The sequence below is a fragment of the Mesorhizobium sp. CA6 genome, assembly GCF_020165035.1.
Lineage (GTDB): Bacteria > Pseudomonadota > Alphaproteobacteria > Rhizobiales > Rhizobiaceae > Mesorhizobium.
Genome location: NZ_JAIUHI010000011.1, coordinates 169957 through 223044 on the forward strand (window position 1 = coordinate 169957; position 53088 = coordinate 223044).

At 64.1% G+C, this 53088-nt stretch carries 48 protein-coding genes (1 of these 48 only partly in view); 29 read left to right on the forward strand and 19 right to left on the reverse strand.

The genetic code is table 11. From position 1 onward, the window contains the following. The 3 genes from LB526_RS18420 to LB526_RS18430 all read right to left on the reverse strand — a co-directional run. On the reverse strand, positions 1-2795 hold the 5' portion of the coding sequence (locus tag LB526_RS18420) for an indolepyruvate ferredoxin oxidoreductase family protein (protein ID WP_224629021.1). It extends 679 nt beyond the left edge of the window; the window shows 2795 of its 3474 coding nt (coding positions 1-2795); the start codon lies at positions 2793-2795; the stop codon falls past the left edge of the window. Between the two features lie 207 nt (positions 2796-3002). Next, a complete protein-coding gene (locus tag LB526_RS18425) occupies positions 3003-3533 on the reverse strand; it encodes a hypothetical protein (protein WP_224531556.1) in 531 nt (176 codons plus the stop codon). Then, complete coding sequence (locus LB526_RS18430; RefSeq protein WP_095769381.1) at positions 3526-4134, reverse strand: CGNR zinc finger domain-containing protein; 609 nt, start codon at positions 4132-4134, stop codon at positions 3526-3528. Before LB526_RS18430 ends, LB526_RS18425 begins: the two co-directional genes overlap by 8 nt. A gap of 93 nt (positions 4135-4227) precedes the next feature. Between LB526_RS18430 and LB526_RS18435 the strand changes: the two genes are divergently transcribed. The 4 genes from LB526_RS18435 to LB526_RS18450 all read left to right on the forward strand — a co-directional run bounded on the left by LB526_RS18435 (position 4228) and on the right by LB526_RS18450 (position 8752). After that, positions 4228-5133: a branched-chain amino acid ABC transporter permease gene (locus LB526_RS18435; RefSeq protein WP_224531558.1), complete on the forward strand. Its 906-nt coding sequence runs from the start codon at positions 4228-4230 to the stop codon at positions 5131-5133. 187 nt (positions 5134-5320) lie between these two features. Continuing rightward, complete coding sequence (locus LB526_RS18440; RefSeq protein WP_224531562.1) at positions 5321-5926, forward strand: TRAP transporter small permease subunit; 606 nt, start codon at positions 5321-5323, stop codon at positions 5924-5926. Beyond that, positions 5926-7716, forward strand: a complete 1791-nt coding sequence (locus LB526_RS18445; protein WP_224531607.1) for a TRAP transporter large permease subunit — start codon at positions 5926-5928, stop codon at positions 7714-7716. The genes LB526_RS18440 and LB526_RS18445 overlap by 1 nt, the downstream gene beginning before the upstream one ends. 7 nt (positions 7717-7723) lie before the next feature. Continuing rightward, complete coding sequence (locus LB526_RS18450; RefSeq protein WP_224531565.1) at positions 7724-8752, forward strand: zinc-dependent alcohol dehydrogenase family protein; 1029 nt, start codon at positions 7724-7726, stop codon at positions 8750-8752. A 232-nt stretch (positions 8753-8984) separates the two neighbouring features. Here LB526_RS18450 and LB526_RS18455 read toward each other — a convergent pair whose 3' ends face one another. Further along, positions 8985-10094: a TRAP transporter substrate-binding protein gene (locus LB526_RS18455; protein ID WP_224629024.1), complete on the reverse strand. Its 1110-nt coding sequence runs from the start codon at positions 10092-10094 to the stop codon at positions 8985-8987. A gap of 267 nt (positions 10095-10361) precedes the next feature. Here LB526_RS18455 and LB526_RS18460 point away from each other — a divergent pair, with 267 nt between their 5' ends. Continuing rightward, on the forward strand, positions 10362-11135 hold the full coding sequence (locus tag LB526_RS18460) for a gamma-glutamyl-gamma-aminobutyrate hydrolase family protein (protein ID WP_224629025.1): 774 nt from the start codon (positions 10362-10364) through the stop codon (positions 11133-11135). Positions 11136-11153: 18 nt separating this feature from the next. On the opposite strand, the gene LB526_RS18465 is transcribed toward LB526_RS18460, so the two are convergent. From LB526_RS18465 to LB526_RS18485, 5 genes are all read right to left on the reverse strand, one after another. Beyond that, entirely contained in the window at positions 11154-11540 is a 387-nt protein-coding gene (locus LB526_RS18465) for a hypothetical protein (RefSeq protein WP_224531570.1), read from the reverse strand. Positions 11541-11715: 175 nt separating this feature from the next. Then, positions 11716-12699 carry a 2-hydroxyacid dehydrogenase gene (locus LB526_RS18470; protein ID WP_224629026.1) on the reverse strand — a complete coding sequence of 328 codons (984 nt, stop codon included), beginning with the start codon at positions 12697-12699 and terminating at the stop codon, positions 11716-11718. After that, entirely contained in the window at positions 12696-13718 is a 1023-nt protein-coding gene (locus LB526_RS18475) for a LacI family DNA-binding transcriptional regulator (protein WP_095769389.1), read from the reverse strand. Before LB526_RS18475 ends, LB526_RS18470 begins: the two co-directional genes overlap by 4 nt. 66 nt (positions 13719-13784) lie before the next feature. Then, entirely contained in the window at positions 13785-14669 is an 885-nt protein-coding gene (locus tag LB526_RS18480; protein WP_176477149.1) for a DMT family transporter, read from the reverse strand. 426 nt (positions 14670-15095) lie between these two features. Continuing rightward, entirely contained in the window at positions 15096-15503 is a 408-nt protein-coding gene (locus tag LB526_RS18485; RefSeq protein WP_224629028.1) for a DUF2000 family protein, read from the reverse strand. Between the two features lie 44 nt (positions 15504-15547). Between LB526_RS18485 and LB526_RS18490 the strand changes: the two genes are divergently transcribed. After that, positions 15548-16408, forward strand: a complete 861-nt coding sequence (locus LB526_RS18490) for a helix-turn-helix domain-containing protein (RefSeq protein ID WP_224629030.1) — start codon at positions 15548-15550, stop codon at positions 16406-16408. A gap of 177 nt (positions 16409-16585) precedes the next feature. Here LB526_RS18490 and LB526_RS18495 read toward each other — a convergent pair whose 3' ends face one another. After that, positions 16586-17059, reverse strand: coding sequence for a MarR family winged helix-turn-helix transcriptional regulator (locus LB526_RS18495; RefSeq protein WP_027169177.1), 474 nt, complete (start codon positions 17057-17059; stop codon positions 16586-16588). A gap of 371 nt (positions 17060-17430) precedes the next feature. On the opposite strand from LB526_RS18495, the gene LB526_RS18500 reads away from it, so the two are divergent. From LB526_RS18500 to LB526_RS18520, 5 genes are all read left to right on the forward strand, one after another. Then, a complete protein-coding gene (locus LB526_RS18500; RefSeq protein WP_224629032.1) occupies positions 17431-18468 on the forward strand; it encodes a CobW family GTP-binding protein in 1038 nt (345 codons plus the stop codon). A 228-nt stretch (positions 18469-18696) separates the two neighbouring features. Further along, on the forward strand, positions 18697-19671 hold the full coding sequence (locus LB526_RS18505; protein ID WP_224629034.1) for a WD40 repeat domain-containing protein: 975 nt from the start codon (positions 18697-18699) through the stop codon (positions 19669-19671). A gap of 91 nt (positions 19672-19762) precedes the next feature. Beyond that, positions 19763-21139: an aspartate aminotransferase family protein gene (locus LB526_RS18510; RefSeq protein WP_224629036.1), complete on the forward strand. Its 1377-nt coding sequence runs from the start codon at positions 19763-19765 to the stop codon at positions 21137-21139. A gap of 11 nt (positions 21140-21150) precedes the next feature. Then, positions 21151-22557: a glutamine synthetase family protein gene (locus LB526_RS18515; RefSeq protein ID WP_224532614.1), complete on the forward strand. Its 1407-nt coding sequence runs from the start codon at positions 21151-21153 to the stop codon at positions 22555-22557. Between the two features lie 48 nt (positions 22558-22605). Next, positions 22606-23379 (forward strand): UdgX family uracil-DNA binding protein, encoded by a 774-nt coding sequence (locus LB526_RS18520; RefSeq protein ID WP_224629037.1) that lies wholly within the window; start codon positions 22606-22608, stop codon positions 23377-23379. Between the two features lie 270 nt (positions 23380-23649). Here LB526_RS18520 and LB526_RS18525 read toward each other — a convergent pair whose 3' ends face one another. The 4 genes from LB526_RS18525 to LB526_RS18540 all read right to left on the reverse strand — a co-directional run bounded on the left by LB526_RS18525 (position 23650) and on the right by LB526_RS18540 (position 28260). Continuing rightward, a complete protein-coding gene (locus LB526_RS18525; protein WP_224629039.1) occupies positions 23650-24909 on the reverse strand; it encodes a glycerate kinase in 1260 nt (419 codons plus the stop codon). Then, a complete protein-coding gene (locus tag LB526_RS18530) occupies positions 24906-25409 on the reverse strand; it encodes a heme-degrading domain-containing protein (RefSeq protein ID WP_224629041.1) in 504 nt (167 codons plus the stop codon). The genes LB526_RS18525 and LB526_RS18530 overlap by 4 nt, the downstream gene beginning before the upstream one ends. Positions 25410-25714: 305 nt before the next feature. After that, complete coding sequence (gene guaD, locus LB526_RS18535; protein WP_224629043.1) at positions 25715-27031, reverse strand: guanine deaminase; 1317 nt, start codon at positions 27029-27031, stop codon at positions 25715-25717. 2 nt (positions 27032-27033) lie between these two features. Continuing rightward, positions 27034-28260 carry a urate hydroxylase PuuD gene (locus tag LB526_RS18540; protein WP_224629045.1) on the reverse strand — a complete coding sequence of 409 codons (1227 nt, stop codon included), beginning with the start codon at positions 28258-28260 and terminating at the stop codon, positions 27034-27036. A gap of 131 nt (positions 28261-28391) precedes the next feature. On the opposite strand from LB526_RS18540, the gene LB526_RS18545 reads away from it, so the two are divergent. Continuing rightward, positions 28392-29312 carry a LysR family transcriptional regulator gene (locus LB526_RS18545; RefSeq protein WP_140844725.1) on the forward strand — a complete coding sequence of 307 codons (921 nt, stop codon included), beginning with the start codon at positions 28392-28394 and terminating at the stop codon, positions 29310-29312. Positions 29313-29402: 90 nt separating this feature from the next. Here LB526_RS18545 and LB526_RS18550 read toward each other — a convergent pair whose 3' ends face one another. After that, a complete protein-coding gene (locus LB526_RS18550; protein ID WP_224629047.1) occupies positions 29403-30233 on the reverse strand; it encodes a PhzF family phenazine biosynthesis protein in 831 nt (276 codons plus the stop codon). 225 nt (positions 30234-30458) lie between these two features. Here LB526_RS18550 and dps point away from each other — a divergent pair, with 225 nt between their 5' ends. Then, a complete protein-coding gene (gene dps / locus LB526_RS18555) occupies positions 30459-30947 on the forward strand; it encodes a DNA starvation/stationary phase protection protein Dps (protein WP_140628686.1) in 489 nt (162 codons plus the stop codon). 28 nt (positions 30948-30975) lie between these two features. Here the strand turns inward: dps and xdhC are convergent, their stop codons facing one another. From xdhC to uraH, 4 genes are all read right to left on the reverse strand, one after another. Then, positions 30976-31878, reverse strand: coding sequence for a xanthine dehydrogenase accessory protein XdhC (gene xdhC / locus LB526_RS18560; RefSeq protein WP_224629050.1), 903 nt, complete (start codon positions 31876-31878; stop codon positions 30976-30978). A 53-nt stretch (positions 31879-31931) separates the two neighbouring features. Continuing rightward, positions 31932-34295: a xanthine dehydrogenase molybdopterin binding subunit gene (gene xdhB, locus LB526_RS18565; RefSeq protein WP_224629052.1), complete on the reverse strand. Its 2364-nt coding sequence runs from the start codon at positions 34293-34295 to the stop codon at positions 31932-31934. A gap of 193 nt (positions 34296-34488) precedes the next feature. Next, positions 34489-35964, reverse strand: coding sequence for a xanthine dehydrogenase small subunit (gene xdhA, locus LB526_RS18570; RefSeq protein ID WP_224629054.1), 1476 nt, complete (start codon positions 35962-35964; stop codon positions 34489-34491). A 3-nt stretch (positions 35965-35967) separates the two neighbouring features. Further along, a complete protein-coding gene (uraH, locus tag LB526_RS18575) occupies positions 35968-36342 on the reverse strand; it encodes a hydroxyisourate hydrolase (protein WP_224629056.1) in 375 nt (124 codons plus the stop codon). A 169-nt stretch (positions 36343-36511) separates the two neighbouring features. Between uraH and puuE the strand changes: the two genes are divergently transcribed. The 16 genes from puuE (at position 36512) to LB526_RS18655 (ending at position 52712) form a co-directional block, all read left to right on the forward strand. Further along, entirely contained in the window at positions 36512-37936 is a 1425-nt protein-coding gene (gene puuE, locus LB526_RS18580; RefSeq protein ID WP_224629058.1) for an allantoinase PuuE, read from the forward strand. Positions 37937-38034: 98 nt separating this feature from the next. Next, positions 38035-38895, forward strand: coding sequence for a bifunctional allantoicase/(S)-ureidoglycine aminohydrolase (locus LB526_RS18585; protein ID WP_224629060.1), 861 nt, complete (start codon positions 38035-38037; stop codon positions 38893-38895). Next, a complete protein-coding gene (locus LB526_RS18590; RefSeq protein ID WP_224629062.1) occupies positions 38892-39383 on the forward strand; it encodes an ureidoglycolate lyase in 492 nt (163 codons plus the stop codon). The genes LB526_RS18585 and LB526_RS18590 overlap by 4 nt, the downstream gene beginning before the upstream one ends. 15 nt (positions 39384-39398) lie before the next feature. Further along, the gene (locus LB526_RS18595) at positions 39399-39992 is read left to right on the forward strand and encodes a nucleoside deaminase (protein ID WP_224610201.1); all 594 of its coding nucleotides are present in this window, start codon (positions 39399-39401) and stop codon (positions 39990-39992) included. 48 nt (positions 39993-40040) lie between these two features. Beyond that, on the forward strand, positions 40041-40346 hold the full coding sequence (locus LB526_RS18600) for a type II toxin-antitoxin system MqsR family toxin (protein WP_224532598.1): 306 nt from the start codon (positions 40041-40043) through the stop codon (positions 40344-40346). Between the two features lie 2 nt (positions 40347-40348). Next, positions 40349-40762: a type II toxin-antitoxin system MqsA family antitoxin gene (locus LB526_RS18605; protein WP_224532597.1), complete on the forward strand. Its 414-nt coding sequence runs from the start codon at positions 40349-40351 to the stop codon at positions 40760-40762. 79 nt (positions 40763-40841) lie between these two features. Then, entirely contained in the window at positions 40842-42827 is a 1986-nt protein-coding gene (locus LB526_RS18610) for a CocE/NonD family hydrolase (RefSeq protein WP_224629064.1), read from the forward strand. 148 nt (positions 42828-42975) lie between these two features. Then, positions 42976-44562 (forward strand): ABC transporter substrate-binding protein, encoded by a 1587-nt coding sequence (locus LB526_RS18615; protein WP_095769414.1) that lies wholly within the window; start codon positions 42976-42978, stop codon positions 44560-44562. 16 nt (positions 44563-44578) lie between these two features. After that, complete coding sequence (locus tag LB526_RS18620; protein ID WP_224532595.1) at positions 44579-45538, forward strand: ABC transporter permease; 960 nt, start codon at positions 44579-44581, stop codon at positions 45536-45538. 13 nt (positions 45539-45551) lie between these two features. Beyond that, positions 45552-46376, forward strand: coding sequence for an ABC transporter permease (locus tag LB526_RS18625; protein ID WP_224532594.1), 825 nt, complete (start codon positions 45552-45554; stop codon positions 46374-46376). Next, positions 46376-48031 (forward strand): ABC transporter ATP-binding protein, encoded by a 1656-nt coding sequence (locus tag LB526_RS18630; protein ID WP_224532593.1) that lies wholly within the window; start codon positions 46376-46378, stop codon positions 48029-48031. The genes LB526_RS18625 and LB526_RS18630 overlap by 1 nt, the downstream gene beginning before the upstream one ends. Positions 48032-48256: 225 nt before the next feature. Continuing rightward, positions 48257-49096, forward strand: a complete 840-nt coding sequence (locus tag LB526_RS18635) for an alkaline phosphatase family protein (RefSeq protein ID WP_224532592.1) — start codon at positions 48257-48259, stop codon at positions 49094-49096. A gap of 282 nt (positions 49097-49378) precedes the next feature. After that, entirely contained in the window at positions 49379-49945 is a 567-nt protein-coding gene (locus LB526_RS18640) for a sigma-70 family RNA polymerase sigma factor (RefSeq protein WP_095770209.1), read from the forward strand. Beyond that, positions 49942-50607, forward strand: coding sequence for an anti-sigma factor (locus tag LB526_RS18645; protein WP_224532819.1), 666 nt, complete (start codon positions 49942-49944; stop codon positions 50605-50607). The genes LB526_RS18640 and LB526_RS18645 overlap by 4 nt, the downstream gene beginning before the upstream one ends. After that, positions 50597-52045 carry a S8 family serine peptidase gene (locus LB526_RS18650; protein WP_224629066.1) on the forward strand — a complete coding sequence of 483 codons (1449 nt, stop codon included), beginning with the start codon at positions 50597-50599 and terminating at the stop codon, positions 52043-52045. The genes LB526_RS18645 and LB526_RS18650 overlap by 11 nt, the downstream gene beginning before the upstream one ends. 127 nt (positions 52046-52172) lie before the next feature. Next, complete coding sequence (locus tag LB526_RS18655; RefSeq protein WP_224629068.1) at positions 52173-52712, forward strand: GNAT family N-acetyltransferase; 540 nt, start codon at positions 52173-52175, stop codon at positions 52710-52712. The last annotated feature ends 376 nt before the right edge of the window (positions 52713-53088 follow it).

A 53088-nucleotide genomic window follows, 5' to 3' on the forward strand; every position in this document is an offset into this window, starting at 1 on the left:
GCCGGCTTGCCCGTCTGGCTGACCAGGCCGCGCACGAAATCGGGCTGATGCGCGGCGCGGCGGCCCCAGCGGAAGGCCGCGATGTTCATCGGCACAGCCTCGCCGTTCAATTCTATCGCCTTTTCAACGGCTTCGGCGGAAAGCGGCAGCCCGCCATGCTGGAAGGCGAAGCCGAGCATGAACATGTTGGCGCCCAGCGAATTGCCGAACAAAGCCGTCGCCGTGCGGGTGGCGTCGAAGAAATGCGCCTTGTCGTCGCCGGCCGCCGCCCGGATCGCCTTCTTCAGCCGCTCGATCGGCAGCGAGAAGTCGGCGGACCGGGTGAACTCGCCGGGCATGATCTCGGCGGTGTTGGCGAGGAAGATCGTGTGGCCCTCGCGCACCGCGCCCAGCACCTTCTTGGCGCCGGAGACGACGAGATCGCAGCCGAGCACAAGGTCGGCCTTGCCGGCCGAAACGCGGATGGCATGGATGTCCTCGGGCGTCGGGGCGATGCGGACATGGGTGAAGACCGAGCCGCCCTTCTGGGCGAGGCCGGCCATGTCGATCATGCCGCAGCCCTTGCCTTCAAGATGCGCGGCCATGCCGAGCACCGCGCCGACGGTGACAACGCCGGTGCCGCCGACCCCGTCGATGATCGCCGCCCAGCCCTGGGTGCCCATGCGGAATTCAGCCGGCGCGGGCACGCCGTCGAGAGGATCGGCCTTGCCGGCAATGCCCTCGGCCTTCCTGATCTTGCCGCCATGCACGGTGACGAAGGACGGACAGAAGCCGTTGAGGCAGGAGAAGTCCTTGTTGCAGCTCGACTGGTCGATCCGCCGCTTGCGGCCGAATTCGGTCTCGACCGGCTGGATCGAGACGCAGTTCGACTGGACGCCGCAATCGCCGCAGCCTTCGCAGACCAGTTCGTTGATGAAGACGCGCTTGTCCGGATCGGGGAAGGTGCCGCGCTTGCGGCGCCGGCGTTTCTCGGCGGCGCAGGTCTGGTCGTAGATGAGAACGGAAACGCCTTTGAGCCCACGCAACTCGCGCTGGACGAGATCGAGGTCGTCACGGTGATGGATGCTGACGCCGGCCGGGAAATCGGCCTTGCCGGCATATTTGTCGGGCTCATCGGTGACGACGGCGATGCGCTCGACGCCCTCGGCGCGCACTTGTCTTGCGATCATGTCGACGGTCAGGCCGCCCTCATGCGGCTGGCCTCCGGTCATGGCGACGGCGTCGTTGTAGAGTATCTTGTAGGTGATGTTGGCGCCGGAGGACAGCGCGAAGCGGATCGCCAGCACGCCGGAATGGTTATAGGTGCCGTCGCCGAGATTCTGGAAGATGTGGTCGCGCTTCGAGAACGGCGCCTGTCCGACCCATTGCGCGCCCTCGCCGCCCATGGCGGTGAAGCCGACCGTATTCCTGTCCATCCACAGCGCCATGAAATGGCAGCCGATGCCGGCGGCGGCGATCGAGCCGTCCGGTACTTTGGTCGAGGAATTGTGCGGGCAGCCGGAGCAGAAGAAAGGCGTGCGCGAGCCGATATCGACAGTGTCTGCGAGCATCGCCTGGAACTGGCGCAGCTTCGCCAGCCGCGCGGCGATTTCTTCCGACGGGCCGATGGTGCGCAGAATCCGTTCGCCGAGCGCGATGGCGATCTCGTTCGGATCGAGCGCGCCCTTGGCCGGAAACAGCCAGTCGCCGCGCTCGTCCTTCTTGCCGACGATCACCGGCTGCGTGGCGGTGCCGTAGAGGTTCTCGCGCAGCTGAACCTCGATCAAAGAGCGCTTTTCCTCGACAACGACGATGGTGTCGAGGCCGCGCGCGAACTCGGCGATGTGCTGGAAGTCGAGCGGCCACGGGCAGCCGACCTTGAACAGGCGGATGCCGATGCGGTTGGCGGCCGCCTCGTCGATGCCGATATCCTCCAGCGCCTGGCGGACATCGAGATAGCTCTTGCCGATGGTGATGACGCCGAGCTTGGGATTGCGGCCGCCGGAATAGACGATGCGGTTGAGACCATTGGCCTGGATGAAGGCGGAGGCGGCGGCGCGCTTGTACTCGTGCAGCCGCTCTTCCTGGCCAAGCATGTCGATCTCGTGGCGGATGTTGAGGCCGCCCGGCGGCATGTCGAATTCGGGAATGACGATGCCCAGACGCTCGATCGAGGCGTCGACCGAGGCGGTCGATTCGATGTTGTCCTTGACGCATTTGATCGCCGCCCAGGTGCCGGCGAAGCGCGACATTGCAAAGCCGTAGAGGCCGTAGTCGATGATCTCCTGGACGCCTGCCGGGTTGAGGATCGGCACCATGGTGTCGACGAACAGGAATTCGGTGGCATGCGCATTCGTCGAGGATTCGGCCATGTGGTCGTCGCCCATCAGGGCAAGCACGCCGCCGTGCTTGGACGAGCCGGCAAGATTGGCGTGGCGGAAGACGTCTCCGGAACGGTCGACGCCCGGCCCCTTGCCGTACCAGACGGAAAAGACGCCGTCATGCGTGCCCTCGCCCAGCAACTCGGTCTGCTGAGAACCCCAGCAGGCGGTGGCGGCGAGTTCCTCGTTGAGGCCGGGCTGGAAGACGATGTCGGCAGCCGCAAGCTGCTTCTTGGCCCGCCACAGCTGCATGTCGAGGCCGCCCAAAGGCGAGCCGCGATAGCCGGAGACGAAGCCCGCTGTGTTGAGGCCCGCGCGGCGGTCGCGCTCGCGCTGCATCAGAAGCATGCGCACGACCGCCTGCGCGCCGGACAGGAAGACGCGCTCCTTGCCAAGGTCGAACTTGTCGTCGAGCGCGACGTCGTGCAGCGTCATCAGGTATTTCCTCTGCGGAGGCGGCTCAAATCAGGCAGCCAACGTCGGAGTGGGACGCCGCAGTCTTTCTTCCCTTGGCGGAGAGGTCAAACAAAATCGCAGAGGCCAAATAACACGCAACAAACGGTCTGGCGAGTGGCCGACGGCGCATGCAAGACCGCGCTAACCGCTTCCCGAGGAACAAAAATTTCGTGAGCGCTGGGCGTTTCAGGTCGCTTTCGAGCAATCCGGCTTCTGCGCATCGGGCAGCCTGCCGTCAGGATGGCCGGCAAGGTCCGGGTTGAGCTCGTAATTCGGGCCGATCACCAGCGGCCGGTCCGGCAGCATCGTCTGATCCTCCGACGAGGTCATGGTGGTGTCGATGCTTTGCAGCAATGTGCCGCTGGCATCCTGGATGCGGATCGAGACTTTGTAAGGCTTGTCCTTGACCACGCAGGAGAGCGGCGGGCTGGTGAGCGTGATATGGGGCAGCTTCGGCCAGATCTTCTGGTTGACGACGAGCGGATCACCGCCGGCCGGGTTCTGGAAGCTCACCACCGCGATCTGGCCGTCGACCATCGGCCGCAGCGGCTTCAGCGTGATGACATAGGTGGCGATGGCCAGCCGGTAATTGAACTCGAACAGCTTGCCGGAGATGGCGAAGAGTTGCTCCTTGCCGGTGTCGCGGCAGGCGCCAAGCGCGAATGCAGCGATCAAGGCGACGCCGACCAGAGCCGAACGCGACAATTTCCTAAGCATTGCTGACCTCCCTCGCCGCTGTGCGGCGGCGGTAATAGCGGTTTGCCTTCTGGCGGTTGCCGCAAACCGCCATGTCGCACCAGAGGCGACTGGCGTTGCGGCTGCGGTCGACGAACAGCCAGCTGCAATTGGGACAGATCCTCAGCCTCGCCACCGTTTCGTCGCGCAGAAGCGACAGCGCCGAGACGGCCAAAGCCGCCTCGAAGGCGATTGGCGTTTGCGGATCGCCGAAAGGCTGGCCCGGCACCCCGATCTCGGTCGCGCTGCCGGACAGCCCGCCGGCGCAGGCCGTGAGGAAGTCCGGCAAGTGGCTGGTCGCAATCGCGCCGTTCGATACGGCATGGCGAAACAGGCGGTCGGTCGCTTCGCGAATCGAGACGACGGCTGGCTTTATCTCGCCCGGCTCCGGCGCCTGCAGCCTTCGGCCGCCGAGCTCGGCCGCGCGAAAGCCGCTCGCCGCCTCGGCGAAGCGGGCGATCTCGGCCGGATCGTCAAAACGGTCAAAGGACTTTTGCGGATCGTTGCGCAGCACGACGGTGTTCGCCGTGTCGAGCGCAAGGATGCCGCCGGTGAAGCGGTGCGGGGTCCAGGAAACCGTCATGATAGAAATCTAACCGATAAAACGCATTTGACAAGTTAGATTCCGAGTGCAACGGTCCGGCGGGGTCGCGTCATACGACCTGTAGGATATCGCATGCTCTATTTCTTCCAGCAGGTGCTGAACGGGCTGCATTCGGGCGCTCTCTATGCGCTGCTCGCCTTCGGCTATGTGCTGACCAACGGCATCCTGCATCGCACCAACCTGGCTTACGGCGCGTTGTTCGCCTTCTGCGGCCAGACGATGATCCTGACCGCCGCCTTCGGCTATCAGGCGCTGTGGCTGACGCTGGCCGCCGCGGTAGTGCTCGGCGTCGCCGCCGCCGTGCTTTATGCCGCGCTGATCAGCCACGTCCTGTCGCGCAGCGTTTTCGAGAGGCTCGCCGACCGCTCGCCCAACGCCATCGTGGTGACGACGCTCGGCATTCTCATCTTCCTGTCGGAAGCGAGCCGCATCGCCGCCGACACGCATGACCTATGGCTGCCGCCGATGCTCGCCAACCCCGTCATCTTTGCCCAGGGTGACGGCTTCAAGGTGACGCTCACCGTCATCCAGTTGCTCGATTGCGCTTGTATCATCGCGGTGGTGGCGCTGGCGGCCTGGCTGTTCTCGCATTCGCATTTCGGCCGCGCCTGGCGCGCCGTCTCCGACGACCCGAAAGCGGCGGCGATGTGCGGCATCGACGTCACCGCCGTGTTCCGCCGCGCCGTGCTGTTCAGCGGCTTTTGCGCCGCCCTGGCCGGCGTGCTTGCCGGTCTCTATTATGGCAATGTCTCCTTCGGCACCGGGCTGGTCTACGGCCTCAAGATCCTGTTCGTGACGGCGGTCGGCGGTTATCTGTCGCCGCTCAAGGCGGCGCTTGGTGCCGCGGCCTTCGGTATGGCGGAATCGCTCTGGGCCGGCTATTTCCCGCTCGAATGGCGCGACGCCTGGATCTATCTCTTCCTCGTCGCCATGCTGGTGCTGATCGGCGCCGGGCGCGACCAGGCCAAGATCGCCTGAGCTCCCAGACTTTGGTTGCATGACGTGGCGTCAAGCGGCGGCATTCCGCCTCTGCGCGGCTTGCCGATCTGTTTGCCGTCGCTTTGTCATGTTGACCTGCCGTACCACGCACTGCATATCGTTGGGCCAAGCGGCGCGACACCGGAGGGGGAATCGGGCGCGCTGCCGGTACCAGGGAGGACTATGCATGGCAGGGCTGCTCGCTCTATCCAGGACGATCGACCGCATCAACGAGTTCATCGGCCGCTGGGTGTCGTGGCTGATCCTGCTCGCGATCCTGGTGAGCGCCGGCAACGCCGTCATCCGCAAGGTGTTCGACATCTCCTCCAATGCCTGGCTGGAGCTGCAGTGGTACCTTTTCGGGGCCGCCTTCATGCTGGCCGCCGCCTACACGCTGAAACAGAACGACCATATCCGCATCGACATCGTCTACGGCATGTTCTCGCGCCGTGTGCAGCACTGGATCGACCTCTTCGGCCATGTCTTTTTCCTGATGCCGTTCGTGGTGCTGATGGTGATCTATTTCGTGCCTTACGTGTCGCTTTCCTTCCGCAGCGGCGAGATGTCGACCAATGCCGGCGGCCTGATCGTGTGGCCGGCCAAGGCCATCCTGCTGGTCGGCTTCTTCCTGCTCGCGCTGCAAGGGATTTCCGAAATCATCAAGAAGATCGCCATCATGCGTGGCGACATGGACGATCCCACTCCTTTCATCCCGGCCCATGAGCAGGCCGAGCTCGAGGCCAAGGCGCTGGCCGAGGAAGCCAAGGCGCACGCGGGCGAGGTGCGCTCGTGATCGAATTCATTGCGCAGAACATGGCGCCGATCATGTTCGCCTCGCTGGTTGTCTTCCTGTTGATCGGCTACCCCGTAGCCTTCTCGCTCGCCGCGAACGGGCTGATGTTCTTCTTCATCGGTGTCGTGCTGTCGCCCTATTCCGGCGGGTCGATCAACCTTGCCTGGCCGTTGCTGCATGCGCTTCCCGACAATTTCTACGGCACCAGGGTGATGTCCAACGACACGCTCTTGGCGATACCGTTCTTCACCTTCATGGGTATCGTGCTGGAGCGCTCCGGCATGGCCGAGGATCTGCTCGACACGATCGGGCAGCTGTTCGGGCCGATCCGCGGCGGGCTTGCCTATGCGGTGATCTTCGTCGGTGCGCTGCTTGCCGCAACGACCGGCGTGGTGGCCGCTTCGGTCATCGCCATGGGCCTGATCTCGCTGCCGATCATGTTGCGCTACGGCTACGACCGGCGCGTGGCCTCGGGCGTCATCGCGGCCTCCGGCACGCTGGCGCAGATCATTCCGCCGTCGCTGGTGCTGATCGTGCTGGCCGACCAGCTGGGACGCTCGGTCGGCGACATGTATGCCGGCGCGTTGATCCCCGGCCTCGTGCTCACCGGCATCTACATGCTCTACATCCTGATCATGTCGATCGTCCGGCCGAACTCGATGCCGGCGCTGCCGCTCGAGGCGCGTACGCTCGGCCACGGCGTGATATCTCTGCTGGTGGCAGTTGTGGTGACGGGCGCGATTTCATACGCGGCCTATCGCTACCTTGCGCCGACCCACGGCGACAATGCCGACATCCTCGGCTTCGCCGTCGGCGTCATCGTCATTTATGTCGTCGCCATCCTCGATCAGCGGCTCCGTATCAACATGATGTCGAAGCTGGCGCAGCAGGTGGTGATCGTGCTGATCCCGCCGCTGGCGCTGATCTTCTTGGTTCTGGGCACCATCTTCCTCGGCATCGCCACGCCGACGGAAGGCGGCGCCATGGGCGCCGTCGGCGCGCTCATCATGGCGGCAATGAAGGGCCGCCTGACGATGGACGTCATCAACCAGGCGCTGGCCTCGACGACCCGGCTTTCCGCCTTCGTGCTGTTCATCCTGATCGGCGCGCGCGTCTTTTCGCTGACCTTCTATGGCGTCAACGGCCATATCTGGGTCGAGCACCTGCTGACCTCGCTGCCCGGCGGCGAGACCGGCTTCCTGATCGGCGTCAACATTCTGGTCTTCGTGCTTGCCTTCTTCCTCGATTTCTTCGAGCTCGCCTTCATCATCGTGCCGCTGCTGGCGCCGGCGGCGGACAAGCTCGGCATCGACCTGATCTGGTTCGGCGTGCTGCTCGGCGTCAACATGCAGACCAGCTTCATGCACCCGCCCTTCGGCTTCGCGCTGTTCTACCTGCGCTCGGTCGCGGCCCGCGTGCCCTACCTCGACAGGATCACCGGCAAGCAGATCGCGCCGATCACAACCGGGCAGATCTATTGGGGTGCCGTGCCGTTCGTCCTGATCCAGGTGATCATGATCGGGCTGACCATCGCCTTCCCGCAGATGGTCATGCGCTACAAGGGCGCCGCGGTGGAGCCCAGCACCATCGACCTCAGGCTGCCCGACATGCCTTCGCTGTCGCCGCTCGGAACGCCCCCGGCGAACAACAATGGAGCTGCGCCATCCAATGGCGGCGCGCCGGCGGCACCCGGCACGCCCGACCTGTCGCAGCCGCCGAGCTTCGGCGATGCGCCGGCCAAGCCGGCGGCGCCAGCGCCCGATCTCTCGCAGCCGCCCAAATTCAATTGAGGACACCATGAGAGCCGTGCGGCTGGAGGCGGTAGGTAAGATCGGGTTGCGCGAGGTCGCAAAACCCGTTCCCGGGCCTGAGGACGTTCTGGTGCGCATCGAGGCCTGCGGCGTCTGCGGCACCGACCGCCACCTCTTCCATGGCGAATTTCCCTGCACGCCGCCGGTGACGCTCGGCCATGAGTTCTCCGGCATCGTCGAAGCGGTCGGCGCGGCGGTGACGGGCATTGCCGTCGGCAACCGCGTCACCGGCGATCCGAACATTGCCTGCGGGCGCTGCGCCCATTGCCATGCCGGCCGCGTCAATCTCTGCAGCAATCTGCGCGCCATCGGCATCCACCGCGACGGCGGCTTCGCCGATTACGTGCTGATGCCGCAAAGCCAAGCCTTCCGACTGCCCGCAAACCTCAAGCCGCCGCATGGCGCTTTCTGCGAGCCGCTCGCCTGCTGCCTGCACGGCGTCGACCTGGCCGCGATCCGGCCGGGCGCATCGGTCGTGGTGCTGGGCGGCGGCGTCATCGGCCTGCTCGTCGTGCAGCTGGCCAAGCTCGCGGGCGCGGCGACCATCATTCTGTCGACCCGGCAGGCTTCGCGTCGCGCGCTCGCCGAGGAACTCGGCGCGACCGCGACGATTGACCCAAGCGCCGGCGACCCGATCGCGGCCGTCGCCGGACCGAATGGCCTGGCGCCCGGCGGCGTCGACGTGGTGCTGGAATGCGCCGGCGTCCGCGACACGGTGGAGCAGTCGATGCGCATGGCAAAGGCGGGCGGCACGGTGGTGATCGTTGGCGTCGTGCCGCAAGGCATGAAGGTGGAAATCGAGCCGTTCGATCTCTTGTTTCGCGAACTGAAGGTGCTCGGCTCCTTCCTCAACCCGTTCACGCATGGCCGGGCGGCTCAGCTGATTGCCTCCGGCGCGATCGAGATCGACCGGCTGATCTCGAAGCAGGTCAGCCTCGAAGAGGCACCGGACGTGATCGCCAATCCGCCGGCGCCGGGCGAGGTCAAGGTGCTGGTGGTGCCGGGCCGAGGCTGACCCACTTCCTGGGAAAGCGTTCCAGTTCACTGATGTACAGGCGCTGGCGCTGCCCGTCATCTGGCTAGGCGCGGTTTTCCCTTCTCCCCTTGTGGGAGAAGGTGTCGCCGAAGGCGACGGATGAGGGGTGCTCCAGCTTGGCAAGGACGGCGATCCTTCCAACACCCCTCATCCGTCTCGGCGCTTCGCGCCGATCCACCTTCTCCCACAAGGGGAGAAGGAGGGCGGCGGTCTACAGCTTGCCGTTGCGCTGCTGCACCATCATGAAGGTGTCGTAATTGTATTCGGCGACCTGGGCCCAGAGATAGTGCTCCTTGCGGAAGGCCTTGATCGATTCCCAGATCTTCTTGAACGGCGCGTTGTTGGATTCCATCTCGGCATAGACCTCGTTGGCCTTCTCGAAGCAGGCGGCCATGATCTCCTGGCTGAAGGGCGCCAGCTTGGCGCCGTTCGACACAAGCCGCTTCACCGCCGCCGGATTGAGATAGTCGTACTTCTGCAGCATGTTGGCGTCCGCCGCTTGCGCGGCGGTATGCACGAGCGACTTGTAGGCCGGCGAAAGCTCTTCGTATTTGACCTTGTTGAACATCAGATGCACGGTCGGGCCGCCTTCCCACCAGCCGGGATAGTAGTAGTAGGGCGCGACCTTATAGAAGCCGAGCTTCTCGTCGTCATAGGGGCCGACCCATTCGGCGGCGTCGATGGTGCCCTTCTCCAGCGCCGGATAGATGTCGCCGCCGGCGATCTGCTGCGGCACGACGCCGAGCTTCTGCACAACTTTGCCGGCAAAGCCGCCGATGCGCATCTTGAGGCCCGAGAGATCGGCCACCGTGTTGATCTGCTTGCGGAACCAGCCGCCCATCTGAACGCCGGTATTGCCGCCCGGCAGGCCGAACAGGCCTTGCGTGGCGAGGAACTCGTTGAACAGGTCGATGCCGCCGCCATGATAGTGCCAGGCATTCATACCGCGCGCGTTGAGCGAGAAGGGCACTGCGGCACCGAGCGCCCAGGTCGGGTCCTTGCCCCAGTAATAGTATGCGACCGTATGGCAGGCCTCGACTGTGCCGGCCGTGGTGGCGTCCGCAGCCTGCAGGCCGGGCACGAGCTCACCGGAGGCGAAGACCTGGACCTGGAAATTGCCGTCGGTCGCCTCCGACAGCATTTTTGAGAAGACTTCGGCGCCGCCATAGATCGTGTCGAGCGATTTCGGGAAAGACGATGCAAGCCGCCAAGTCACCTTGGGATTGGACTGGGCAATGGCCGGCGTGGCAAGTGCCGCCGCGGCTGCCGCGGCGCCCACGCCGGACGCACCGGCCTTGCGAATGAAAGAACGACGATCCATTAAGTTTCCTCCCTTGCGGATCAGCTGACCGACGTCAGGCCATCCTCGTGCCCGGATCGGTTGGGGAAGAAACATACACAGGCAAAGAGTCGAGTCCAGTGTTGCGGGCGAGGGTTGCAGCCATTCCGGCGCCGCGTGCAACTATAGTCTAACGAGCCTGCCGCTGGACCACGCAAGGCAGCGAAACTTGCCATGGCAAACTGCCTTCAGATCGCCTATTTTGTAGGCAGATTAACTCCTTAGCTCTCGAAGGAATCCAAAGCCAAAATGCAGCAACCGCTCGTCGCAGTCTCGTCCGACGTCCGCCAGTTCGACAACTACACCTGGCACGCGGCACCCCAGCAGTATCTGGAAGCGGCGGTTGCCGGCGCCGGCGTGTTCCCGCTGCTGGTGCCGTCCTTCGGCGACCGGCTCGATTTCGACGAGCTGCTGTCGTCGGTCGACGGCGTCATGGTGACGGGCTCGAAGTCCAACGTGCATCCCTCGCTCTATGGCGGCGATCCCAGCGAGGCCAACGGCCCCTACGATCCGGCGCGCGACGCAACCACGCTGCCGCTGATCCGCAAGGCGATCGAGCGCGGCGTGCCGTTGCTTGCCATCTGCCGAGGCATCCAGGAGCTGAACGTCGCGCTCGGCGGCACGCTGGGCACCGAGATCCAGGAGCGCGAGGGCTCGCTCGACCACCGCGCGCCGGTGAGCGATAATCAGGACGAGCGCTTCGGCATCCACCAGACGATCTCGATCAAGCCCGGAAGCTGCCTTGCCGGCGTGTTCGGCGCCGGCGAGATCAAGGTGAACTCGCTGCATCGCCAGGCGATCGACCTGCTGGGCTCCAGGCTCCAGGTCGAGGCTTTGGCCAGCGACGGCACGATCGAAGCAGTCTCCGTCAAGGATGCTCGTGCCTTCGCAGTCGGCGTGCAATGGCACCCCGAATACTGGGTGAAGTCGGACAGCAATTCCGCCAAGATCTTCAAGGCCTTCGGCGATGCGGTGCGCCTGCATGCGGCCGCCAAAACAGGTGCCCGCGCCGCGGCAGAGTAAGCCTGGACAGTTCCGCGGCTATTCGCTCGTGCTCAGCGCCAGAAGCGGCGCGGCCGGCGCGTAGGATTCGTAGCCGTCGCCATCGGCAACGCCGAAGGTGACGATCGGATCGACCCCGTCGTCACTGAAAGCGACCGAACCATCCGCCTGCTCGCGCCAGAATTTCGCGTGCTCGATGCCAGGCATCAGCTTGCGGCAGTTCGGGGCGACGGAAAGCAACGACAGGCCTTTCGAGACTTCGGCGCCGCGGTGGATGGCGCAGGCCGCTTCATCGCCATTGGCGGTCAGCCGATAGGCGTTTGTCGGGATGAGTTCGGTGGCCTCGCTTTGGCCGTTGCCGCCATGCAGGAACTGAACGCCCCCGAACAACGCTACCGATGCTGCCAAGCCAACGAACAGCTTCACCCTGCCTCTCCGCACATAACCAAGTATGCAGAATGATTCCAAAGGGTTAAGTGGGCGTTAATAAATGTGGCGACGGGTGCGGATTGGAGCAATTTTCAGGACGGCTTTCCGTCCGGAATTACACCGAAACAAAGAGGCAGGCGGTTTGCCGTTTTCGTGAGGACCGAGAAACGCCTCAGGCTCGCGCCTTGACGTTGAGCGTCTCGGGCACCGGCGTCAGCGGCCGGCGGTCGGTAAACCACGACACGAGGTTGTCGACGCACAGATCGGCCATGGCGCGGCGGGTGTGGACCGACGCCGAGCCGACATGCGGCAGAAGCGAGGCGTTGGGAGCATCGAGCAGGGCCTGCGGCACGTTCGGCTCGTCGGCAAAGACGTCGAGCCCGACGGCTGCGATGGTGCCGCTCTTGAGGGCGGCAGCAAGGGCTGCCTCGTCCACCGTCGAGCCGCGGCCGATATTGACAAAGACGCCGTTCGAACCCAGCGCCGACAGGACCTCGGCATTGACCGCTTTCTCGGTGGAGGTGCCGCCCGGGGCAATGCAGATCAACGTGTCGACGGCTTCGGCAAGCCCTTTCAAAGTGGCATGATAATCGTAAGCCAGGCCTTCGACCTTGCGGCGGTTGTGATAGGCGATCGGCAGGCCGAAGGCTTCAAGGCGACGGGCGACGGCCCGGCCGATGCGGCCCATGCCGAAGATACCGACGTGGCGGCCACGCAATGTAAGCCGGCTCAGGCGATAATTGCCCTTCGTAACCCAGTCGCCGTCGCGCAGCCATTTCTCGGCGGCGTAGAGCTCGCGCACAGTGTTGATCAGAAGGCCGATGGCAGTATCGGCGACCTCCTCGGTCAAGACATCGGGCGTGTTGGTGACCATGACGCCGCGCTTGGCCGCATGATTGGCGTCGACCGAATCATAGCCGACGCCGAAACTGGCGATGATCTCAAGATTGGGCAGCGCATCGATCATCGCCGCGTCGATGCCTGCATAGGAGGCTATGCCGCGCACCGTGGCGCGGATCTCGTCCGTAACCAAAGACGGATCGGCGCGTTCGATCCGCACACATTTGAACGCCTCGTCGATGCGGCCGAGGGCATGGTCGTTGAAATCGCCCGGCACAAGGATGGCGACCGGCAATTTTCCTTCGGCCTTGCTCATGCACGCTCCACCGGCTTGCCGGTCGACTGCCGCACATGCAGTTCCGGCTTGATCAGCTCCTGCGAGGGCCGCACTGCCTGTCCGTTCAATTTGTCGAGCAGGGCGCTGGCGGCGCGGCGGCCGACCTCGCGCTGGCCGTTCCAGACCGTGGTCAAGGCCGGTGTCGCGATTGCCGCCTCCTCGAGATCGTCATAGCCGGTGACCGAGATATCGACGCCCGGCACGAGGCCGGCGCGCGCGATGCCGTTCATCAACCCGATCGCGACCAGATCGTTCCAGCAGCAGGCAGCGGTGGGCCTGTCTTTCAGCGCCAGAAACTGTCCCGAGGCCTCGAAACCCGCCTGCTTGGTGCGCGGCCCGGGAATGCGCCAGGACGGCTTCACCTCCAGGCCGGCCGCCTCCATCGCGTTGAGATAGCCCTGGTAGCGGTCGCGGCCGGTCGAGGTCTGGTCGGTGCCGCCGACCATGGCGATGCGCTTGTGGCCGAGCGAGATCAGATGATTGGTGGCAAGCGCGGTGCCATAGGCATCGTCGCCGCGGAACACCGGCACATCGGCGCCGGCAACGGTGCGCGCGATCAGCACTGCCGGCAGGCCGTTTTCCTCGGCCATGATGATGTCCTCGGCCGGCGTGCCGATGGCCGGCGACATGATGACGCCGTCGGCGCCCAGCTGCAGCAGCGTGTCGATGAAGGTGCGCTGCTTTTCCAGCTGGTCGTAGTGGTTTGACAGGATGAAGGTCTGGCGGCTGCGGTCGAGCTCGCTTTCGATCGAGCGCAGGATCTCGGCGAAGAACGGGTTCATGATGTCGTGCACGACGACGCCGACGATGCCGGAGCGCGAGGTGCGCAACGAGGCGGCGCGGCGGTTGTAGATATAGCCGATGGCGCGGGCGTGTTCCTTGATGCGCTCGCGCGTCGTGCCGGCGACCAGCGGGCTGTCGCGCAGCGCCAGCGACACCGTTGCCGTGGACACGCCGAGCGCATCCGCGATCGTCGAAAGCTTGATCTTCTGTGCCAGTGCCCTTCGCTCCCCAGGGTCTTTAAATTTTTTAAAACGGCCTTATGCCACCGGATTCGGCGCAAATCAAAGTTTTTTCGCCAGCGCCTCGGCCTCGGTGTCGAGCGAGGCGGAGTTGCGGACGCGAAGCCGGTGCTCGCGATGGATGATGTAGAGCCCGCTGGCAACGATGATGGCGGCGCCGAGCAGCGTCCAGCGGTCGGGGAACTGGTGGAAGATCAGCCAGCCGGAAATGATCATCCACACCATCTGCGAATAGGGATAGGGCGCGAGCTGGGTCGTGGTCGCCAGACGATAGGCCCGGACCAGCAAATAGTGGCCGCCGGCGCCGAAGACGCCGAGCATCAACAGGATGACCCAGTGCCAGCCATCCTGCGGCAATGACAGCGAGAAAGGCAGCAGCGGCAGGAGCAGCACGGCGGGTGCCAGCGCCGAAAAGAGGATCAGGCTCTCCGAGGTCTCCGTCGACGACATGCGCCGCGTCATGATCACGTAAAAACTGTTCGACAGCATCGAGCCCAGCGCGAAGAGATGACCGATGCCGAACACGCCGACGCCAGGCCTGGTGATGATCAGCACGCCGACGAAGCCGGTGAGAATCGCCAGCCAGCGCCGCCAGCCGGCCCATTCGCCGAGCAGCGGGCCGGCAAGCGCGGTGATGACCATCGGGCCGAAGAAATAGATCGACGTTGTCTCGGCCAACTGCAGCGTGCGCAGCGCCAGGATATTGAACATGGTCGAGCCGAACAAAAGGACGCCGCGCAAGAGGTGCGCCGGCAGGTTGTTGGCGCGGAAGCGAACCGGCTCGCGCCAGCCGCGCAGGAAGATGCCGACCAGCAGGACATGCACGGTGAAGCGGGCCCACGCGACGATCAGCGCCGAGACGCCGGCCAGCACCAGATATTTGCTGGAGGTGTCGAGAAAGGTGAAGCAGACATAGACGCACAGCATCAGAAGCATCGCCGCGGGCGGCGTTGCGCTGTCGTCATTGTTTCTGGGAGTGCTCAAGGTCGGGCCGAAGGAAGATAGACGGTACCCTTCTGAGGCAATCGGCCCTTGCCAGCAAGCCAAAAGCGACTGGCCCAACAAGCGCTTCGGACAGGCTTAGAGCGCATTGTTTCTTGGCGATGGCCTGAACAGTTCGCGCAGTCGTCATCCACGGGCGAAGCAAGGAGCGAAGCGACGCGCGCAGACCCGAGGATCCATGCCGTTACATTGACGCTCCGCCAGCGGCGCAGAATTCTGCCCCGTTGCACACTCCGGCTAAGGTCACGGAATGGATCCTCGGGTCTCCGCGTCCGCTTCGCTCCCGCTCTGCCCGTGGATGACGAAGTTGGTGAGTTTGCTGCCAATCTCGGCGGTTCAAGATGGCATAAATCAGCCATGCATGCGGGCGCCCTTGGTGATCTTGTCGACGAGCTTTTTCTCGCCGCGCATGGCGATGCCGACGACCTTGGCGTCGTCCGGGGCGAATTCGGCGAAGACGGCGCGGTTGGCGAGGTCGTGGCCCGTCGCGAACATCTCCTCGACATAGGCGGATGTCGTCACGCCGCGTTCCAATGCCCGGCGGTGAACAGTACCCAGCGTCGCCGCATCGGCTGACAGGACAATGACCGGCTGGATCGACATCGGGTTGTAGAGGTTGCCGGCACGATCACGGTAAGCCTCGCCGATGATTTCGGGGAACTGCGCAACGATGCCGCTGGTCAGGAACGCGGTGACGTTGAGCTTCTGCCACACCGGCAGGTCCTCTCTGAGAACAATTGCAATTTTCGTATCGAACACCAAGATTGAGACTCCGAGACGGCCCGTGACGGGCGGGACAGGCAATGGCGCAGGCTCTAAGCGAAGAAGCAAAGGAAGGTCTTGAACGTTCGTGCGCGGATGCGACCAACGGCGATCGCATCGTTTCGGCTCCGGGCGGCTCGGGTCTCGAACGCATCGAGGCGCGCTTCCATGGCAACGCCTTCGAGCTGCACCGGCACGACACCTATGCCATCGGCGTGACGCTGAACGGCGTGCAGCGCTTCCATTATCGCGGCGCGCTGCAACACAGCCTGCCCGGTCAGGCGATCGTGCTGCATCCAGACGAATTGCACGATGGCGGCGCCGGCACGGAAGACGGCCTGCGCTACAGGATCCTGTATCTGGAGCCGTCCCTGCTGCTCGACTGCCTCGATGGCGAGCCGCTGCCTTTCGTCCGCGACGCCGTGGTCGACGATCCATGCTTGCGCGACACGTTGTTGTCGGCGCTGGCACCGCTGGACGAGGCACTCGGCGACCTGTTCGTGGCAGATTTCGTTGCGCAGCTGGCGCAACACCTCAAACGCCATGCCGGGCAGCCGGCAAAGTCAACGGGCAAGACCGCATGGCGCGCCGCCGCGCTTGCCCGCGACTATCTCGAGGAGAATGCCGAGCGACCGGTGCGCTCCGATGAGCTGGAGGCCGTCACCGGCCTCGACCGCTACGCGCTGTCGCGCCATTTTCGCGCGACCTATTCGACCAGCCCGCATCGCTTCCTGCTGATGCGCCGGCTGCAAAAGGCGCGGCGCATGATCGCCGAGGGCGAGTCGCTGGCGGAAATCGCCGCCGGCGCCGGCTTCAGCGACCAGAGCCATTTCAACCGGCATTTCAAGAAGGCGTTCGGCATGACGCCGGGGCGCTGGGCAGCGCTGGTGCGCGACGCGTAAGCGCGACGCGCAGCGTCGTCGCTCAGGCGCGATGCGCAGCATCGTCGCCCTTTCCGCTAAGCCGTTGCTTAGATGGCGTGTGGAGCGACGATGCTGCGCATCGCGCTTAGCTCGAGACGACGCTTTGCGTCGCTCGTTAATGGGAACGTCTCGCGGTTGAGCGATGACGCTCACGCGTTACGCTTCATCCAACTCCGCGTCATCGTCGATCAGCACCAGATCTTCGTTCGATAGATTCGCCTCGATGCGGGCGAGCAGCTTGAACAGCGCCTTCTGGTCCTTCTTGTCGAGGCCTCTCAGCGCCTGTTTCTCGGTCTTCTTGACCGACTTCTCGATGGCGCGGATGGTTTCGCGGCCGGACTCGGTGAGGAAGATATGGGCCTGGCGGGCATCGGCGTTGGAGGCGCGCTTTTCCAGAAAGCCCTGCGCCTGCAGCCGGTTGATGGTTTTGGTGATGGTCGGCGGGCGCACGCCGAGCCGGCCGGCGAGGTTGCCGGGGGTCTGGCCGTCCTCGCGGTCGAGCGCCAGCATGATCTGGTCCTGGCCGGCATAGAAGCCGTGCGCCAGAAGCCGCGCGGCGAGCGCTGTACGCGCCAGCCTTGCCGCCGAATGCAGCCGGCTCATTGTCGCTGTCTTGTCCGCCTTGGCCATGGTCGTTCCCTCTTCGGCCGAACCGGCGCGGACAAGCATAGAGGCTGTCCGACGGCTGGCAAATGACGATTTAAAGAGTCCGGCTTGCGGAACGCTTTGCCGGCAAGCATTGCGGTGCCCGCGCAGGTGATGCCAGATGTTTATTTCAGTTAGATGACAAACGACTTTTGCACCGGCGAGATTCACAGCGGACGCTGATGAAGGCGCTTGGGCGCCCGAGCGGCTCCTGCGTCTGGCCTGCCTCGGCCGCCGCCGATCCGTGCGTGGCGCCGCTCCGCTTGGAGGGTCGGCCTGGCCCATCGGTTTGGCGCGTGCAAAAGCTCGACACCCATCCTATATCAGGCCGACAATCCAGGATTTTCGAGGCAACCATGAGCGACGCACAGACGCAAATCCCCGTAACCGTTCTCACCGGCTATCTCGGCGCGGGCAAGACGACGCTGCTCAACCGCATCCTGTCGGAGAGCCACGGCAAGCGTTACGCCGTCATCGTCAACGAGTTCGGCGAGATCGGCATCGACAACGACCTGATCGTCGAGTCCGACGAGGAAATCTACGAGATGAACAATGGCTGTGTCTGCTGCACGGTGCGCGGCGACCTGATCCGCGTGGTCGAAGGCCTGATGAAACGCCCGGGCCGCTTCGACGCCATCGTCGTCGAGACCACGGGTCTTGCCGACCCGGTGCCGGTGGCGCAGACCTTCTTCATGGATGACGACGTGCGCACCAAGACCAAGCTCGACGCGGTGGTGGCGCTGGTCGACGCCAAGCACCTGCCGCTGCGCCTGAAGGATTCCAAGGAAGCCGAGGACCAGATCGCGTTCGCCGACGTGGTGGTGCTGAACAAGACCGACCTCGTCACGCCGGACGAGCTCGAAAAGGTCGAGGCGACGATCCGCGCCATCAACCCGGCGGCAAAAATCCATCGCACGCAGCGTTCCGGCGTGGCGCTTGACGAAGTGCTCGACCGCGGCGCCTTCGACCTGTCGCGGGCATTGGAGAACGATCCGCATTTCCTCGACGCGCACGACCATGACCATGACCATGACCATCATCATGATCATGACGGTCACGATCATCACCATCACGATCATGCTTCCGACATCCATGACGTGACGGTGAAGTCGGTGTCGCTGCGCGGCGGCGAGATGGACCCCAAGAAATTCTTTCCCTGGATCGAGAAGGTGACCCAGATGGAAGGACCGAACATCCTACGGCTGAAGGGCATCATCGCGCTGAAGGGCGACGAGGACCGCTATGTGCTGCAGGGCGTGCACATGATCCTCGAAGGCGACCACCAGCGCGCCTGGAAGGATGGCGAAAAACACGAAAGCCGGCTGGTCTTCATCGGCCGCGATCTCGACGCCGATCGGCTCAGGAAGAGTTTTGAGGCCTGCCAGGCGGCTTGATTTCCTGACTTTCAGGCGCTAGCGCTGCCCCTTCGTCCTTCTCCCCTTGTGGGAGAAGGTGGCCTCGCGAAGCGAGGTCGGATGAGGGGTGCTCCAGCTTGGCAAGGACGGCAATCCGTCCAACACCCCTCATCCGTCTTGGCGCTGCGCGCCAATCCACCTTCTCCCACAAGGGGAGAAGGAGGAGCCACATCTAGCCGCGCCGGCTATCTCGAACGGATCGTTTGCATGCCCACAGTCGCCCCGCTTGATCTCGAAGGCCATTGCGTTGCCGCCGTCTTCTTGAACGACGTGCCGCATTTCGCGCTCGCCGACGGTGCGATCCACCGGCTCGACAATGGGCACAAGACGGTGCGGGCCAATGACGGCCTGCTCGCCGCCTTCCATGACGCGGCCAACGACCGGCTGATCACCGGCGGCGAGGATGGCAAGGTGTCTGCCGTGAAGGCCGGCGGCGAGGTGAGCGAGCTGGCCAGCGCCGGCAAAAAGTGGATCACCAGCGTCAGCGCCGGGCCGCAGGGCGCGATCGCCTATGCTTCGGGCAAGACCGCCTTCGTGCGTTTCGCCGATGGCAAGATCAAAGAATTTGCCCATCCGCGTTCGGTGGAGGGGCTGGCCTTCTCGCCCAAGGGCATGCGTTTCGGCGTCGCCCGCTACAATGGCGCGACGCTGCATTTCCCGGCCGCCGAGGGCAAGCCGGTGGAGCTCGAATGGGCCGGCGCCCATACCGGCATCACCTTTTCACCGGACGGCGCCTTCCTCGTCACCACCATGCAGGAGAACGCGCTGCATGGCTGGAAGCTCGCTGACGGCAAGCACATGCGCATGTCGGGCTATCCGGGCAAGGTGAAGAGCCTGTCCTGGAGCGTGAAGGGCAAGTGGCTGGCGAGCTCCGGCGCGCCGGCGGCGATCGTGTGGCCGTTCGCCAGCAAAGACGGGCCGATGGGCAAGGCGCCGCTGGAGCTTGGCACGCGCGGCAATACCATGGTGACCTGCGTCGCCTGCCATCCCAGCCAAGATGTCACGGCCATCGGCTATGAGGACGGCATGGTGATTGCGGCGCGCTTCGCCGACGCCAAGGAGGTGCTGCTGCGCCGGCCCGGCACGGGCGCCATCACGTCGATGATGTGGGACAAGGAAGAACGCCGCATCGTCTTCGGCAGCGCCGCCGGCGACTGCGGCGTGATCGATATCACGGCTTAAGGGGAGTAAGGCAGTAGGGCAGTAAGGGAGTAGGGAAATAGCGCTTGAAAGCCACCCTACTGCCTACTGCCTACTGCCTGAGGGGGACTTCATGCATTCAATCGACCGGACTTCCATCGGCGGCATCGACGTCGCCCGCATCGCCGAATTGCGCGAGACGGAGGCGGCCGCCTTCCGCAAGGCGCGGCCGAAATCCGAGGCGAAGCTCGGCAACGGCATTGCCGGTTTCCTCGGCGGGGTGCCGATGCACTGGATGAGCGACTGGCCGACGCCGTTCCCGATCCTGGTCGACGGCGCCAAGGGCGCTACCATCACCGACATCGACGGCAATAGGCTCGACGATTTCTGCCTCGGCGACACCGGCTCGATGCTCGGCCATTCGCCGCCGGCGGTCGCCCGGGCGATCCGCCGGCAGGCCGCTCGAGGCTTGACCTATATGCTGCCAAGCGAGGATGCGCTGGCGATCGGCCCACTGCTTCAGCAGCGCTTCGGCCTGCCCTACTGGCAGATCGCCACCACCGCCACCGACGCCAACCGTTTTGCGTTGCGCGTCGCCCGCGCGGTGACCGGGCGCGAGAAGATCCTGGTCTTCAACGGCTGCTATCATGGCTCGGCCGACGAGACGATGGTGCGGCTGATCGACGGCAAACCGGTCAACCGGCCTGGGCTGGCCGGCGAGTTCCGCGACCTGACGCGAGCCACGAAGATCGTCGAATTCAACGATGTTGCAGCCTTGGAAGCAGCACTTGCCGACCGCGACGTCGCCTGCGTCATCACCGAGCCGGTGCTGACCAATTCCTGCATGGTGCTGCCGGAACCGGGTTTCCACGACGCGCTGCGGCGCCTGACCCGCGCGGCCGGCACGCTGCTGCTTATCGACGAGACGCACACGATTTCGACCGGCCCGGGCGGCTATACGCGCAAGCACGGGCTGGAGCCGGACCTGTTCGTGCTCGGCAAGCCGGTGGCCGGCGGCGTGCCGGCGAGCATCTGGGGCATGAGCGAAGAGGTCGCCACGCGCTACGGTTCCTACAACCGGGCGAAGGAGCCCGGCTATTCCGGCATGGGCACCACGCTGTCGGCCAACCCCCTGCAATTCGCGGCAATGCGCGCCACTCTGGAAGAGGTGATGACCGAGGCAGCCTACGCCCATATGGACCGGCTGGCGCGCCGCCTCGATGCGGGACTCTCCGCCGTCATTCAGCGAAACAAGCTGCCCTGGCATGTCGCGCGGGTCGGCGCCCGCGTCGAGTTCATCTGCGCGCCCGGACCGCTTGGGAACGGCGGCGAGGCGGAACAAGCGCATGCGCCGGAGCTAGAAGCCGCCATCCATGTCGCGCTGGTCAATCGCGGCGTGCTGATCGCGCCGTTCCACAACATGATGCTGATCTCACCGGCAACGACTTCGGCGCAAGTGAGCCGACTGATCGCCGCCTTCGCCGCGGTTGCGGGCAAGCTTGCGGCGTGAGAAAAGCGGCGATGGACAATCTGAACGCCGCTACCACCTCTCCTTCCGGCTCGACTCCCGCCGAGGCGAAGGCGTTTCTCGACGCGCATCCTGAGATCGAGGCGTTCGACATCGTGCTCACCGACGCCAACGGCATCGGCCGCGGCAAGATCGTGCGCCGGCACGAGCTGATGGGCATTTTCGAGAACGGCCGGCATCTGCCGATCTCGATCCTCGGCCTCGACATCACCGGCGAGGATGTGCACGAAACCGGACTGGTGTGGGACACCGGCGACGGCGATCTCAGGGCATGGCCGATCCCCGGCACGCTGGTCCCGCTCTTCGGCACCAACCCGCCGCGCGGTCAGGTGCTGATGTCGATGCACCACCTCGACGGCCAGCCGATGACCTCCGACCCGCGGCTGGTGCTGGCAAGGCAGGTGGAACTGCTGGCGGCACGCGGCCTGCATCCGGCCGGCGCCTTCGAGCTCGAGTTTTTCCTGCTGTCCAATGAGCGCGACGCGGATGGCAAGGTTCAGCCTGCCCGCGCGGTGCTTGACGGCCGCCGCTCGGCCAAGACCGAGGTCTATTCGGTCGACCATCTGCATGGCATGGAGCCGCTGTTTTCCGACATCTACGCAGCCGCGAGGGCGCAAGGCATTCCAGCCGAGACGGTGATTTCCGAGTACGCGCCCGGCCAGTACGAGCTGACGCTCAACTACCGCAAGGACGTGATGAGGGCGGCCGATGATCTCGTCATGCTGAAGCGGCTGGTGCGGGCGCAGGCGCGGCGGCACGGCGTCACCGCCTGCTTCATGGCCAAACCCATCGAGGCCTATGCCGGATCGGGCATGCATTTCCATGTCTCGCTGCAGGACGATGGCGGCCGCAACGTCTTCACCGAGGCAGCCGGCGAGAAATGGTCGCTAAGCCTGCTCAACGCGCTTGGCGGCCTCATCCACACCATGGCGGAATCCATGCTGGTGTTTGCGCCGCACGCCAATTCATGGCGTCGCTTCGTCTCGCAATCCTATGCCCCCGTGGCGCCCAGTTGGGGCGTCAACAACCGCTCGGTGGCGCTGCGCGTGCCGGCGGGCGACGCCAGGAACCGCCGCATCGAGCACCGGCCGTCGGGCGTCGACGCGAATCCGTACCTTGTCGCCGCAACGGTGCTGGCAGGCATCGTCAAGGGCCTGGACGAGGGTCTGGACCCTGGCCTCGAGACGACCGGGAACGGCTATGAACAGGCAACGGAGAAATCGAGCATGCCCGCCGACTGGCGCGCCGCAATCGAGGCGGCCAGAGGCTCCGATTTCCTGAAGTCGGCGCTCGGCCCCGACCTGCACCGAACCTTCGTGGCGATCAAGCAGGCGGAATATCTGCGCGTTGCACGCACCGTCAGCGAGCTGGACTATCATCTCTATCTGCATGAGGTTTGATCACAGGGCCTGACAGGCGCGGCAATCACGTTTTGCCGACGGCAGGAGATGCCGAAGAAATATTGGCGGAACCTTCCCGCGGCCTCGCTCATTCCAGATTTGACAGCAGGAGCAGACAGAGCCGCGTCAGAGATGATCGACCGGATTCCAACCACCCCAGTACCGCGCCACGCCAAGGTGAAGGCCAAGCACTGGCCAACGCCCGAGCCGGCCGATGTGGTGGCGCCTGAAGCCGACGATATTCCGGAGTTGCGCGAAGAGGCGAAAGGCTGCCGCCGCTGCCCGCTTTGGCATGACGCAACGCAGACCGTGTTCGGCGAAGGACCGGAAAGCGCGGACGTGGTCTTCGTCGGCGAACAGCCAGGCGATCAGGAGGATCTGGCCGGCAAGCCATTTGTCGGCCCGGCCGGTAGAATATTCGACAGCATCCTGGACGACGCCGAAATCGATCGCCGCAAGGTCTATGTGACCAATGCGGTCAAGCACTTCAAATTCGAACCGCGCGGCAAAAGGCGCATCCATTCGAAGCCCAATGCCGGCGAAATCCAGGCCTGCCGCTGGTGGTTGGACAAGGAGCTCGACCTCGTCAAGCCGAACCTCGTGGTGGCGCTCGGCGCGACGGCGGCGCAGTCGCTGCTCGGCAAGGCCGTGCCGATCACCAAGATGCGCGGCGATGTGATCGAGCGCGAGGATGGCTTGCGCGTGTTTGTGACCATCCACCCCTCCTTCATCCTGCGCATCCGCGATCATGAGGACAAGGAGGCGGAGAGGGACCGGTTTTTGCAGGATATGCGGAAGGTGAAGGGGCTGATGAGGGCGTGATCAATTTAGGCGCCCGAACGAGCCTCGCGTAGACGCACGTATCCTGCGACTTAGGAGATTGGCCGAAACGCTCGTCGCTTCGTCATCCACGGGCGGAGCAAGGAGCGAAGCGAAGCGCGCAGACCCGAGGATCCATTCCGTGACTTCGATGCGCCGCAACGGTTCAGAATTCTGCTCCGCTGCATTCCTTGCCCGACGTCACGGAATGGATTCCAGGGTCTTCGCGACGGAGCTTCGCTCCTGCTTCGCCCTGGAATGACGGCTTTGCCGCTAGCGGATAAGAATTGCCCTCAGATCATTCACATTCGTGCCGGTCGGCCCCGGGACGAACAAATCTCCGACCGCATTGAAGGCCGTCCAGGCATTGTTGCCGGCGAGCATCGCCTTGGCGTCCACGCCTGCCGCGCGCATGCGCGCCACGGTCGAGCCGTTGGCGAAGGCGCCGGCATTGTTCTCCGAGCCGTCGATGCCGTCGGTGTCGGCGGCCAGAGCGTGGATGCCGTTCACGCCGTCGATGCCGATGGCAAAGGCGAGCAGGAATTCCGAATTGCGGCCGCCCTTACCCTTGCCGCGCAAGGTAACCGTCGTCTCGCCGCCGGAGAGGATCAGCACCGGCTTCGCGAAGGGGCGATTGCGCGTCGCCACCTCGCGGGCGATCGCGGCGTGGACGCCGCCGACCTCGCGCGCCTCGCCCTCGATCGCGTCCGACAGGATGACGGCCTGAATGCCTTGCCGCTCAGCCTCGGCGGCGGCGGCTTCCAGAGAGACGCCGGCCGAGGCGGTCAGGTGCACTTCGTTGCCGGCGAAACGCAGATCGTCGGAGCGCGGCGCATCGGCGGCCGGAGACTGGATATGCGCCATGACTGAGGCCGGCAGCTTCATGCCATAGGCGGCGATCGAAGCCAGCGCATCCGCGCGGCTGCCGGTGTCGGGAACGGTCGGTCCCGATGCGACCAGCGCCGGATTGTCGCCGGGAATGTCGGACACGACCAGCGACACGACACGCGCCGGGTGCGCCGCGGCCGCCAGGCGTCCGCCCTTGATGGTCGAGACATGCTTGCGGATGGTGTTCATTGCCGCGATCGGCGCGCCGGAGGCAAGCAGCGCCTCATTGACGGCGATCTCATCGCCAAGCGTCAGCCCGGGAGCCGGCGACGGCAGCAAGGCCGAACCGCCGCCGGAAATCAGCGCCACCACCAGATCCTCTGCGGTCAGACCCCGCACTTTCTCCAGCAGCCGGCGCGACGCCTCGAGACCGGCGGCGTCCGGCACCGGGTGCGCCGCCTCGATGATCTCGATGCGCTCGCATCTGGCGCCATAGCCGTAGCGGGTGACGACTAGCCCGTCGATCGGACCATCCCAGACCTTCTCAAAGGCGGCGGCCATCTGCGCCGAGCCCTTTCCCGCGCCGATGACGACGGTGCGGCCCTTCGGCTTCGCCGGCAAATGATTGCGGATCGTCTTTTCCGGGTCGGCGGCGGCGACGGCGGCGTTGAAGATCGATGTGAGGAAGCTTTTCGGGTCGGTCATTTTTCTTCCGGCGGCAGCGCAAGCCCGCTCGCATCGATGCCAAGATGGGCGCACAGCGCGTCGACCACGACGCCGTGGTCCTCGCGCTCGGGCAGGCCCGAAACGGCGATGACGCCGATCACCCCGGCGCCCTTCACCGTGAGCGGAAAGCCGCCGCCGGCCAGCACATAATCGGCAATGTCGAGCGCTTCGCCGACCTTGAACGTGCGGTCCGGGCGCTGCTGCTCCAGCACCAGGCGATAGGTGCTTCTGAGATAGCGCTTCACGACATTGATCTTGCGCCGCGCCCAATCGGGATTGGAGGCGTTGGAGCCAGGCATGGCGGCATAGAAGAGCGGCCGATCGAAAGTCCTGATGTCGACGATGATCGGAAGATCTTCCTTCAGCGCCCGGTCCCTGATGGCGGAGCCGATTTCGAAAGCCACGGCCTCGTCGAAGGCCGGAAAGACCAGCGTGGCTTCCTGTTTCTTGATCAGAGCGATGTCGTCGGCGGTGGCCATGTCTCTTTCTCCGAAATCCCACCGTCGTTTGTACGACAAGCTCTGTCTGGTCAAGCATTCGTCGCAGACGCGCCAGGGTCGACCCCCACTCCGTCGAGCTTCGCTCGACACCTCTCCCCCGATCGACGGGGGAGAGGAAAGGCGCGAAGCGATTCAAGCTGGCGCCTTTCCAGTTGGCCCCTTTCCTCTCCCTCCGGAGGGGGGAGAGGTGGCGCCGCGAAGCGGCGACGGAGTGGGGGAACCACTTGGCAACCAGGCGCAGTCATCATCTTGCCCTACTCGAAGATCTACCCCATTGTCGGGACTTATCCCGCCACAATCGCGCTCTTCGCCGGCCGGCCTGCCACATAGACCTCGCGCACGGCACGATCGTCGCCCAGCGTCTGCAGCAGGAAGAGCTCTTCCGCCAGCGTCTCCACAGTCTCCATCCTGAGCCGCATGCCCGGCGTCGCGTGGGCGTCGAGCACTACGATGTCGGCATCGGTGCCTTCTTCCAGCGTGCCGACCTTGTCGGCCACGGACAGCGCCTCGGCATTGCCGCGCGTCAGCTGCCAGAAGGACTGGAAGGGGTTCAGCTTCTCGCCGTTCAGCGCGATCACCTTGTAGCCTTCATCCATGGTGCGCAGCATCGAATAGTTGGTGCCGCCGCCGACATCTGTCGCGGCCGCTATCCTGAGCGGCTTCTCGCGCCGGCGGTGACGCTGATAGTCGAACAGGCCGGAGCCGAGGAAAAGGTTCGATGTCGGGCAGAACACCGCCACCGAGCCCGATTGCGACAGCGCGTCGGCCTCGCGTTCCGACAGATGGATGCAGTGGCCGAGCAGGCTCTTTTTGCCGAGCAGGCCGTAATGTTCATAAACGTCGGTATAGTCGCGCGACCAAGGGTAGAGCTCCTGGGTGAAGGCGATCTCGGCGTGGTTTTCCGACAGGTGCGTCTGCATGTGGAGATCGGGATGCTCACGGCAGAGCACGCCGGCCATTTCCATCTGCTCGGGCGACGACGTGATGGCGAAGCGCGGCGTGACGGCATAGAGCTGGCGGCCCTTGCCGTGCCATTCGGCGATCAGCGCCTTGGTATCGTCATAGCCGGTCTGCGGCGTATCGAGCACGCCGTCGGGCGCATTGCGGTCCATCATCACCTTGCCGGCGATGTTGAGCATGTTGCGCTCATGCGACTCGGCAAAGAAGGCTTCCGCCGACGATCTGTGTACGGAGCAATAGGCCGCGACCGTGGTCGTGCCATGGCGCAGCATCTCGTCGAGAAACAGCCGCGCGATGCGGCGGCCATGCTGCGCGTTCTGGAACTTCGCCTCTTCCGGAAAAGTGTATTTGTTCAGCCAGTCGAGCAGCTCCGCACCGTAAGACGCGATGATCTGCATCTGCGGCACATGAACGTGGGCGTCGAGGAAACCCGGCAGGATCAGATGCGGACGATGGTCGATCGTCTCGATGCCGGTGCCCGCCTTCTTCAAGACCTCCGCATAGGAGCCGGCGGCGACGATCCTGCCGTTGTCGATCAGCAGACCGCCATCCTCCTCGTAGCGCCAGGCGGAATGGTCGTCGATCGCTTCGGGCCAGCGCAGGAAGGAGAGCGTGCGGCCGCGCAGAATTTTCGCTGTCATGCTTATTTTCCGGCGCCTTCGAACCAGGCGACCAGAAGGGCCCGTTCCTGGTCGGTTATGTGGCTGACATTGGCGGGCGGCATGGCATGCGCCCGGCCGGCCTGGATGTAGATCTCGCGCGCATGCTCGGCGATGCGCTCGTCGGTGTCGAGCAGCACGCCCTTCGGCGCATGGTAGATGCCTTCATAGACCGGCTCCTCCGTATGGCACATCGAGCAGCGGCCAAGCACGGTGTCGCGCACGGCCGGGAAATGGGCGGAGGCGATGTAGATCTGCGCTGCGGCGGAGGCGGCGGAGGTCTTCGGCTCGCCGGTCAGCACCTTCGGCACGGTCGACAGCCAGATGATGATCATGAACAGCACGGCAGCGCCCAGCCAGGTCCAGGTCGGGTTGCCCTTCCTTGCATGCACGGTGTTGAAATAGTGCCGGATCAGCACGCCGATGATGAAGACCAGCGAGGCGATGACCCAGTTGAACTCAGTGCCGAAGGCCAGCGGGTAGTGGTTCGACAGCATCAGGAACAGGACCGGCAAAGTCAGGTAGTTGTTGTGCAGCGAGCGCTGCTTGGCGATCTTGCCGTATTTCGGGTCCGGCTTGCGGCCGGCGATCAGGTCGGCGACGACGATCTTCTGGTTGGGGATGATGACCATGAAGACATTGGCCGACATGATCGTGGCGGTGATGGCGCCAAGATGCAGGAAGGCGGCGCGGCCGGTGAAAAGATGCGTCAGCCCCCAGGCGATGAACACCAGCACGCAATAAAGCACCAGCATCAGCCCGGTGTCGCTTTTGCCCAGCGGCGAGCGGCAGAGCAGGTCGTAGACGATCCAGCCGACGCCGATGGTGGCCAGCGACAAGAGGATGCCGACCGGCACCGAGATGTTGAGCACGTTGGGATCGATCAGGAAGAGATCGGCTCCGGCGTAATAGACCACGCAGAGCATGGCGAAGCCCGACAACCAGGTGGCGTAGGATTCCCATTTGAACCAGGTGAGGTGCTCCGGCATCTCGGCCGGTGCCACCAGATATTTCTGGATGTGGTAGAAGCCGCCACCATGCACCTGCCATTCCTCGCCGAAGGCTCCGGCGGGCAGGCCGGGCCGCTGGCGCAGGCCGAGGTCGAGCGCGACGAAATAGAAGGACGAGCCGATCCAGGCGATGCCGGTGATGACGTGCAGCCAGCGGACCGCGAAGCTCAGCCAGTCCCAGAAAATCGCGAAATCCATCATTGCACTCGTCCCTGCCGATGAGAGCGACTTTACGGTCTGGCGCGCAAACGAAAAGAGGCGAGGTGCGCGATGACTTTCAAAAAAAAATGGAAAATACTAGGGTTGCCCCGCTCAGCCTTTGAGAGCCACACATGGCCTATCTCGACAACATCGCTGTCTTCGTTCGTGTCGTCGAGCTCGGCAATCTGTCGGCGGCGGGGCGCGACATGCGCATTTCGCCGGCGGTCGCCTCCAACCGGATCAAGGAGTTGGAGAAGCATCTTGGGGTGCGGCTGTTCAACCGTACGACAAGGCAGTTGATGCCGACCGAGCATGGCACCGTGTTCTACACCGGCGCCAAGCAGGTGCTGGACGCGATCACTGAGGCGGAAGCGGCGGTCGCGGCGCTCTCCGGCCAGCCACGCGGGACCATCAGGGTCACGGCGCCGCTCGGCCTCGGCCGGAGGCTGATCGCGTCAGGCATCCCGGATTTCCATGACAAATATCCCGATATCGAGGTGAGGCTTCGGCTCTCCGACCACAATGTCGATATCATGAAGGAAGGCATCGACGTCGCCTTCCGGCTCGGAATCATCGAGGATTCGAGCCTCAGGATGCGCGGCATCATGGAATGCGAGCGCGTGCTGGTGGCGGCGCCGAAATACCTGGAAGCGCGCGGCGAGCCGACCGAGGCGCAGGAGCTCATCGGTAAAAAGCACGACTGCCTGATGCTGCGCTATGCCGGCGCGCGCGAATATGTCTGGACGCTGCAGACGCCGAACGGACCGCAGAAATTCGAGGTGCACGGTCCCTATGACACCGACGACGGCGACGTTCTGACCGGCTGGGCACTATCGGGGCGCGGCATCATCAACAAGCCGCGTTTCGAGGTCGAGCCGTTCATCCGCGACCGGCGGCTGAAGGTGATCCTGCCCCAGGCGCCGCCGACGCCGGTGCAGTTCGCCGCCGTCTATCCGCACAAGAAGCTGCAGGATCCGAAGGTGCGGCTGCTGCTCGACTTCATGGCCGAGCGCTGCCAGCGGCTGATCAAGGACCTCCTGGCCGGGAAGTAACGGCCGGTGGCGTCGCCATTCCGGACGGAATGGCTACGGCGAAAGGCGCCGACCCTAACTGCGGCGCATTTTGTCTGGAATTGCTTCAGATCAGTCCATTAGCCTGGCCGTTCCGGACACCCTGATCGAGCTGCCCGGCGCCGGCGGAATGTCGGCGTGAAGGCGCGAGCGCATGCCCATATCCTCGCCCTGGACGATATCGATCGCGCCGCCATGCGGCCAGCCGAGGTCGCGCAGGTAGCCGGCAAAGGCAGCGGTCGCAGCGCCCGTCGCCGGATCCTCGTAGACGCCGCCGGACGCGAAGGGATTGCGCGTATGAAAGAGGCGTGGCGTCTCGGCATAGGCGAGAAGGATGGTGACCAGGCCTTCGCGCCGCATGAAGGACTGGCCTTGCTTCAAGTCATAGGCCATGGCCGCCAACGCCTGGCGCGACTTCAGCGCCAGCACGAGATGATCGGCGCCGCCATGGATGAGCGCCGGCGGAATGGCGGGATCGAGATCGCCCGGCTCATAGCCAAGCAAGGCGAGCGCTTCGCCGACCAGTTCCGACGATGCGGCCTTGCTGCGCGTCGGTGGCGACTGCAGGGCGGCGGCAAAGTTGGCGCCATCGCGAAAGCCTTCGACGGTGATGCCGGCCTGGTTGAGAATCAGCCTGAAGATGCCGTCGCCGAACTTTCCGACCAGCGCCGCGCCGAGCGCGATCGTGGCATGGCCGCAGAACGGCACTTCCGACTCCGGCGAAAAATAGCGCACGCGCCAGACGTCGCCCGCGGGCGCCGCGAAGGCGGTTTCCGAGAAACCGACATCCGCCGCGACACGCTGCATGTCGGCGACGTCGGGCAGCGTCTCGCCAATCACCACGCCGGCGGGATTGCCGCCGGTGTTCCCGTCCGAAAATGCGGCGATCTTCAATATGTCCATGTTCCTGACCCCGTTATCCGTGAGGCGCAACAAACACGTTTCGCGCCGCTTTGGGAAATGAGGAAAGCAGCAAGCAGCGGTGAGCGCCAGTCACACCTGCAATCGGGGATGGTGCCCCTCGATCCAACGCGGAACGAAATTCTGGTCATCACCGTTCTGACGGTTGGCGGTCGTTCGGGCCGCCTTCAGCTTTCATCATGCGACGCAGCGGGACAGGAGCCGACCATGGACGCCATCGTCACCAAGAACGACCTCAAATCCGATGCCAAGAAGGAATCGATCGATCTGCTCAACGCCAGGCTTGCCGACGCCATCGACCTGGCGCTGATCACCAAGCAGGCGCATTGGAACGTCAAGGGCCCGCAATTCATCGCCATCCACGAGATGCTGGACGAATTCCGCGAGGAGATCGACGGCCATGTCGACATCATCGCCGAGCGCGCCGTGCAGCTCGGCGGCACCGCGCACGGCACCTCGCAGGAAGTGTCGAAGGCGACCAAGCTGAGGCCTTATCCGACCGACATCCACAAGACCAAGGATCATCTGGCGGCGTTGATCGACCGCTATGCCACGGCCGCCAAGCTGACCCGCGAAGCAATCGACGAGGCCGACGACGCCGGCGATCGCGATACGGCGGACATCTTCACCGCCTATTCGCGCTCGCTCGACAAATTGCTGTGGTTCCTCGAGGCGCACACGCAGGAAAAGGAATAGCCAGCCTTTCCTTGCGCGGCCGGTTGAATCAGCCGGCCATCGTCTTGTCGGCGCTGGCTGAGCTTGGCGCTTCCGCGGCGTGCGACACCAGCGCCGTCATGATCTCGGCGGCAGCAAGTGCTGCGATCACCGGCGGGCGCTTGTCCTTCACCGCATTGCCGCCGATCGGCGAGACGAGCCGAGCGAACTGCGTTTCGCTACCCTCGGCGGATTTCAGGAACCAGTTCCTGAAGGTCGCCTTCTTGGTCTTCGAGCCGATCATGCCGACATAGGCGCTGTCGTCGCGCTTCAGCGCCTCGGCGACGATCAGGAAATCCAGCGCATGATCATGGGTCAGGATCGCGAACGCCGATCCCGCCGGCGCCTCGCGCACCACGGCTTCGGGCAACGATGTCAGCCGCGTCTCCACCGTTTCCGGCATACCTTCCAGCGCCTCGGCGCGGGTCTCGACGACGAAGACATGGATCGGCAGCAGCGCCAGCGAAGCTGCCAATGCCTGACCGACATGGCCGCCGCCGAACAGATAGACATGCGGCAGACGCGCCTCTTCCGATTCAGCGTTGGCGATCAGCTGCTGCTCCAGCGAAGCATCGACGAGACGGATCGACACCTTCACGCGGCCGCCGCAGCATTGGCCGATCTCCGGCCCGAGCGGAACGTCAAGCGTTGCGCAGATCTCATCGACCTCGGTACGGGCTTCACCGGCCGGAGATCGCGACCGCTGCCCTGCATTCAATACCTGCCGCGCCTTGTCGATCGCCATATATTCGAGCTGGCCGCCGCCGATGGTGCCAAGAATCGACGATGCCGAGACAAGCATGAAGGCACCGGCTTCGCGCGGCGTCGAACCCTTCGTCGCCGCCACCTCCACCAATGCAGCCCGGCCGACCCGGCCGAGGAATTCCTTCAGCTGTTGCGCCTTCGAGTTCATCGTCTGCATTTCCACTTGGGAAATATAGGGTTTTTCCGCCCGAATTGCACGTTTTAAGCCGGCTTCGCGGCTTCCCGCTTCAACCTCTCGATCGCCATCAGCACCCGTTCGGGCGTCGCCGGCGCGTCGAGGCGCGGACAGATCTTGTGATCCGCGACGCTGGCCACCGCGTCCGACAGCGCATGCAGCACCGACATGCCGTGCGGCAGCGGCGGCTCGCCCACCGCCTTTGAGCGATGGATGGTCGGCTCATAGGCCGAGGACCAGTCAGTCAGCTTAACGTTGAAGATCTTCGGACGGTCGGACGCGAGCGGGATCTTGTAGGTCGACGGCGCATGCGTGCGCAGCCGGCCGCTATCGTCCCACCACAGCTCCTCGGTCGTCAGCCAGCCCATGCCCTGGATGAAGCCGCCCTCGACCTGGCCGAGGTCGATCGCCCGGTTCAGCGAACGGCCAGCGTCGTGCAGGATATCGGTGCGCTCGACGACATATTCGCCGGTCAGCGTGTCAACCGAGACCTCCGAGCAGGCCGCGCCATAGGCGTAATAGTAGAAGGCATGGCCGCGGCCTTTGCTGCGGTCCCAATGGATCTTCGGCGTCTTGTAGAAGCCGGCCGCCGACAACTGGATACGGTTGATATAGGCCTGCTTGACCAAGTCGTTGAAGGCCACTTCCTGATTTCCGATGCGCACGCGATTGGGCAGGAACACGATCTGGTCGTGCGGCACCTGATATTTATCCGCGGTGAAATCGGTCAGCCGCTTGCGGATCTGGCGGGCGGCGTCCTGCGCTGCCATGCCGTTGAGGTCGGCGCCGGAAGATGCGGCCGTCGGCGAGGTGTTCGGCACCTTGGCGGTGGTGGTGGCGGTGATCTTGACCCGGTCGAGGTCGATCTGGAACTCCTCGGCCACAACCTGCGCCACCTTGAGATGCAGGCCCTGGCCCATCTCGGTGCCGCCATGGTTCATATGGACCGAGCCGTCGGCATAGACATGCACCAGCGCGCCGGCCTGATTGGCCTCCGTCTTGGTGAAGGAAATGCCGAACTTCACCGGCGTCAACGCCAGGCCGCGCTTGATGAAACGGCTGTTGTTGTTGAAGGCGCTGATCTCGCGGCGTCGCCGTGCATAGTTCGCGCTTTCCTCCAGCTCGGCGACGATGCGCTGGATGATGCAATCCTCGACCTTCTGGTGGTAGGGCGTGACGCTTCGCTCGCCGATGGCCTCCATCGGATCGTAGAAATTGAGCTTGCGGATTTCGAGCGAATCCTTGCCGACCGCGAAGGCGACCTCGTCGATGACGCGCTCCGCGCCGACCATGCCCTGCGGCCCGCCGAAGCCGCGGAAGGCGGTGTTGGAAACTGTGTTGGTGTAGAGCGGCGCCGACTTCGCATGCACAGCCGGATAGAAATAAGCGTTGTCGCAGTGAAACAGCGCGCGGTCGCCGACGGGACCAGAGAGATCGGCGGAGAACCCGCAGCGCAGCGCGTAGGTGAAGTCGACGCCCAGGATATTACCCTCGTCGTCGAAGCCGACCTCATAGTCGATGGCGAAATCATGCCGCTTGCCGGTGGCGGTCATGTCCTCGTCGCGGTCGAGCCGGATCTTCACCGCGCGCTTCAGCTTCTTGGCGGCGATCGCCGCGATGGCCGCGCACTGATTGGCCTGCGTCTCCTTGCCGCCGAAGCCGCCGCCCATGCGGCGCACTTCGACTGTCACCGCATGGCTCGGCACGCCGAGCGCATGGGCGACCAGATGCTGCGTCTCGCTCGGGCCCTGCGTCGAGCAATAGACGATGACCTCGTCGTCCTCGCCGGGGATCGCCAGCGAGACCTGGCCTTCGAGATAGAAATGGTCCTGGCCGCCGAGCCACATGCGGTTCTTGATGCGGCGCGGAGCGGTGGCAATCGCCGCGGCGGCATCGCCGCGCTTCAGGATCAACGGCGTGGTGACCTGCTTGTCGTTGACCGGGTCGAGATTCCAGATGTCGATGACGGCCGGAAGCTCGTCATACTCGATTTTTGCGAGACGCGCCGCGCGGCGCGCTTCCTCACGCGTCTCGGCAACCACGGCGAAGATCGGCTGGCCGTAAAACTCAATCTTGCCCTCGGCGAGCACCGGATCGTCATGCATGTTGCTCGGCGAAACATCGTTCTCGCCGGGCACGTCGGCATAGGTCAGGACATCGACCACGCCCGGCGCCGAACGCACGGCCGACAGGTCGACACTTTTCAGCGTGCCGTGCGCGATCTTCGACAGGCCGAGGCCAATTTGCAGCGTGCCGGCAGGCTCCGGCATGTCGTCGATATAGACGGCGGCGCCGCTGACATGCTTGTGCGCGGAATCGTGCCGCTGGTCGGTGGCGACACCGCCGGCGATTTTTTCCGCCTTGAGGTTGGGAGTGGCGTGCTTGTTCATTTAGCCTCCTTCCCTTCTCCCCGTTCACGGGGAGAAGGTGGCCCGAAGGATCGGATGAGGGGCAGCGCCGATATTGACGAATTTGCGAAAAACGATCGGCGACGGCGCTGCCCCTCATCTGCCTGCCGGCATCTTCTCCCCGTGAACGGGGAGAAGGGTGCTACCAGCGACCGCTTGCCCGCGTTGATTCGCATCAGGCGGCCTCGTTGCGCGAGACCTGGAACGGCGCCTTCGTTCCGGTCGTCTCGATATAGAAGCGCAGCAGAAGGTTCTTTGCCGCCAGCGCCCGGTATTCGGCGGTCGCGCGCATGTCGGTCAGCGGCGTGAAGTCGCTGGCGTATTGCGCCATCGCGGCCTCTACCGTCGCTTCACCCCAGGTTTTGCCAATAAGCGCCTTTTCGACTGCCGCGGCGCGCTTCGGCGTCGCCGCCATGCCGCCATAGGCGATGCGGATGTCGGCTACCGCGCCATCCTTGGCCAAGGTCAGGTAGAATGCCCCGAGCGTCGCGGTGATATCCTCGTCGCGACGCTTGGTGACCTTATAGACGGCAAACTTCGTGTCCTTTGCCGGCACCGGCACATGCACGGATTCGACGAATTCGCCAGGCTGACGGTCCTGCTTGCCATAGGCGATGAAGAAGGTTTCGAGCGGTATGGTGCGGCGGGCCTCGCCCTTGCGCAGCGTGAGCTGCGCGCCGAGCGCGATCAATGGCGGCGGCATATCGCCGATCGGCGAGCCGTTGGCGATGTTGCCGCCGATGGTGCCCATGTTGCGCACCTGTTCGCCGCCGATGCGGTCGACCAGCGGTCCCAATGCCGGGATACGCTTCGACAGCGTCTCGAAGGCTTCGGTGTAGGTCACGCCGGCGCTGATGGTGATGACGCCGTCTTTTTCCGAGGCCGTACGCAAGCCGTCGAGGCCGCCGATAAAGATCGCCGGCGAGATGTCGCGCATATGCTTGGTGACCCACAGGCCGACATCGGTCGAGCCGGCGACGATGGTGGCGCCCGGTTCCTTCTCGAGCAAGACGGCGAAATCGTCGACGCTGGCCGGCACGATCAGCCGCGCCTTGCCCGACCCGATCTCGACCCTGGCGCCATCGCGCAGTACCTTCAGCCGCGCGGTGATGTCGTCGCGCTCCACGGCCAGCGGATCCTTAGCCGCCTTGCCGTAGCTCGAAATGGCGTGCGCTGCGCGCATGATCGCCTCATAGCCGGTGCAGCGGCACAGATTGCCCTGCAGCGCCTTTTCGATCGCCGCGTTGGACGGGTCGGGCGTCTTCATCCACAGCCCGTAGAGCGACATGATGAAGCCCGGCGTGCAGAAGCCGCATTGCGAGCCGTGGAAATCGACCATCGCCTGCTGCACCGGATGCAGTTTTTCACCGTCGCCGCGCAGATGCTCCACGGTGACGACATGGGTGCCGTCGAGCGAGCCCACGAAGCGGATGCAGGCATTGACGCTTTCATAGACGAGACCTTCGGTGGAGAGCTTGCCGACCAGCACCGTGCAGGCGCCGCAATCGCCCTCGGCGCAGCCTTCCTTGGTGCCGCGCAGCGAGCGGTTGAGCCGCAGCCAGTCGAGCAAGGTCGCATCGGGCGCGACGTCTTTCAGTGCCACGTCGCTGCCGTTCAGGATGAAGCGTATTTCGTTGCGGGTCTCAGCCATGTCTCAGCTCCCCCGATAGGTCGAGTAGCCGTAAGGCGAAATCAAGAGCGGGACGTGGTAGTGCCGTGCTTCCGCCATGCCGAAGCGGATCGGCACGATGTCGAGGAAAGCAGGTTGCGGCAAGTCGATCCCCTGGCCGCGCAGATAGTCGCCGGCGGCGAAGACCAGCTCATATTCGCCGGTGCGGAAATCGGCGCCGGCAAGCAGCGGCGCGTCGCAGCGCCCGTCATCGTTGGTGGCGACGGTCTTGAGATGCGTGCGGTTCCCGCCCTCGATGCGGAAAAGCCCGATCGACAGACCCTTTGCAGGCCTGCCGGCCGCGGTGTCGAGCACATGGGTCGTCAGGCGCCCGCCATCGGCTTTCGACGTCTCTGCCACTGGCCGCCTCCCATCCCGGTTCAGTTTCAGGTCAATTGTGCGCCAATTAAAGGCTATGCATAAGCCCCGGTCGAGCGGAGCGTGGCAAAAAGCACTTTCAAAAATTTTCGGGGGAATGCATGCGCACTCCTTTCGATATCTTCATCTCGACCATCGGGCAGGAGCGGCAATGCGTTACGATCGGGACATGCGCGGTTACGGGGCAAATCCGCCGGATCCGAAATGGCCCGGCGGCGCGCATGTCGCGGTGCAGTTCGTCGTCAACTATGAAGAGGGCGGCGAGAACTGCGTGCTGCATGGCGACAAGGCTTCGGAAGCCTTCCTGTCCGAAATCGTCGGCGCGGCGCCCTGGGTTGGCCAACGCCATTGGAACATGGAATCGATCTATGAATACGGCGCGCGGGCCGGCTTCTGGCGGCTCCACCGGCTGTTCACCGAAGCGCAAGTGCCGGTGACCTGCTATGGCGTCGCCACGGCGCTGGCGCGCTCGCCCGATCAGGTCGCGGCGATGCAGGAGGCCGGCTGGGAAATCGCCTCGCACGGGCTGAAATGGATCGACTATCGCGACCACTCGGCCGAGGACGAGCGGCGCGATCTCGAAGAGACGATCAAGCTGCACTACGAGGTGACCGGCGCGCGGCCGACCGGCTGGTACACCGGCCGCACTTCGGTGAACACGGTGCGGCTCGTGGCCGAGGAAGGCGGCTTCGACTACGTCTCCGATACTTATGACGACGAGCTGCCCTACTGGTTCGACCGCGACGGGCTGGAGAAGCCGCAGCTCATCGTCCCCTACACGCTCGACGCCAACGACATGCGCTTCGCGACGCCGCAGGGCTTCAACTCCGGCGACCAGTTCTTCGCCTATCTGAAGGACAGTTTCGATACGCTCTATGCCGAGGGCAAGGCGGGCAGGCCGCGCATGATGAATATCGGCCTGCATTGCCGGCTGGTCGGCCGTCCCGGACGGGTCGCGGCGCTGAAGCGCTTCGTCGACTATGTGAAATCGCATAACAAGGTGTGGCTGACACGGCGCATCGACATCGCCAAACACTGGCGCGATACGCACCCCTACGAGGCACCGGCGCTGCGGCCGTCGCGGATGCGGTTCGAGGAATTCGTGCATGCCTTCGGCGGCGTGTTCGAGCATTCGCCCTGGATCGCCGAGCGCGCCTACGAACTGGAACTCGGGCCCGCGCATGACAGCGCGGGCGGCCTGCACAATGCGCTCTGCCGCGTCTTCCGCGCGGCAACGGAAGCCGAACGGCTTTCCGTCCTCAACGCTCACCCGGACCTCGCCGGCAAGCTGGCGGCGGCCAAGCGGCTGACGCCGGAATCGGCCAAGGAACAGGCCTCCGCCGGGCTGGACGCGTTGACCGACAAGGAGCGCGAGCTGTTTTCGAAACTCAACGCCGCCTATGTCACCACCTTCGGCTTCCCCTTCATCATCGCGGTCAAGGGCAAGACCAAGGACGAAATCCTGGCGGAGTTCGAGGCGCGGATCGGCAACAGCCGCGGCACCGAGTTCGAAACCGCCTGCAAACAGGTCGAACGCATCGCGCTGCTTCGCCTGAAAGACATGCTCCCACTCTAATGTTTGTTTTTCACGCAATTCCGTATGGAAGGCCACGGCGAAGCCGCCGACCTAACCGCCTCATACTTTTCTTGGAATTGCTCTGAGGGCCAGGACCGATGGATATGATCAAGACTGCCGAGCGAACCTATTACGCCCCGCATGGCGGCCATCCCGGCCAGAACGAGCTTCTGACCGGCCGCGCCGTCTTCACCGAGGCCTATGCGGTCATCCCCAGGGGCGTGATGCAGGACATCGTCACCAGCCCACTGCCGTTCTGGGACGAGACGCGGGCCTGGATCATCGCAAGGCCGCTCTCGGGCTTCGCCGAGACGTTCTCGCAATACATCGTCGAAGTCCTGCCGGGGGGCGGCAGCGACCGGCCCGAACTCGACGCTGGCGCCGAGGGTGTGCTGTTCATCGTCGAGGGCGAGCTCACCGTTTCGCTTGCCGGCAAAAAACATGTGCTTGCCCCCGGCGGCTTTGCCTTCCTGCCGCCGTCGAGCGGCTGGACGGTGCGCAACGAGAGCGGCAGCGCCGTTCGCTTCCACTGGATTCGCAAGGCCTATGAGGCGGTCGACGGCCTCGACGCGCCGGAAGCCTTCTTCTCCAGCGACCAGGACGTGGCGCCGAGCCCGATGCCGGGCACGGAAGGGCGCTGGGCAACGACCCGCTTCGTCGACCCGGCCGACATGCGCCACGACATGCACGTCACCATCGTGACGCTGAAGCCGGGCGCGATCATCCCCTTCGCCGAAACCCATGTCATGGAGCACGGGCTCTACGTGCTGGAAGGCAAGGCGGTCTACCGCCTCAACCAGGACTGGGTCGAGGTCGAGGCCGGCGATTTCATGTGGCTGCGCGCCTTCTGCCCGCAGGCCTGCTATGCCGGCGGTCCCGGCAATTTCCGCTACCTGCTCTACAAGGACGTCAACCGTCACGCCAGGCTTGGCGGCTATCTTGGGGGCAAGGCGCGGTGAGCCGCATCGTCGCTCGACCGCTGACCCGCGAGAGCTTCGCGCCCTTCGGTGACGTCATCGACATGGGCGGCGACAACCGCTACCCGATCAATGGCGGCAAGGCGATGCGCTATCACGACCTCGCCACGGCGGAAGCCGCAGGCCCGAATGCGCGCGTGCTGATCTCGATGGTGCGCGGCACGCCCTATGAGATGCCGCTGAAGCTCACCATGGTCGAGCGCCATCCGCTCGGCAGCCAGGCCTTCATCCCGCTGTCGCCGCGGCCGTTCCTGGTGGTCGTCTGCCATGACACCAAGGACGGCCCGAGTGAACCGCATGCCTTTCTCGCCGGCTCCGGACAAGGCATCAACTACCGCCGCAACCTCTGGCACGGCGTGCTGACGCCGATCGGCGAGGAACAGGATTTCCTCATCGTCGACCGCGGCGGCGACGGCTCCAATCTCGAAGAGTTCCATTTCTCGCATCCTTACGAGATCCACCTTCCCTGAAAGCTCGCGATTCCCATGACCGACATTTCGCTGATCGACCGCCTGCTCGATGTGATCGAGCACGACATCGTGCCGAAGACGGCGCAAGGCGTTGCCCATGGCAACAAGCTGTTCGGCGCCGCGATCCTGCGGAAAGACGACCGCTCGCTGGTGCTGGCCGAGACCAACAACGAGATGGAAAATCCGCTCTGGCATGGCGAGGTGCACTGCCTGAAGCGCTTCTACGAGATGCCCAAGGCCGAGCGCGTCGACACCAAGGATGCGCTGTTCGTCGCCACGCACGAGCCCTGCTCGCTCTGCCTGTCGGCGATCACCTGGACCGGTTTCGACAATTTCTACTATCTCTTCAGCCATGAGGATTCGCGCGACAGTTTTGCCATCCCGCACGATCTCAGGATTCTGAAGGAGGTCTTCACCCTTGACCCCGGCGGCTACAACGCCGAGAACGCCTATTGGAAGAGCTTTTCCATACGCAGGCTGGTCAGGGCTTTGCCCGACGCTGAGCGCAAGCGGCTGGAGGCTCGGATCGGCAGGATTTCGGCGCGCTATGACGAGCTGTCGGAGGCCTATCAGGCAAGCAAGGCCGACAACGACATTCCGCTGAACTGAGCAATTTTCGAATCTTGATTTACCACCTTTATGGTGGCATATTGAAGTATGGAGAAGCGCAGACCGACTTACGATCTTGATGCGATCAAGACGACGTTTGGGTCTGCCGATACGCTGGCAATCACGATATCAGCGCTGCGCGATGCCATTGGTCTCGGCTTCGATCGCACGAGTGTCGTCGAGGTGATTGGCACCATGACACCAAAGATGTTCGTAAAATCGATGACAACGTTCGCGGATCATCGGGTCTGGCAAGATGTTTACCATGTCCCAGCGCGCGACCTGATCCTCTATGTGAAATTTCAGGCGGATGTCGTGACTGAATTCACGGTTGTGGCATTCAAGGAGAAATAGCCATGGCAAAAAAAGAGAGGCCTGAAACGATGACCTCCCCGGAAACAGGAGAGACGCTGACGCGCGGGGTTCGTCCATTCGCCGTGACCTACAAGGGCGAGAGCATGACGGTCGACCTGCCCGGCTATTATCCAGCTTCGGATGGTGAGAGCGTGCATATCGGGGATGACATGATTGCTGTCGATGCGGCGCTCCGCCTTCTCAAGGAGAAGACGGATGGTGTTCCTGCCCCGGCCACAATCCGGCGTATGCGCACCAAACTAAGGCTATCGCAGCGTGAAGCCGGGTCTCTGTTCAAGGTCGGCGAGAATGCCTTCGACAAATATGAAAGAGGCCTCATCGAGCCGAGCGGCCCGACCATTCAGCTGATGACGTTGCTGGAAAAGCACCCCGAATTGGTGGATGAATTGCGCTAACGACCCAGGTCGCATTTTTTGATGCTCCAGTCGCGATTGGCGATTGAAACTCGCCACGCTGCGTAGCGTTATGCGCCCCATGAAAACCGTCACCGAATTCCCCCGCAAAGTCGTCGAATTTCCCGATATGGGCATCGTCATGCCGGATGGCTGCCGGCTGTCGGCGCGCGTCTGGATGCCGGAGGACGCGACTGACGATCCGGTGCCGGCGATCCTCGAGCACCTGCCCTACCGCAAGCGCGACGGCACCATCTTTCGCGATCAGCTCACCCATCCCTATTTCGCCGGCCACGGCTACGCCTCGATCCGCGTCGACATGCGCGGCAATGGTGATTCCGAAGGGCTGATGGACGACGAATATTCCGAGCAGGAATTGCAGGACGCCTGCGACGTCATCGCCTGGGCGGCCGCGCAGCCCTGGTGCAACGGCAATGTCGGCATGATGGGCATTTCCTGGGGCGGCTTCAACTGCCTGCAGGTGGCGGCGAAGCAGCCGCCGGCGCTGAAGGCGGTGATCAGCCTGTGCTCGACGGTCGACCGCTATGCCGACGACATCCACTACAAAGGCGGCTGCCTGCTCTTGGAAAATTTCGGCTGGGCCTCGACGATGCTGTCCTATTCGTCGCGGCCTCCGGATCCGGCGATTGCCGGCGGCAACCGCTGGCGGGATTTGTGGCTTAGCCGGCTGGAAAACCAGCCTTTCCTTCTGCCGCTCTGGCTCGGCCACCAGCATCGCGACGCCTATTGGAAACGCGGCTCGATCTGCGAGGATTTTTCGGCGGTGAAAGCGGCCGTGCTGTCGATCGGTGGCTGGCATGACGGCTACCGCAACACGATCTCCAATCTCGTCACCAACATCCAGTCGCCGGTCAAAGGCATCGTCGGTCCCTGGATCCACAAATACCCGCATTACGCCGGGCCCAAGCCGGCGATCGGCTTCCTGCAGGAAGCGCTCCGCTGGTGGGACCGCTGGCTGAAGGGCGCTGAAACCGGCGTCGAGGCCGATCCGGCCTATCGCGCCTATGTGATGGACAGCGTGCGCCCGGCGCGCTGGCATCCCGAGCGGCCGGGCCGCTGGGTGGCCGAGCAGACCTGGCCGTCGGCCAACATCAAGCTTGAGACGATCGAGCTCATCCCCGACGGCGCCAAGCCCGCGATCGCCGCGTCGCCACAGACCTGCGGACTTGCCGGCGGCGAATATTTTCCCTTCACCTTCGGGCCGGAACTGCCGGGCGACCAACGCCCCGATGACGCGCTGTCGGTTTGTTTCGACCAACCCGAGCTCGGCGAAGCGATCGACATTGTCGGGGCGCCGGAGCTCGAGGTCCGGGTCGCTTCCGATCGGCCCCAGGCCAATATCGCGGTGCGGCTCTGCGACGTGCATCCGGACGGCGCCTCGGAGCTGATCTCCTATGGCGTGCTCAATCTGACCCACCGCAACTCGCATGAATTTCCCGAACCGTTGGTTCCCGGAGAGACGGTTTCGGCGCGCGTCGTGCTCGACCAATGCGCATATCGTGTGCCGGCCGGCCACAAATTGCGCATCGCCGTTTCGACCGCTTACTGGCCGATGATCTGGCCCTCGCCGGAACCGGTACGGCTTGATCTCTCGACGGCGACGCTGAGGCTGCCGCTGCGTCCGCTGGCAAGAGGGGATGAGGTTTCGTTCCCTGAGCCGGAAGGCGCGACGCCGTGGGCGACCGAGACGATCAGGCAGGCGAATTCCGAACGCCATGTCGATCGCGACGAGAAGACCGGGCTGGTTAGGCTTTCCATAACCGACGATTTCGGCGAGGTGCGCGACATCGACCATGGGCTGGCCAATGGCAGCGTCGTGCGCGAGATATGGACGATCCATCCCGACGACCCGCTGTCGGCCACAGGAGCCACGCATTGGACGCAGACCTTGTCGCGCAATGAATGGTCGGTGCGGACCGAGACTTTTGCCGAGATGCGATCGGACGCCGCAAACTTCATCGTCAGCGCCAGAATCGAAGCCTATGAGGGCGAAAAGCTGGTCTTCGAACGCGACTTCGAGCAGACGATTCCCCGCTCCATGGTTTGAGCCGGAACAAGATTGGTCCAAATGCGACGTGCGATTTACGCCACCGTATGTCGCATTCGGTCTTGCCTGCCGCTTTCCCTTACGGTCATTATCTCCTCTAATAGCAAGAAACGACCATAAGGTCGGATACCCAGAGTGAGGAACCATAATGTCCAACGAACTCGACTATCTCAGCCGGCGAGTCGCGGCCGGAAAACTTAGCCGTCGCGATTTTCTCGGTCGCGCCGCGGCGCTCGGCGTCACCGCTACCTTCGCCAACTCGCTGCTCTCCAGCGCCGTGCGCGCTGCCGGCCCGGTCAAGGGCGGCACGCTGAAGGCCGGCCTGGTCGGCGGTGAATCCACCAACAGCCTCGATCCGGCCCTGTTCATGACCCAGGTGCCCTTCGCCTTCGGCAAAATGTGGGGCGAATTGATCGTGGAGCTATCGCCCGACGGCAAGCTGGAGAACCGCATCGCCGAGGAGATCGGCTCTTCGGACGACGCCAAGGTCTGGACGCTGAAAATCCGCGACGGCATCGAATTCCACAACGGCAAGACGGTTACCGCAGAAGACGTCGCGGCCACACTCGAGCGTCATTCGGACGAGAAGTCCAAGTCCGGCGCGCTGGGCTACATGAAGGGCATCGACACCATCAAGGTCAACGGCAAGGAAGTGGTGCTGACGCTGAAGGAGCCCAACGCCGACCTCCCCTACCTCCTCAGCGACTATCACCTGATCGTGCAGCCGAACGGCGGCAAGGACAAGGCCGATGCAGGCATCGGCGCCGGGCCGTACAAGGTCAAGGTCAATGAGCCCGGCGTGCGCCATGGCGGCGAACGCTTCGCCAATTACTGGCAGGGCGACAAGATGGGCCACGCCGACCAGATCGAAATCATCGTCATCAACGATGCGACAGCGCGCACGGCGGCCTTGCAGGGCGGCCAGGTCAACATGATCAACCGAGTCGAGCCGAAGATCGTCGATCTGATCAAGCGCGTGCCTGGCGTCACCATCCGCAACCACTCCGGTCCGGGCCACTACGTGTTCATCATGCATTGCAACACGGCGCCGTTCGACAACAACGATCTCAGGATGGCGTTGAAGCTGGCGATCGACCGCGAGGAGATGTTGAAAAAAGTGCTGCGCGGCTACGGCTCGCTCGGCAACGATTTCCCGATTAACGCCTCCTACCCGCTATTCACCGAGATCGAGCAGCGCAAGTACGATCCGGACAAGGCCAAATTCCACTACAAGAAGTCCGGCCATGACGGCCCTGTGCTGCTTAGGACCTCGGACGTCGCCTTCCCGGGCGCTGTCGATGCATCCCAGCTTTTCCAGCAGAGCGCCGCCAAGGCCGGCATCAAGATCGAGCTCAAGCGCGAGCCCGGCGACGGCTATTGGAACGAAGTCTGGAACAAGCAGCCCTTCTGCGCCTCCTATTGGGGCGGTCGCTCGACCCAGGACCAGATGTACTCGACCGCCTATCTGTCGACCGCCGATTGGAACGACACGCGTTTCAAGCGCCCGGACTTTGACAAGATGGTGCTGGCCGCGCGCGCCGAACTCGACGAGGCCAAGCGCAAGGCGATCTACCACGACATGGCCGTCATGGTGCGCGACGAAGGCGGCCTGATTCTGCCGATGTTCAATCAGTTCATCGACGCAACAGGCCCCAAGGTGGCTGGCTGGGTGGAGGATCCGCATCAGGAGCTTTGCAACGGCTACGCGCTGGCGAAGTGCTGGCTCGAAGCCTGAGCACGGCCTTGCGGAGATGTCCTCACCCATCGTGAAACTGGTGGCCCAGCGCATTGCGCTGGGCATCCTCCTTCTGCTGGCCGTTTCGGTCCTGATCTTCGCCGGTACGCAGATCCTGCCCGGCGACGTCGCGCAAGCCATCCTAGGACAATCGGCGACCCCGGAGTCGCTGGCCAATCTGCGCGAGCAGCTCGGGCTCAACCAGCCTGCCTATATCCGTTACTTCCACTGGCTGGGCGGCGTGCTGACCGGCGATCTCGGCACCGCCATGTCGAGCGGCCAGGACATCGCGACTTCGATCAAGGAACGGCTGTGGAATACGCTGTTCCTGGCCTTCTGGGCGGCCATCGTGGCTATCCCGCTGGCGATCACGCTTGGGTTGATCGCGGTGCGCTACCGCAATGGCTGGGTCGACAAGCTGATCTCCGGCGTGGCGCTTGCCTCGACCTCCTTCCCGGAGTTCTTCATCGGCTATCTGCTCGTCTTCTACTTCGCGGTCCAGCACCAGTGGTTCCCGGCCATCTCGACCGTCTATGACGGAATGTCTTTGGGTGAGCGCCTGCAGGCCATCGCGCTGCCTGCGGCAGCGCTGACTCTGGTGGTGCTCGCCCATATGATGCGCATGACGCGCGCGGCGATCCTCAACGTCATGCAGTCGGCCTATGTCGAGACGGCGGAACTCAAGGGGCTGTCGGCCGCTGCCGTTATCCGCAAGCATGCCTTCCCGAACGCGATCGCGCCGATCATCAACGTCGTCATGCTCAACCTTGCCTATCTGGTGGTCGGCGTCGTCGTGGTCGAGGTGATCTTTGTCTATCCAGGCATGGGGCAATATCTGGTCGACCACGTCACGAAGCGCGACGTGCCGGTCGTGCAGGCGGTCGGCTTGATCTTCGCCGCCGTCTATATCACCCTCAACATCATCGCAGACATTGCGGCGATCGTCGCCAATCCGCGACTCAGGCATCCGAAGTAGGGGGGCGGCCGATATGCTCGATATCAGACGCATCCCTCTGCCATCGCTGGTCGGCCTGGTGCTGACCGCGCTGTTCGTGCTGGCGGCAATCTTCGCGCCCTTGATCGCGCCGCACGGCAACGCCGAGATCATCGGCGACGTGTGGGAGCCGATGTCGGCCGCGCACTGGCTGGGCACCGACAATCTCGGCCGCGATCTGTTGTCGCGCATGATCTACGGCGCCCGCATCACGCTGTTCATCGCGGTGCTGGCGACGGCACTGTCCTTCTCGCTTGGGGCCATTCTCGGCTTTTCGGCGGCGGTATTCGGCGGCTGGTACGACACGATCCTGTCGCGGCTCGTCGACCTCCTCATGTCGATCCCGACGCTGATCATGGGCCTCGTCGTGCTTTCGGTGCTGCCGTCGAACCTGGTGACGCTGATCCTGGTCATGGGCATCCTCGATTCGACTCGCGTCTACCGACTGTCGCGCGCGGTCGCCGTCGACATCAACGTCATGGATTATGTCGAGGCGGCGAAGCTGCGCGGCGAAGGCAGCGGCTGGATCATCTTCCGCGAGATCCTTCCCAATGCGCTGTCGCCGCTGGTCTCGGAACTCGGGCTGCGCTTCATCTATGCCGTGCTGTTCCTGTCGACACTGTCCTTCCTCGGCCTCGGCGTGCAGCCGCCGGATGCCGACTGGGGCGGCATGGTCAAGGAGAACAAGGACGGCATCGTGTTCGGCATTCCGGCGGCGCTCATCCCGGCGGCGGCGATCGCGGCACTTGCGATCTCGGTCAATCTCGTCGCCGACTGGGTGCTCAATCGCACGACGAGCCTGAAGGGAGGACGCGGCTGATGGTTGACGGCAAAGCAAAGTCCGGTCCTCTCCTCGACATCCGCAACCTGCGCATCGAAGCGACGGTCTATCCGCCGGGCGAAGCACCTAGGACCATCACGCTTGTCCACGACGTTTCGCTGACGCTGGAGAAGGGCAAGGTGCTTGGGCTGATCGGGGAGTCCGGCGCCGGCAAGTCGACCATCGGCCTGTCGTCGATGGGCTATGGCCGCGGCGGCGTGCGCATCACCGGCGGCGAGGTCATCCTCAACGGCCGCGACATACTGAAAGGCGGCAAGGAAGGCCTGCGCAAGCTGCGCGGCCGCGAAGTCTGTTATGTCGCCCAGTCGGCTGCGGCGGCCTTCAATCCGGCGCACCGGCTGATGGACCAGGTGGTGGAGGCTACGCTCCTGCACGGCACCGCGACCCGCGCCGAGGCCGAGAAACGCGCCGTCGCCCTGTTCAGGAAGCTCAGCCTGCCCAATCCCGAAACGATCGGCCAACGCTTCCCGCACCAGGTATCGGGCGGCCAGCTGCAGCGCGTGATGACGGCGATGGCGTTGTGCTCGGAGCCGGACCTGATCGTCTTCGACGAGCCTACGACGGCCCTCGACGTGACGACGCAGATCGACGTGCTGTCAGCGATCAAGGATGCCATCCGCGACACCCATGTCGCGGCCCTTTACATCACCCACGATCTAGCCGTCGTGGCACAGGTGTCCGACGAGATCATGGTGCTGCGTCACGGCCGGCTGGTCGAATGGGGCGGCACCCACCAGATCATCAAGGAGCCGCGCCAGGAATACACCAACGCCCTGGTCTCGGTGCATCAGATCGAACACCAGGAACAGCAGCCGGGCACGACGCCGATGCTATCGGTGAAGAACGTGACGGCCGCCTATGGCGGCGGCCACGTCAAGGTGCTGAAGAACGTTTCGGTCGACATCTTTCCAGGCCAGACGCTGGCCGTGGTCGGCGAGAGCGGTTCCGGCAAATCGACGCTGGCGCGCGCCATCACCGGTCTCTTGCCGCCCGAGAAAGGTAGCGTTGTCTTCGACGGCCGCACGCTTGCCAACAGGCTCGCCGACCGGCCGAAGGAGGACCTTCGCCAGCTGCAGATGATCTACCAGATGGCCGACGTGGCGATGAATCCGCGCCAGACGGTAGGCACCATCATCGGCCGGCCGCTGGAGTTCTATTTCGGCATGAAGGGCCGCGAGCGCGACAAGCGCGTCGCCGAGCTGCTCGACGAGATCGAGATGGGCAAGGGCTTCGTCGACCGCTATCCGGCCGAGCTTTCCGGCGGCCAGAAGCAGCGCGTCTGCATCGCCCGCTCGCTCGCCGCCAAGCCGAAGCTGATCATCTGCGACGAGGTGACCTCGGCGCTCGATCCGTTGGTCGCCCACGGCATCCTCAAGCTGCTGCTCAACTTGCAGCAGATCGAGAAGGTGGCCTACCTTTTCATCACCCACGATCTGGCGACGGTTAAGTCGATCGCCGATTCGATCGCTGTGATGTATCGCGGCGAGGTGGTGCGCTACGGATCCAAAAGCAAGGTGCTGACGCCGCCCTTCGACGCCTACACCGACCTTCTGTTGTCCTCCGTTCCCGAAATGGAAATCGGCTGGCTGGAGAAGGCCATCAAGGGACGGCGCATGGAAAGCGCCGGCAACTGACGCAATTCCGGCAGAGCTGTTAAGCGGCTTTTGCACGGAATTGCGGCGCCGCCAACACCAAGAAAGGTCAGTGGCTGGGTGAAGAATCCCATGGCGAGATGATGGACGGCTACGCTCTCTGCCAGTGCTGGCTGAACGCCTGATATCAGGCTATCCAAAAGCAGCGCCGCTTGGCCGTGCCACACGCGGCGTTTTCGTTTCGAAGAACACGCACAGGGACGTTCCGTGCCGCTCAAATCCAAACTGCTGCTCATCATCCTCGACGGCGTGCCCTACCGGAACTGGCGCCGGCTGATGGGCAATCTCGAAGGCTGGGCGCAATCGGGCGAGGCGCAGGTGTGGAAGATGCGCTCGGTCCTGCCGTCGACCTCCGCCTGCTGTTACGCCTCGATCCACACCGGTGTCACGCCGCAAGTGCACGGCATCCTTTCCAACGAGAACCGTTTTCGCGTCACGCAGCCGGACATTTTTTCGGAAGTGAGCAAGGCCGGCGGCAGGACGGGCGCGGTGACCCACTCCTACTGGTCGGAATTCTTCCGTTCGTATCCGTTCGATCTTGTCGAGGACATGGAGTTCGACGAGCCAAGCGGGCCGATCACGCATGGCCGCTTCCATACCATGACCGGCTACAATCTCGAGAATCAGATGACGCCAAGCGATGTCGACCTGTTCGCGACGCTGACGATGCTGACCAAACGCCATGGCATCGACTACGGCATCCTGCACACCTGCACGCTGGATTCGATGGGTCACCGCTTCGGCCATGACTGCCACGAGATGGACCATGCCTGCTACGCGATGGACGGCATGCTCGCTGCCTTCCTGCCGCAATGGCGCCAAGCCGGCTATGAAGTGATCGTGACGGCCGACCATGGCCAGACCGATCGCGGCCACCATGGCGGCCATGACGACGAGATGCAGGATTTCGCGCTCTATTATTTCGGGCCTGCGAAGGGGCCCGAGGCCGACGCGCTGCTCGACCAGCTGCAGCTCGCGCCGACAGTGCTGAGCCGGCTTGGCGTGACGATACCGGAGACGATGAAAGCGAAGGCGTTTTTGGGGTAAGCGCCACCTCTCCCTTCTCCCCTTGTGGGAGAAGGTGGATCGGCGCGCAAGCGCCGAGACGGATGAGGGGTGTTCCAGCGGAGTGAGGCGTCGGTGTTCCCTGGAGCACCCCTCATCCGGCCGCTTCGCGGCCACCTTCTCCCACAAGGGGAGAAGGAGAAAACCTGCCCTCTGGCAACGCTCACTTTCTTCAGTTAGCCTCCAAGAAATCCTTGGCGGAGGGTGAACCTTTTTGGACCGATCAGCGACAGAGCTTCGAGGAGCCAGGCGGCTCGACCGGCCATGAATGCGGCGACGGAAACCGATCGCGCGCTTGTGGACCGGGTCGCGAAGGGCGACCGGGCCGCCGTCCGGCTCCTGTTCATGCGTCACCACGCGCGGATCTACCGCTTCGTGGCGCGCCAGACGGGATCGGAAATGATGGCCGACGATATCACGAATGAGGTTTTTCTGGAGCTGTGGAAACAGGCGCCCAGTTTCGAGGGCCGCTCTGAAGTTTCCACGTGGCTGCTCGGCATCGCCCGCTTCAAGGCGCTATCCATGCTGCGCAAGAAGAAGGAAGACTGGATCGACGACGACGACGCGGCGCAAGTTCCCGACGGCGCCGACACGCCGGAAGTCGTGACCATGAAGGAAGACAAGGCCGCCGCCTTGCGCCGCTTCGTCGATGCCCTGCCGGAAGAACACCGCACGGTGATCGACCTTGCCTATTATCATGGCCAGTCGGTGACCGAGATCGGCGAGGTGCTCGACATCCCGGTCGCGACCGTCAAGACCAGGATGTTCTACGCCCGCAAGAAACTCGGCGAAGCCCTCAAGGCCGCCGGTTACGACAGGGGTTGGCCATGAGCGCCGCTGAAAAGATGTCGCGTCGCGACGAGATGGAAACGCTGCTGCCGTTCTACCTGAACGGCTCGCTGGAAGGCGCCGAGCTGGAGGCCGTCGAGGAGTGGCTGGCCACCGATCCGGCGGCGATGAATGCGCTTGGCGAAGCGGAGGCCGAGTTCTCCGGCACCGCAGCCGCCAACGAGGCGATCCGGCCGCCCGCCGACGCGTTCTCCCGCTTCTCCAAGGCGCTGGACGCCGAGGCCGGTCCGGTGCGAACGCCCGGCCAATCCTGGCTGGCAAGAGTCTTCGGCCGGGTGACGGCAATGCCTGCCGGTGTCGCCTGGGCGGCTGCCGCGGCGCTGCTTGCGCTGGTCATCGTGCAGTCCTTCGAACTGCCGGGCGGCAAGGGCAAGGACTTCGAGGTGGCCGGCGCTCAGGACGATCTGGCGAAGCTGCCTTTCGCGCTGGTCAAGTTCAAGCCGGATGCGAAGATGGCCGATATCGCCGCCTTCCTCGGCCAGAACGGGTTGAAGATCGCCGGCGGCCCGACTGCGGACGGCGTGTTCCACCTGACGATCCCGGCCAGCACGGCGGCCGATTACGACAAGCTCGTCGGCCTTATTGCCGCCCAGCCTTTCGCGGAGGCTGTGGTGCAGGGAAGGAAACCGGCCGATGGCGGCTAAGGCGGTCATTCTGCATGCGGCGCTCCTTGCGGCGGCGGCATTTGTCGCCGCGCCTGCCTCCGCGCAGACCAACGATCCGAACCTGACGCAAAAACAGCTCGATTGCCTGGACCGCACGACGGCGGCCGGTGGCGGCTGCGACAAGGAGGGCGGTGCCAGGAATGGCGTCGCGACGCCGGGCACGGCCATGGGCGGCGCGGTGGTCCTGCCGGCGCTCATCGTCGACCTGTTCCCGAATCCCCCGGCGGGCACCGCCCCGCAAACGCCGGCGGACGGAACGTCGTCATCGAACGGTTCCAGCAGCACGCCGCCGCCCGCGCCGGCGCCGAGCGGACCCGTCACGGTGCCTCAGGGCCTCAATCTGGCGGAGCCTCCGCGCGCGATCGCCGGTGAATTCGTGCCCGACGAGGTGCTGGTGACGGTCGAGGGCGATGCCGGCGTGGTGCAGCAGATCGCCAATTCCTTTGGCCTGCAGGTGCGCTCGCAGCGCCAGTCGCGGCTGCTTGGCACCACTTTGGTGCGCTTCGGCATCACCGACGGGCGACCTGTCGGCGTGGTGCTGGCGCAGCTTGCCGCCGACGGCCGCACGCAACGGCGCGAGCCCAACCACATCTACACGCTGCAGCAGGCGGCCGGCATCGTGAACTATGCCTTCGACCGCATCGCGCTCGATGCAAGCCAGGCGAGCGGAGAGAATGTACGCGTCGCCGTCATCGATACGGGTATCGACGACAGCAACCCGGCGCTCGCCGGCGTGATTGCCGGCCAGTATGACGCGATGCCCAATGTGGCGATCGAGAAGCGCGACCACGGCACCTCGGTCGACGGGCTGATCGCCGGCGTGGGGCCGCTGGAAGGCATGGCGCCGGGCGCCAAGATCTATCACGCGCGTGCATTCGAGGGCGGCAAGTCGACCATGGACGTCATCCTGTCGGCGCTCGACTGGGCGGCCGAGCAGAATGTGCGCATCATCAATATGAGCTTCGTCGGCCCGAAGAATGACCTGCTCGGCACCGCCTGCCGCAATGCGCGGGCGATGGGCATGGTGCTGGTGGCCGCCGCTGGCAACAACGGCCCGAAAGCGCCCTACGGCTATCCGGCCGCCTTCGACGGCGTGATCGCGGTGACCGCCACCGACGCCAAGGACGGGCTGATGCCGCAGGCCAACCGCGGCGCCTATGTCTTCATCTCGGCGCCGGGCGTCGAGATGGTGGCGCCGAGCGGCGCCGGCTCGGACGTCGTCACCGGCACCTCCTTCGCCGCCGCGATCGTGTCCGGTGCCATCGCCAATCTGATCCACGCCGCGCCCGACCGCTCTGCCGACGACATCGAGAAGGCGCTGGCGGCCACGGCCAAGGATCTGGGGCCGAAGGGGCGGGACAGTGATTTCGGCTATGGGTTGATCGATATCAAGGCCGCCGGAGCGGCGAAGGAGTGAGTCTCGCGTTTGAGGCTCATGCCCCGATGCCTTTGGCGTTGAAACTCAATCAAACGGTTATCCCAAATGCCGCGATGAGCGGAGTCGGCCATTCGACAAATAGGGACGAACATCTTAGCTTCCGCAAATGACAGCCGATCTTCCCGACCTTCGGGGCGCTCGCCTCATCCTTCGCAGACCAATTCCCAAAGATGTGGAAACGCGGCTGGTGCTCGGTCGGCATCGCGAGATCGTTGAAGCCTACGGTGGGATATTCGACCCAAACACCACCTTTACCCGAGGGGAAGCCGAGGCCGCCATTCGCTTCATCCAGCAACAGAACTGTGCCTGGGTGATTGATGCCGGTTGCTTTATCGGCCATGTCCGCCTCCACAACATAGATTGGCAGGACAAGAGGGCGGCCTTGGCCATCGGCATCGACGACCAAGCATATCTCGGCAAGGGGTATGGTACCGAAGCGATCAGACTCGTCCTCGGGTATGCCTTCGGTCGTGGCCTGCATCGCGTTTCGCTACGGGTCTTATCGCGCAATTCCCGCGCGATCGCCTGCTATCGCAAGTGCGGATTTGTGGAGGAGGGACGCGAGCGCGAAGCCGCATTCGTCGGCGGAGCTTGGCAGGACGACATCATTATGGGGCTGCTGGACAGAGAATTTGATCCGCTCTGATGATCAACCTGGTTCCCCGACACAGGGATTTTGAAAGGTTGCCGTTTGTCTTAGGGCACGATTTTCCGTTCATTTCCGTGAAATCAGTGCAAACGCCGGGGATTGGTTGAAGCCGTCCCAACCTCGTCATTCTATGGCGGAGCAAGGAGCGAAGCGACGCGCGCAGACCATAGAATCCATTCCGTGACTTGGAAGCGCCGCCTCGGTGCAGAATTTTGCTCCGTTGCGAGCCTTGGCGAAGGTAACGGCATGGCAACTGTGTTCATGCGAATGCGGTTTTGTCGCGAATGATAGCGTTAAGGACGACCAGGAGCTTCCTTGCGACGGCGATGATAGCGAGCTTCTTGGAGCCCGACCGGGCAGCAAGTGCGGTGTA

Bases quoted from the DNA above. Each gene is read 5' to 3' on its own strand.
- LB526_RS18425 (WP_224531556.1), bottom strand. From the start codon at position 3,533: ATGCTTAGGAAATTGTCGCGTTCGGCTCTGGTCGGCGTCGCCTTGATC.
- LB526_RS18430 (WP_095769381.1), bottom strand. From the start codon at position 4,134: ATGACGGTTTCCTGGACCCCGCACCGCTTCACCGGCGGCATCCTTGCG.
- LB526_RS18435 (WP_224531558.1), top strand. From the start codon at position 4,228: ATGCTCTATTTCTTCCAGCAGGTGCTGAACGGGCTGCATTCGGGCGCT.
- LB526_RS18440 (WP_224531562.1), top strand. From the start codon at position 5,321: ATGGCAGGGCTGCTCGCTCTATCCAGGACGATCGACCGCATCAACGAG.
- LB526_RS18450 (WP_224531565.1), top strand. From the start codon at position 7,724: ATGAGAGCCGTGCGGCTGGAGGCGGTAGGTAAGATCGGGTTGCGCGAG.
- LB526_RS18455 (WP_224629024.1), bottom strand. From the start codon at position 10,094: ATGGATCGTCGTTCTTTCATTCGCAAGGCCGGTGCGTCCGGCGTGGGC.
- LB526_RS18460 (WP_224629025.1), top strand. From the start codon at position 10,362: ATGCAGCAACCGCTCGTCGCAGTCTCGTCCGACGTCCGCCAGTTCGAC.
- LB526_RS18470 (WP_224629026.1), bottom strand. From the start codon at position 12,699: ATGAGCAAGGCCGAAGGAAAATTGCCGGTCGCCATCCTTGTGCCGGGC.
- LB526_RS18480 (WP_176477149.1), bottom strand. From the start codon at position 14,669: ATGCTGTGCGTCTATGTCTGCTTCACCTTTCTCGACACCTCCAGCAAA.
- LB526_RS18490 (WP_224629030.1), top strand. From the start codon at position 15,548: ATGGCGCAGGCTCTAAGCGAAGAAGCAAAGGAAGGTCTTGAACGTTCG.
- LB526_RS18495 (WP_027169177.1), bottom strand. From the start codon at position 17,059: ATGGCCAAGGCGGACAAGACAGCGACAATGAGCCGGCTGCATTCGGCG.
- LB526_RS18500 (WP_224629032.1), top strand. From the start codon at position 17,431: ATGAGCGACGCACAGACGCAAATCCCCGTAACCGTTCTCACCGGCTAT.
- LB526_RS18505 (WP_224629034.1), top strand. From the start codon at position 18,697: ATGCCCACAGTCGCCCCGCTTGATCTCGAAGGCCATTGCGTTGCCGCC.
- LB526_RS18510 (WP_224629036.1), top strand. From the start codon at position 19,763: ATGCATTCAATCGACCGGACTTCCATCGGCGGCATCGACGTCGCCCGC.
- LB526_RS18515 (WP_224532614.1), top strand. From the start codon at position 21,151: ATGGACAATCTGAACGCCGCTACCACCTCTCCTTCCGGCTCGACTCCC.
- LB526_RS18520 (WP_224629037.1), top strand. From the start codon at position 22,606: ATGCCGAAGAAATATTGGCGGAACCTTCCCGCGGCCTCGCTCATTCCA.
- LB526_RS18525 (WP_224629039.1), bottom strand. From the start codon at position 24,909: ATGACCGACCCGAAAAGCTTCCTCACATCGATCTTCAACGCCGCCGTC.
- LB526_RS18530 (WP_224629041.1), bottom strand. From the start codon at position 25,409: ATGGCCACCGCCGACGACATCGCTCTGATCAAGAAACAGGAAGCCACG.
- guaD (WP_224629043.1), bottom strand. From the start codon at position 27,031: ATGACAGCGAAAATTCTGCGCGGCCGCACGCTCTCCTTCCTGCGCTGG.
- LB526_RS18540 (WP_224629045.1), bottom strand. From the start codon at position 28,260: ATGATGGATTTCGCGATTTTCTGGGACTGGCTGAGCTTCGCGGTCCGC.
- LB526_RS18545 (WP_140844725.1), top strand. From the start codon at position 28,392: ATGGCCTATCTCGACAACATCGCTGTCTTCGTTCGTGTCGTCGAGCTC.
- LB526_RS18550 (WP_224629047.1), bottom strand. From the start codon at position 30,233: ATGGACATATTGAAGATCGCCGCATTTTCGGACGGGAACACCGGCGGC.
- dps (WP_140628686.1), top strand. From the start codon at position 30,459: ATGGACGCCATCGTCACCAAGAACGACCTCAAATCCGATGCCAAGAAG.
- xdhC (WP_224629050.1), bottom strand. From the start codon at position 31,878: ATGAACTCGAAGGCGCAACAGCTGAAGGAATTCCTCGGCCGGGTCGGC.
- xdhB (WP_224629052.1), bottom strand. From the start codon at position 34,295: ATGAACAAGCACGCCACTCCCAACCTCAAGGCGGAAAAAATCGCCGGC.
- xdhA (WP_224629054.1), bottom strand. From the start codon at position 35,964: ATGGCTGAGACCCGCAACGAAATACGCTTCATCCTGAACGGCAGCGAC.
- puuE (WP_224629058.1), top strand. From the start codon at position 36,512: ATGCGTTACGATCGGGACATGCGCGGTTACGGGGCAAATCCGCCGGAT.
- LB526_RS18585 (WP_224629060.1), top strand. From the start codon at position 38,035: ATGGATATGATCAAGACTGCCGAGCGAACCTATTACGCCCCGCATGGC.
- LB526_RS18595 (WP_224610201.1), top strand. From the start codon at position 39,399: ATGACCGACATTTCGCTGATCGACCGCCTGCTCGATGTGATCGAGCAC.
- LB526_RS18600 (WP_224532598.1), top strand. From the start codon at position 40,041: ATGGAGAAGCGCAGACCGACTTACGATCTTGATGCGATCAAGACGACG.
- LB526_RS18605 (WP_224532597.1), top strand. From the start codon at position 40,349: ATGGCAAAAAAAGAGAGGCCTGAAACGATGACCTCCCCGGAAACAGGA.
- LB526_RS18610 (WP_224629064.1), top strand. From the start codon at position 40,842: ATGAAAACCGTCACCGAATTCCCCCGCAAAGTCGTCGAATTTCCCGAT.
- LB526_RS18615 (WP_095769414.1), top strand. From the start codon at position 42,976: ATGTCCAACGAACTCGACTATCTCAGCCGGCGAGTCGCGGCCGGAAAA.
- LB526_RS18620 (WP_224532595.1), top strand. From the start codon at position 44,579: ATGTCCTCACCCATCGTGAAACTGGTGGCCCAGCGCATTGCGCTGGGC.
- LB526_RS18625 (WP_224532594.1), top strand. From the start codon at position 45,552: ATGCTCGATATCAGACGCATCCCTCTGCCATCGCTGGTCGGCCTGGTG.
- LB526_RS18630 (WP_224532593.1), top strand. From the start codon at position 46,376: ATGGTTGACGGCAAAGCAAAGTCCGGTCCTCTCCTCGACATCCGCAAC.
- LB526_RS18640 (WP_095770209.1), top strand. From the start codon at position 49,379: ATGAATGCGGCGACGGAAACCGATCGCGCGCTTGTGGACCGGGTCGCG.
- LB526_RS18645 (WP_224532819.1), top strand. From the start codon at position 49,942: ATGAGCGCCGCTGAAAAGATGTCGCGTCGCGACGAGATGGAAACGCTG.
- LB526_RS18650 (WP_224629066.1), top strand. From the start codon at position 50,597: ATGGCGGCTAAGGCGGTCATTCTGCATGCGGCGCTCCTTGCGGCGGCG.
- LB526_RS18655 (WP_224629068.1), top strand. From the start codon at position 52,173: ATGACAGCCGATCTTCCCGACCTTCGGGGCGCTCGCCTCATCCTTCGC.